7 protein-coding genes (2 of these 7 running past the window's edge) are annotated in these 57,671 nt (G+C 68.7%); all 7 read right to left on the reverse strand.

The window, feature by feature from the left end; genetic code table 11:
* Positions 1–12,333, reverse strand: partial view of an amino acid adenylation domain-containing protein gene (locus AC1PMG_RS10545; protein WP_481108845.1) — the 5' portion only. 3,957 nt of this gene lie to the left of the window's left edge; the window shows 12,333 of its 16,290 coding nt (coding positions 1–12,333); the start codon lies at positions 12,331–12,333; the stop codon falls past the left edge of the window.
* A complete protein-coding gene (locus AC1PMG_RS10550; protein WP_481108846.1) occupies positions 12,323–31,060 on the reverse strand; it encodes an amino acid adenylation domain-containing protein in 18,738 nt (6,245 codons plus the stop codon). Before AC1PMG_RS10550 ends, AC1PMG_RS10545 begins: the two co-directional genes overlap by 11 nt.
* Positions 31,057–54,354 (reverse strand): SDR family NAD(P)-dependent oxidoreductase, encoded by a 23,298-nt coding sequence (locus tag AC1PMG_RS10555; RefSeq protein ID WP_481108847.1) that lies wholly within the window; start codon positions 54,352–54,354, stop codon positions 31,057–31,059. Before AC1PMG_RS10555 ends, AC1PMG_RS10550 begins: the two co-directional genes overlap by 4 nt.
* Before the next feature lie 84 nt (positions 54,355–54,438).
* Complete coding sequence (locus tag AC1PMG_RS10560) at positions 54,439–55,635, reverse strand: ABC transporter permease (RefSeq protein WP_481108848.1); 1,197 nt, start codon at positions 55,633–55,635, stop codon at positions 54,439–54,441.
* 33 nt (positions 55,636–55,668) lie between these two features.
* A complete protein-coding gene (locus tag AC1PMG_RS10565; RefSeq protein ID WP_481108849.1) occupies positions 55,669–56,820 on the reverse strand; it encodes an ABC transporter permease in 1,152 nt (383 codons plus the stop codon).
* Complete coding sequence (locus AC1PMG_RS10570; protein WP_481108850.1) at positions 56,817–57,524, reverse strand: ABC transporter ATP-binding protein; 708 nt, start codon at positions 57,522–57,524, stop codon at positions 56,817–56,819. The genes AC1PMG_RS10565 and AC1PMG_RS10570 overlap by 4 nt, the downstream gene beginning before the upstream one ends.
* Before the next feature lie 42 nt (positions 57,525–57,566).
* A protein-coding gene (locus tag AC1PMG_RS10575) for a polyketide synthase (RefSeq protein ID WP_481108851.1) crosses the window boundary here: on the reverse strand, positions 57,567–57,671 show its final stretch. It continues 648 nt past the right edge of the window; 105 of the gene's 753 nt are visible here — the last part of the coding sequence; the start codon falls outside the window, past its right edge; it ends in the stop codon at positions 57,567–57,569.

Raw genomic sequence — 57,671 nt, forward strand, 5'->3', positions numbered from 1 at the left:
TTCGGCATGGCCGATGTTGGATTTCACCGAGCCGATGGCGCAGAAGCCCACGTCCTTGGTTTGCGTGCGGAATGCCTGGGTGAGTCCGGTGATTTCAATGGGATCCCCCAGGGAAGTACCGGTGCCATGCGCCTCGACGTAGCCGATCGAGCGCGCGGGCACGCCGCTGGATGCCAGCACGCCGGCGATCAGACGGGCCTGCTGGACCGAATTGGGTACCGCGTAACCGTTCGTCTTGCCGCCGTGGTTCACGGCGCTGCCGCGTATCACGCCGAGAATGCGGTCGCGGTCGGCGATCGCCCCCGACAGCCGCTTCAGCACGACGGCACCCACACCCTCGCTGGGCACGTAACCGTCGCCCCCTTCGCCGAAGCTGCGGCAGCGCCCGTCGCTGGAAAGAAAGCGCCCCTGAGCGAGCATCAGGTACTTGTTCGGATGCACCGTGACATTGACGCCGCCAGCCAGGGCCATGTCGCACTGTCCCTGGCGCAGGCTGTCGCAGGCGAGGTGGATGGCGGTGAGCGAAGAAGAGCACATCGTGTCCACTGCGAGGCTCGGTCCGTGCAGGTCGAGGAAGTACGACACGCGGTTGGCGATGGACGACGGGCTGCCGCTCAGGGACAGCCCGTGTCCAAGCGCCTGCGCCTGCGCGCCATAGAGCTGGTATTCCTCGTACATCACGCCGACGAACACGCCGACGGCGCTTTCGCCATCCCCGGCCGGGTCGCGCAGGGTCTGACGCGCATACCCGGCATCTTCCACCGCGTGGTAGGCGCACTGCAGGAACAGGCGCTCCTGCGGGTCCATGACCCTCGCCTCGACCGGCGAGATGCGGAAGAACAGCGGATCGAATTCGTCCACGCCATCGAGGAAGCCGCCCCAGCGACCGTACGTCTTGCCGATCGTGCCCCGCTCGTCGTCGAGATAGCGAAAGTGGTCCCAGCGTTCCGCCGGAACCTCGCCGATACCGTCGCGTCCTTCGCGCAGGTTGTGCCAGAAGGCATCGAGGTCGTCGGCGCCTGGATAGCGGCCGCTCATGCCGATGATCGCGATGTCGTCGCGGACGACAGGGGGCGGGCGCGTATCCCCGACCGCTGCCGGTGTCGCTGCTTCGATGCGCGGCGCCTCCGTCGCAACGACCGCGGAGTGCGGTGCTGCCACGGCGCGCGAGGCGGACGGCGATGGTCCCAGCAAGTCGATCAGTCGCGACCGGTGGGCGGTCGCCAGGTGGCGTGCCAATGAGGCCAGCGTCTGGTGTTCGAAGAACAGCGTCTTGGACAGCGAGCCAAAGCGGCGCTCGAGCGCCGCGGTCAGGTCGAGGGCGAGGATCGAGTCCAGGCCATAGCGTTCGAAAGGAGCGTCGGCCTCGATCCGCTCGGGCGGCAACCGCAGGGTGTCGGACAACACCTCCTTTACATAGGCGAGCACGTCGCGCTCGAATGCGCGCTCGTCGGTCACGCGGCCGGGAGACGGTTCGGTCGATGCCGCTACCGGTTCGGCAGGCTCCGACGATACGCGCGCCCTCTCGGCCGCGTCATTGTCCAGCCGCAATACGTGGACGCGCGCGTGATGCGTCGACAGCGCGGCGTAGAACGCCTCGATGCCGTCCTTCGCAGCCAGGGGCACGCGCCCCTCGGCGCGCTGCATGCGTTCCACCGCGTCGGGCACGCGCATGCCGCCATCGGCCCATAACGGCCAGCCGATGGAAAGTGTCCGACCATGACGTTCACCACGGTTCACGCGCTCGTGTCGCCACGTTGCGTAGGCGTCGAGGCCGGCGTTCGCCGCGGCGTAATCGGCCTGCCCCACGTTGCCGTAAAGCCCGCTGGTGGATGAGAAGAACACGAAGAAGTCCAGCGGCATGTCGCTCAGGGCCTCGTCGAGATGAACCGCCGCGGCCAGCTTCGCGCCCATGACGGCGGCGTGGTCGCCACGCGTTTTCTTTGCGAGGAATTCGTCGCGGATCACGCCCGCCGCATGGATAACGCCGTCGACGCGACCGTGCCGCTGAAGCACCTCGGCGACGAGGCCCGCCGTCGCGGCGCGATCGGTGAGATCCGTACGGAAATACTCAACCTTGCCCCCCCGCTCCCGCCAGATCGCCAGCGCTGCCTCGTCCACGATGGAGCGACCTACCAGCAGCACGCGCGCGGAGGGCTGGCGTAGCAGAATCTCGTTCGCGAATATCCTGCCGAGCCCGCCCATACCCCCTGCGATGACATAGACGCCGTCCGGCTTCCAGGGCGCGGTGCCCGATGGCGTGTCCAGCAAGGCGACATGTTCCACGCGACGAACGCCGCCCTCATGCCGCACGATGTCGTGACGATCCGCGGCATCCCGCTCGAGCAGGGCTACCACCGCCTCGGGAGACAGGTCCGGTTCCATCTGTACGACCTGCCCGCGCAGCAGCGGCTGTTCCAGGTGCGCCGTGCGAAGCAAGCCGGCAAGTCCGCTGGCCATCGCGTCGTCGACCGGCGCGACGACCTGCACCAACGTCGGAGCGTCGATACCCGCGCGAAAGATGCCTTGCAGGTAGTCGGTCACTCGCCAGGCGAGGTCCTCGTATCGTTCGGCGACATGCGTGCCGTCCGAATTCAGCCAGGCGCATGCGACGCCTTCACGCGTCAGCGCGCGTTCCGTGGCGTCCGCGCCGGATGGCCGCGCGGGCCACAGTACATGGCGGCGCTCGTCCGAAGGCGACGAGGCACAGGCATCGGCCTCCCGCCATGCGAACCCCAGGTAGCTGGTAGTGGCCGGTTGCGTCGCCGGTCGCGCGCTCAGCCGGTCAAGTACTACGCAGACGTTGCCGGCGTCGTCACAGATGCGTACCTGCAAGGTCGGAAGTTCAGGCGTACTTCCCGGCGCCTCGCGCAGCAAGGCGTAGGCGAACTCGCCGGGTTCGCAGTGGATCGATACGCTTTCCAGAGCGTAAGGCACCCATGCGTGGCCGGCCGTCCGGGCGTCGGACCACAGCGCGACGGAGGCATGCAAGGCGCCGTCCAGCAGCGAGGGATGCAAGCGCCACGACGAGACGCCTTCACGTGCTTCCTCGGGCAACGCGAGACGGGCGAGCACGCAACGCGCGCCGCTTTCGTCCACGCCGATCGCCGCCCACGCCAGGGCACGCAGCGCGGGACCGTAATTCAGGCCCGCCGACGCGAGCCGCCGATACGCCTCGGTGCCGTCGATCCGTGCGCCGGTGGAGGCTTCGATCGCCAGCAGATCCACGGCGGCGGGCGACGCCCCGTTCGTCCAGCGTCCGGTGCCGCGCGCGTGTATCCGTCGAACCCCATGTCCGGAGATTCCGTACAGGTCGAAGCCGACGTCTTCGTCGGTCACCCTGGTCAGATCGAGCCGCAAGGTGGCTGGCGTATCGAGCACGGCCAGCGGACGCACCCACGCCACGTGCTTCAGGCACCATGCCATGCCGCGCGACGGTGGCGCGCCGCCGCCGTCGCGCAACGCGGCGAGCGCCATCTCCAGATAAGCCACGCCGGGAACCACCGGCGTGCCGTGCACGCGATGATCGCGGAGAAAGAACTCTCTTCCACTGAACGTGGCGGCATAGCGCTGTCCGTCCACGTCGGACTCTTTGGCGTGCAGCAACGGGTGGGCCGGCGTCTCCCTTGCGCCGGTCACGCCCTCCGGTTGAGCGCCTTCGATCCAGTAATGCTCGCGGGCGAAGGGATAGGTCGGCAACGCCATGCGCCGGGGCGCGGAGGTACCGAACAACGTCGGCCAGGGCAATGCATAACCCTGGCAGAACAGGTCGGCCAGCGCGTGCAACGCCTCGTCCGCGTCTTCGCGCGGCGGCGGCGCCATGGCAGCCAATGTGCCAAGCAACTGGCGGCCCAGCGTCGACACCGCCTTCTGGCCCACGAATTCGTGGGGCACCACGCCACGGAAGACGCGCGGCGCGCGCTCCCCTTTGGCGGCGCGTTCGAGCAGACCGATCGCATCGTCCGCGTCCTGTGCGACCACCACGCAGCGGTGGGCGAACGGTTGCCGACCGCACAGCAGCGTGTAGCCCAACGAACGCAACGCCGCCGCGCTCCACGTGCGTTCCCGCAGAGCCCTCGCCAGGGCCGCCAGCCGCTCGCGCAGGGCCTCCTCGCTTTTCGCCGACACCGCCAGCAGCCAGTAGGCCGGACCGCCCTCGTCCGCCAACGCCGGCGTCTCGTATTCGCGTACCAGCATGTGCGCGTTCGTGCCGCTCATCCCGAACGCGCTTACCGCCGCCACGCGCGGCGTCGCCGATACCCACTCCCGCCGTTCGCGATTGACCTCGAACGCGCTACGCGACCAGTCGATGTAATCGCTGCGCTCCTCGCAATACAGGCTCGGCGGGATCGTCCGCTGCGTCAGCGCCTGCACCGCGCACACCAGGTTCACCAGACCCGCCGCCGCGAACGCGTGGCCCACCGCGCCCTTCACCGAGGTGAGTGCGCAGAAGCCCGCCGCCTGCGCCGTCGCGCCGAACACCTCGTCCAGTGCATTGATCTCCACCGGGTCGCCCAGCCGCGTGCCCGTGCCGTGCGTCACCACGTAACCGATCTGGTGCGGATCGACCTTCGCCCGTGCCTGCACCTCGCCGATCAGTTCGGCCTGCGCCGCCCCATTCGGCGCCGTGATGCCGTTGGTCCGGCCGTCGTAGTTGATCCCACTGCCCACGATCACCGCTTGGATCGGGTCGCCGTCGGCCTGGGCCCGCGACAACCGCTTGAGTACCACGGCCACCACCGCCTCGCCCGGCACCAGGCCGTTCGCCCGCCGGTCGAACGCGCGGCAGCGGCCATCCTCCGACAGCATCCCCGCCTGGCTCATGCCCCACCACGCGTGCGGGGTCAGCATCAGGTTCACCGCCGCGGCGATCGCCGTGTCGCAGTCGCCCGCGCGCAGGCTCTGGCACGCCTGGTGCGCCGCCACGAGGCCCGACGAGCACGACGTGTTGATCGCCATCGCCGGCCCGCGCAGATTGAGGAAATACGACAGGCGCGAAGCGAGGATCGCATCGTGATTGCTCGTCAGCGTGCCTTGGCTTCCCGCGATCTGCTGGTATTCGCCCTGCTCCACACCGACGAACACGCCTGTTCTCGAATGCTCCCGCTGGCGATCGCCATAAGCCGCGTTCTCCAGCGCGTTCCATGCTTCCTGCATGAGCAGGCGCTGCCGCGGGTCCATGCCCAGCGCTTCGCGCGGCGAGATGTCGAAGAACAGCGGATCGAACTCCGCCACGCCGGGTAACGCGCCGAGCCATTTACCGAGGATGGTCCGGTTCGCGTACGGCTCCCGCCAATCGAACCGCTCCAGGGGGATCTCCTCGATGGCGCTGCGCCCCTCGACGAGCAGGCTCCAGAAGGCTCCGATGTCGCGTGCCTGCGGAAAGCGGCCGCTCATGCCGATGATCGCGATGGGCTCGGCGATGTCTTCCGCCGGTTCGCGCGGAAGAACGGGCTTCGCGTCGACGTTAGCCGTCGAGGTGGCGATGGATACCGTGTCCGCGCGCGATGCACTGTCCCGGCGATAGAACGCGTCCATGCGTGGCGCATGCACGGCCAGGAGATGGGTGGCGATCTTATCGATCGTCGAATACGTGAAGAACAACGCGGGCGTGAAGGCGATGCCGAAATGGCGACCCAGGTGGCGCGACCACTGTGCCAGGGTGATGGAATCGAAACCGAAGTCGGTGAGGTTGTCGTGCAGCGTGACCTTGTCGTCGGCGAGCCTGAGCAGTTCCGCCACCTGCCGCCTGAGATCGTCGCGCAGCGATTCCTCCACGGTCAGGCCGCGCCACGACGGTTCTCCACTCGGCAGCGTGAGGACCGGGGCGCGCAGTTCCGCGGCAGGCATGTCGCGCAAGCCCAGGGTTCGCTCGATACGCGAGCGGTCACCCGCCATCACCACGTAATGCGCGGAAGGATCGGCCAGGCAACGCTCGAGGATGTCGAGCCCCTCGTTCGCCTCGAGCGCATGCAATCCGCTCGATCGCAGGTACGTGCGCCGGCCGTCCTCGTCACCGCCACGCATGCCTTCGGCCCAGGCGGGCCAGTCGATCGCCACGCGGCGTATGCCGTCGGCGGACGACATGCGGTCGGCCCACGCCATCTGGAAGCGGTTGCCGATGGCGTAGTCGCCGCCGCCGAAGTCGCCCAGCACGGCGGACGTCGAACTGAAGTAACAGATGAACGCCGGCGCGTGCTCGCGCAGCACCCCGTCGAGCACCTCGGTGCCACGCATCTTCGGCGCCAGTACCCGCGCGAACGCCTGCGCCGTTTTCTCCAGGATCGAACCCTCGCCGATCACGCCCGCCAGGTGGAATACGCCGTCGATCGGTCCGAAACGTTCGACTGCCGTCGCCGCGCAGGCGCGCATCGCCGCCTCGTCGGTGACGTCTGCCGCCACGTAGATCAAGCGGCCTTCGCTGCCTTCGAGCAGCCCCGCCCGCTGCGCGTCGTCCAGCGCGCGCCGACCGCTGAGCACCACCCGTGCCGCGTGGCGTTCGATGAGGTGCCGCGCCACCCGCGCGCCCAATCCACCCGCGCCGCCCGTGATCCAGTACACCCCACCCCGCCGGATGACCGACGGGCCGGTCGGCAGCGACCGTTCCTCGATCCGTAGCTCGTGCCGTCCGTCACGCGCGTGACGCACGCTGCGCAGCGTCGCCGTGCCCAGTTCCGCACGCACCCGCCCGACCCACGACCGGACCGACGCCTCGTCCCCGAGGTGTCCTTCATTCAACATCACACCCAGCGAACGCTCCGGTGCCAGCACCCGAAGCGAACGCTCCAGGCCGATCCACGACTCGGCGTGTGCCTGCGAGCGCGCATCGTCGTACGCCACGCACAGCAAAAGGTGATCGCAGGCAATGCCGGCGGCGGCGAATGCCTGCGCGAAGCGCAGCGCGTTCATCGTGGCGACCTCGTCCGCGGCCCGCGACATCCCCCCGGCATACACGATCGCATCGAACGCACCATGCCGCGTAGCAGCCTCGACGAGCGCGCGCTGCCAGCCGTCCGCGTCGGTATCGCCCGGGCCAATTGCGACCACGCCTTCGTCGGCGTCGCGTGTTCGCCAGGCCTGCGCGCAGAGGTCGGCCAGCGAAGCCTCGGGTGCCACCAGCAGTACGCGACGAACGACCGTCGACACCTGCTTCGCATCGACAGGAATCCAGGCTTCGCGCGCCGTCACGATGTCCACCGCCGCATCGGTCGTCACGGCGAGCGACGCGGGCGGCGTCGCGCCACCGATCCAGTAATCCTGTCGATCGAAAGGATACGTCGGCAACGACATGCGTCGAGGCGGCCGCTCGCGATGGAGTCGCTTCCAGTCGAATGCCACGCCGCTCACCCACGCTTCGGGCAAGAGCCTCGTCGCACCGCCACCCAGCCACGCATCCAGCGCCCGCCTGGCACGTTCTTCGCTCGCCGCCTTCGTTCCGTTCCCGTGCTCCGCATCGCCGAGGCACACGCCGTCGACCGCCGTTTCGCCGGCGATGTGGCGCCGCAACCTGTCGCGGGCCTCGTCGAGGGAGGTCGCGACCACGGCCAGGCGATACCTCATCTCTTCGCGACCGTTCTGCAGGGTGAACGCGATGCGGTCCAGTGTCGCCTGGCCGTTCGCGTCTTCGTCGATACCGTCCAGAAACGAAAGCATCGCCCGCGCATACGCATCCCGCTGCGGTTCGCCGCGCGCGGAAAGGGGCAGCAATCGTGGCGCCGCGTCGGCGGGTTGTGCCGCATCGGGCGGCTCGATCCATTCCTCGAAGATCGCGTGCGCATTGGTACCGCCGATGCCGAACGAACTCAAGGCCGCGCGACGCGGCGTGGTCCCCGCCGGCCAGTCGGCCAGTCGGTCGACCACGTGGAACGGCGAGCCCGCCAGATCGATACGCGCATTGGCCGCCTTGAAGTGGAGAGTCGGCGGGATGCGCGCGTGAACGAGGCTCAGTATGACCTTCAGGCAACCGGCGAGCCCGGCGGCCGTGTCCAGATGGCCCATGTTGCTCTTGATCGAACCGAGCCCGCAGAAGCCCACACGGTCAGTATGCCGCCGGTACGCCTCGCACAAAGCGCCGAACTCGACGGGATCGCCCAGCGGCGTGCCGGTGCCGTGGGCCTCGACATAGCCGATGCTTTCCACATCGATGCCCGTCGTGCGCAGCAGCGAGTCGATGACCGCCGCCTGTCCCGCCGCCCCTGGCGCATAGAAACCCGCCTTGTCAGCGCCGTCGTTGTTCAGCGCGATACCACGCAGCAACGCGTAGACGTGATCGCCGTCGGCGATCGCCTCGTCGGCGCGCTTGAGCAGGAGCACGGCGACCCCCTCCCCGGACACCATCCCGTCGGCGTCGCGGTCAAATGCCTTGAGATGGCCATCGCTGGAGAAATGCAGCCCCGGCTGATGCAGGTAACCCAGCGGCGCGTAAGGCAGGATCGTGGCGGCGCCGACCAGCGCGCGCGTCGATTCGCCGCTGACGATGCTGCGATAGGCGCATGCCAGCGCGGTGAGCGACGACGAGCAGTTCGAGTGCACGAAGAGGCTGGGTCCCGTAAGCCCCAGCTTGTGCGACACCAGGGTGGGCAACGTGCCCGGCTGGGCCCATATCCAGCTTACGTATTCGTCCGAGCGCTCCAGTACCGCCTTCGCCTGCGTGAACGCGGCCGCGTGGTAGAAGGTCGAACTGGCCGACATGAATACGGCGGTATCGGGGATGTCCGACGCACGATAACCGGCATCCTCGACCGCGCGCCACGCGTGCTCCAGAAGGTGTCGCGCCTGCGGATCCATGAGTTGCGCGTCGCGTGCCGTCACACGAAAGAATGCGGCATCGAACGATGCCTTTCCCTCAATGGTGGCACGGGCACCGACGTAGCCGGGATCGGCCAGCAGATCGTCGGGCACGCCGGCGTGCCGCGCCTGGGCCGGCGACAGGAATTCGATGGTCTCCCGTCCATTGTGCAGGTTGTCCCATAGCGCGGCGATGTCTTCGGCGCCAGGCACGTGCGCGGACGCGCCGATGATGGCGACGCAGTCGGCGTAGGACTGTACGGGCGGCGACCGTTCGGTCGCCGTATCCATCGGCACTGTGGCGGGTTCTTCGCTCGTTCCGACCACCTGGCGAAGCCGGACAGCCATGCTCCGTACTGTTGGATGACGGAAGAGGTCGGTGACGCGAAACGACGGGTCGAGCGACTCCGCCACCCGGCGCGCGACGGCGACCGCGAGTATGGAATCGCCACCTGCATCGAAGAAGCCGGTGCGTGGATCGATGTCGGCACGCCCAAGGACGTCTTCCCAGATGCGCGAAAGTTGGGTTTCCAGGTCGCCGGACGATGCACCGCCGGCATGCCCGGACGCCCGCGTGGTCGCGCCATCCATGAGCGCGCGTCGATCAAGCTTGCCGTTGGCGGTGAGTGGCAGGCGATCCCAGGCTTCGATCGTTGTCGGCACCATGTGGTCTGGCAAGGCCTCACGCAGGGCGGCGCGCATCCTTTGCGCATCGAGCATGACGCCATCGGGAGCACGTACGCAGGCGACGAGGTTCTTGAGTCCGTCACGTTCGCGAACCACCACCGCGCATTCGCGCGCCCACCGGGTGGCGAGCACGGCCGATTCGATCTCGCCCGGCTCGATGCGCACGCCGCGGATCTTCACCTGATGGTCGATCCGCCCAAGGTACTCGATCCGGCCGTCCTCATCGCGACGGGCGAGGTCGCCGGTGCGATAGATGCGTGCCCCGGGGGTCGCGCCGAAGGGATCGGGCACGAAAGCCGCTGCCGTCAGGGCGGCGCGGTGCCGGTACCCTCGTGCGAGACCGATGCCGCCCAGGTAGAGCTCACCCGTGGCGCCCGGCGCGACCGGGCGCAACCGCTCGTCGAGGATGTGCGTTTGCGTGTTCCAGATCGGCGCACCGATCGGCACGCAGGGCGACGCATGGTTGGCGCGGCACTCGAAAGACGTGACGTCGATCGCCGCTTCCGTGGGGCCGTACAGGTTGTGCAGACGGATGTCCGGGTAAGCGTCGAAGCATCGCGTCACCAGCGACGAGGTCAGTGCCTCGCCGCTGCAGATCACGTGACGCAGCGACGGGCATCCCCCGCCGTCCGGGGACTGGGCCAGGAACGCTGCGAACATCGACGGGACGAAATGCAGCACGGTGATCGCCCGCTCGCGGATCGTTTCGCGCAAGTAGTGCGCGTCGCGATGGCCGTCGGGGCGGGCCAGTACCAGGGTGGCGCCCCTCATCAGCGGCCAGAGGAATTCCCACACCGATACGTCGAACGTGTAAGGGGTCTTCTGAAGCACGCGATCGTCCGCGCCGATGCGGTAGGTCTCTTGCATCCAGAGCAGCCGGTTCAGCAGCGCCGCGTGCGAGGTTTCCACGCCCTTGGGTTTGCCGGTCGAGCCGGAGGTGTAAATGACGTACGCCAGGTCAGCCGCCGACGCACGCGGTAGCGGATCGGACGAGGGTCGCGTGCCAAAGGCGTCGGGCTCGACCAGGCACAACGGGGTCGAGCCCGCGGCACGGGCCAGCGCGAGCTCCATCGATGGCGCAGTCGCCACGACGGCGACGCGGGCGTCCGCGATCAGTTCGCGCAGGCGCGCTTCCGGTGCACTCACGTCGAGGGGAAGATAGGCCGCACCGGCCTTCAGCGTCCCCACCAGGGCGACGACAAGCTCCAGCGAACGTTCGAAGAAGAGACCCACGACCGCGCCGGGACCCACGCCACGGGCGATCAGTTCGTGCGCGAAACGGTTGGCGCGCTCGTTGAGCCCGGCATACGACATCGACATGTCGTCCAGCGATGCCGCGACCGCACCCGGCGTCTGGCGGACCTGTTCCTCGAAGAACTCGTGTACCAGGCGCCGCGTGTCGATCGGTACGTCGGGACCCCTCGCGACGTCCGTGATATCGTCGTCGGTGAGCGCGCGGTCCGGATCGTCGGTGATCTGCCCGGCGAGCGCGACGAGGTCGCGGCCCAGGCGTTCGATGGTGGCGGCGCGGAACACGTCCGCCGCATATTCCCAGCGGACGGCCAGCCCGCCTTCGTGCTCGAAGAATTCGAGCGACAGGTCGAATTTCGCACCGTGACGGCCGATCGCAACGGGGGACAACGTCACGTCGGGGAAAGCCGGCAGCGTCGCATCGGCCTGCTGCAGCACGACCATCGCCTGGAACAGCGACGACCGCGCGAGATCTCCCTGCACGTGGGTTTCCGCCACCACGCGCTCGAAGGGAACGTCCTGGTTCGCGTACGCATCGAGCGCCGTTTGCCGGACCGCCCGCAGGAGTTCCCGGAACGTCGGCACCCCATCCAGGCGCGTGCGCAGCAGCACGGTATTGGCGAAATAACCCACCAGGTCTTCCGTCTGCCGCGCGGTGCGGCTGGCGACCGGCGTGCCGACGGTCACCTCGCGCTGCCCGCTCCAGCGGGACAGCAACCGTTGCACCATCGCGACCAGCAACATGAACAGCGTGGCGCCTTCGGCGCGCGCGAGTTCGCGCAGGCCCTCTGCGACCTTGGGCGACAGCGCGGTGAACGACTGTTCGCCCGCGAAACCAGGCTGTTCAGGACGAGGGGTGTCCGCGGGCAGCGGCGTACGGGGTAACCCGGCGAGCCGGGCTTTCCAGAACGCCAGTTGGTCGGCCGTCGCCTCATCGCCCAACCGTGCACGCTGCCATAGCGCGAAGTCCGCGTACTGGATATCGAGGTCGGGCAACTCGGGCGGTTCGTTGGCGATGGCGGCACGGTAGAACGCAGCGAGGTCCCTCATCAGCACCGCGACGGAGTGGGTGTCGCAGATGATGTGATGAAGAGTGATCGACAACGACCATGCGAGAGCCGAGCGACGGAACAACGTGATCCGCCATGCGTGGTCGCGTGCGAGATCGAACGGCTTGGCAGCCTCGTCTTCCATGGCCTTCCGCAAGGCTTCTTCGCCTTCCGGGGCGTCGACCACACGAAGCGTCGGCGCGACAACGGCCGGGTCCACCATCTGCATCGGACGCCCGTTGTGCATGTCGAAGCGCGTGCGCAGGGTTTCGTGGCGCATGGCGAGTTCGGCCACTGCCATGGACAGCGCGCGAGGATCCAGCGGTCCATCGATTCGGAACGCCAGAGGCACGTGGTAGGCGGGGCTGTCCGGATCCAGTTCGGCGAGAAACCAAAGCGATTCCTGACCAAAGGAGAGCGGGCCGCTGGCATGGGTCGGATAACGGCGGGGAATGCGCTGCGGATCGCGGTCGCGTCCGAGCAGCAACGCCACCAGTTCGGCGCGCGTGGCGTCCAGCGATGCCAAGGGCGCCGACGCGCTCCCTTTCTTATGCTTCATGCGGTGATTGCCTCAGCCGGTTCAGTTCGCTGGCGACTTCCTCGTCGGACATGGCGAGTACCCGGGCAAGGACGGCGGCCGATGCCGGGTCGTGGACATCTTCCGTTTCCCGGGCCTCGTCGCGCAGGGCGCCGATCCGCTCGCACCAGTGGCCCAGCACGGGGGCGTCGAAAAGGCTCTGCAAAGGCACGTCGATGGCCAGCCGCTCGCGCACGCGCGCGAGCATCCGCATGGCGGACAACGAATGGCCGCCCAGGCTGAAAAAGTTGTCGCCCATGCCCACGCGATCGACGCGGAGGATCTCCGCCCATAACGCCGCCAGCCATCGCTCGTCGAGATTGCGCGGTGCTACGTACGCGTGCAGGCTCTGGTTGAAGTCGGGCGCGGGCAAAGCCTTGTAATCGACCTTGCCGTTGGGCGTCAGCGGCAGCGCATCGAGCCGGACGAGCGCCGAGGGAATCATGTATTCGGGCAACACGCCGGCCAGCGCGGCACGCAGGATTTCCGTATCCACGACATGGTCTTGCTCCTCCGGCGTGACGATGTACGCCGTAATGTAGCGCTCGCCGTCGTCCCTTGTGAAGGTCGAAGCGGCCGCCTGCGCGATGCCGTCGATGCCGCGCAGGGCCGCCTCGATCTCGCCGGGTTCGATGCGGAAGCCGCGCAGCTTCACCTGGGCGTCGATGCGGCCCAGGTACTGCACGCGGCCGTCGGCCAGGTACCGCACCAGGTCGCCGGTGCGATACATCCGCGTGCCCGCCGCGCCGAACGGATCGGGCACGAAGCGTTCCGCGCTCAGCCCCGGACGCCCCAGGTAGCCCTGCGCCAGGCCGTCGCCGGCGATGTACAGCTCGCCGCGCAGGCCACGGGCCACCGGAGCCAACGCCGCGTCCAGCACGTACAGCCGCGTGTTCGCGATCGGCCGGCCGATGCTCACCGCACGGTCCCCGTCCAGCGCCTCCACCGTCGACCACACCGTCGTCTCCGTCGGGCCGAACAGGTTCCACACCGGCCCACCCAGCGCGCACAGCGCGTCTTTCAGCCGCTCCCCCAGCGCCTCGCCCCCGCACAGCACCCGCATCCCTGTCCGGTTGCGCCACCCCGACTGCAGCAGCATCTGCCAGGTCGCCGGCGTCGCCTGCATCGCCGACGCCCCGCTCGACGCGATCAGCGCACCCAACCGCTGCGCGTCCCGCGCCTGCGCCGAGGTCGCGATCACGCTGCATCCGCCCACCACCAGCGGCAGGTACAGCTCCAGCCCGGCGATGTCGAAGCTGTACGTCGTCACCGCCAGCAGCCGTTCGCCCTCGGACAGCCCCGGCTGCCGCGCCATCGACTGCAGGAACTGGCCCAGCGCGCCGTGGCCGATCATCACGCCCTTGGGCTGTCCCGTGCTGCCGGAGGTATAGATCACGTACGCCAGGTCGTCCGCGCGCGTCTCCGGCGCCGCCGGCACCCCGCCTTCGCGCAACGGCCACGGCGCGTCCAGCGCCAGGGCCGGCACCTCGCCCAGCCATGCCTGCGCCGCCGCCTGCCCGCGCGACTGCGTCAGCACACAGGCCACCGCGCTGTCGCGCACCATGTACCCCAACCGCGCCGCCGGGTACTCCGGCGCCAACGGCACGTACGCCGCCCCCGCCTTCCATACCCCCAGCAGCGCCACCACCAGGTCCACCGAGCGCTCCATGCACACGCCCACCCGCGCACCCCGGCCGATGCCGCCGGCCCGCAGGTACGCCCCCAGCGCATCGCTGCGCGCCACCAGTTGCGCGTAGTCCAGCGTTTCGCCCTCGCACGCCACCGCCGTCGCCTCCGGCCGCCGCGCTGCCTGCGCGTCGATCAACGCATGCACCCCGCCGTTCGCGTACGCCACCGCCGTCGCGTTCCACGTGCCCAGCACCCGCTCCCGCTCGGCCGCGTCCATCAGCGGCACCGCCCCCAGCGGTCGATCCGGATCGGCCACCAGACCCGCCAGCACCTGCCGGTAATGGCCCAGCAGGTCCTCCATCCCCGCCGCGTCGTACAGCCGCTCGTCGTACTTCACCTTCAGCACGTACGCCCCGGCCACCTCCACCACCTCCAGCACGATCTCGTACTCGCCCTCCTGGTGCACCTGCCCCATGAACGAGCCGCCCAGCACCGCCGCCAGCCGGTCGGCCACGTCCGCGTGGCGCAGCACCGTGGCGTTCTGAAACTCGAACGCGGCCTGGAACACCGGCGTGCGACCCGGCGTCCGCGTCGCCCCCAACTCGCGCAGCAGCCGCGCGAACGGATACGCCGCGTGATCCAGCGCGTCCACCAGCCGCTCCTGCACTCCCGCCAGCCATGCCGCCACCGGCCGTGCCGCCACCGGCCGGCTGCGCAACGCCACCATGTTGACGAAATACCCCACCAGCCCGGCGAACCGCTCGTCCCACCGGCCTCGCGTGGATACCCCCACCACCACCTCGTCCTGCCCGGCCGTGCGCGTGAGCAGCCACTCATACGCCCCCAGGAACAGCGCCGCCGCATTCACCCCCTGCGCCGCGCAGAACGCGCGTAACCGCTCGCCCTGCGCCGCCGGCACCGTCGCCTGCACCGTGCGCCCGCGCACCGGCCCCGACGCCGGCCGCGGCCGGTCCGTCGGCAACTCCAGCACCGGCAGCGGACCGGCCAGCACCTCGCGCCAGTACGCCAGGTCCGCCGCCGCCGACCCGCCGGCCAGGTACACCCGCTCGGCCCGCACCACCTCCTCGTCCGTCGCCGGCAACGCCGGCGGCGTCCATCGCCGACCCGCCCGGTGCGCGTCGTAGGCCGCCAGCCAACGCTCCAGCAACAACGGCACCGACGCCCCGTCGAATACCAGGTGATGGATCACCAGCAGCAACAGCTCGCCCTCGGCCGACCCGGTCAGCCAGTACAGCGTCGCCAGCGGGCCCTGCGCCAGATCGATCGGCGCCTTCGCATAACCGCGCATCGCCTCATCCAGCGCCTCGGCCGACCAGTCCCGTGCGTCCACCACGACCGGCGCCGCCACCGCCTCGCCCGGCCGCCAGCGCGGCTCACCCTCCACCACGGCCACCACCGCGCCCAGCCGCGGCGTCGAGGCCACTACCGCCGCCCAGGACGCCGACAGCGCCTCCCCGTCCACCGCGCCCGCCAAACGGATCGCCAGCGGCACGTTGTACGCCGACGACGCCGGCTGCAGTTGCTGGTGTGTCCACAGACCGAGCTGGCCTTCCGTCAGCGCGAGGTCGTCCGGTACCGATGCGTCGTCGGCGGCTGCCGCCTGGTCGGGCTCCATGCTGGCGACAGGACGGGAAGCCATGCGGTCCCGCGCCAACGTCGCCAGTCGGCGAAGCGTGCGTGCGGTCAGCAGGTCGCGCCCCATGAGGCGGATGCCGAAGGCGTCATTCAACTCGCGCAGCAGGCGCATGCCCACGATCGAATCCACGCCGTACGTATGCCAAGGCCCGTCCCACGGCAGTTCGTCCGGGGTCAGGCCGAGCACGCGGTGCAAGAAGCGTTCGATCGTCCCGGCGATGTCGGTGGTTGCCGGCGTGCCGTCGGCGCGCCCGTCGGGCATTGCGTCGGTGATCCAGCAACGCCGGCGTTCGAACGGATACGTGGGCAGGGCCAGGCGCCGGAACGGGCCGGTGCCGCGCGAGGCCGACCAGTCCACCGGCCGGTGCCGCACCCAGGCCCAGGCCAGACGCTCGGCCGCGTCGCCTTCGCCCGGCGCCGCGTCCATCGACGATGCCGTTTGCGGATCGCCCTCGTGCCACGCCGCCGCGCCGTCGTCGGCCGACGCCAGGTAACGGCGCAACATCCCCACCAGTCCCGTCACGTCGCTCGCCACCATCGCCAGCCGCCAGTCCATCGCTTCGCGATGCTCTTGCAGCGTGTACGCCAGGTCGACCAGGTCGGTCCCCGCATCGGTCTGCAGCCAGTCGGCCAGCCCCGCCGCCACCGCACGCCGTCCCGACGCGGTGCGGCCGGACAGCACGATCACCTGCGGGCCCGGCACCCCCTCGCGACGCGGCGGCGCCACCGCCGCCGCCCGATATTCCTCCACCAGAAGGCTCGCGTTGGAGCCGCCGGCACCGAACGAATTGATCAGGGCAAGGCGCGGCATCTCGCGCCCTTGCCGGCGCGTGCGCGTCCACGCCTCGCGATGCCGCTGCAGATGCAGCCCCGTGCCGTCCAGTGACAGGTTCGGATTCGGCGGCTCGCTGCCGATCGTCGGCACCCGTTCGCCGTGCCTGAGCTGCAACAGCACCTTCGCCAGTTGCGAGAAACCCGAGGCCGCCTCCGCGTGACCCATGTTCGACTTCACCGAGCCGATCGCACAGGGCTGGCCTTCCATGGCCCGGGCGATGGATGCGACCTCAACGACGTCGCCCAGTGCCGAGCCGCTCGCCGCCGCCTCCACGTAACCGATGTCGCCGGGTGCCACCGCCGCGTGCCGCATCGCCTCGCGCATGACCTCCACCTGCGCATGCAGGTTGGGAACGCTGTAGGCCTGCGTGCCGCCGGCATGATTGACGGCCGAGCCGCGAACGACGCCCCAGATGGCGTCGCCGTCGCGTTCGGCCGTCCGCAAGGGCTTCAACAGCACCGCCCCCACGGTTTCCGCCGGCAGGTAACCGTCGCCATCGCCAAACGCACGCCGCTCCGCGCGGCTGCCCAGCAATTGCGACTGGCTCAACGCCACGAACTTGTGCCCATCGAGCGACAGGTTCACCGCGCCGGCGATGGCCATCGCCACGTCGCCGCGGCGCAGGTCAGCGCAGGCCTGGTGCAGCGCCACCGTGAACGACGAGCACATCGTGTCCACCGCCACGCTCGGCCCGTTCAAACCGAAGTAATGCGACACCCGGTTGGCCACGGCGCTTTGCAGCGACTGCGATACCGCGCCGGCTCCCTGGCGCAATCCGTCGTAGCGGTTGTACATCGAACCGACATAGATGCCCACCTTGCCGCCGAACCGCGCGGCCAGGCCGTCACGCGTATATCCACATCCCTCGAGCAGATTCCAGACGGTTTCCAGGAACAGGCGCTGCTGCGGATCGGTCAGCTCCGCCTCGCGCGGCGACATGCCGAAAAACAGCGGATCGAACGCCTCCACCCCCTCGATGAAGCCGCCCCACTTGCCGTAGGTCTTGCCAGGCTGACCCTTGCGCGGGTCGAAATACCGCGCGACGTCCCAGCGTTCGGCCGGCACCTCTTCCACGCAGTCGGCACCCGCGCGCAGTTTTTCCCAGAACTCTTCAAGGTTCGCCGCCTGCGGGAAGCGGCCTTCAAGGCCGACGATGGCGATGCGGCTGCCGAGATCGGATCCTTCCTCGACCGACGCACGCGCGGCCGCCGGCGCGAAGCCGCTCGCGCGAGGAACGGCGAGGGAAGGCTCCGGTGCATCTTCCGGGGCAACCCAGCGATGCAGCGCGTCGGAGTGGGCCTCGACGAAGTAGGCATGCAAAGCGTCCAGGGTCGGGTATTCGAAGAACAGCGTCTTCGGCAAGGGGCCGAAGATTTTTTCCAGTTCCGCGGTCAACTGCATGACGAGGATGGAGTCGACGCCATAGCGCGAGAACGGCGCTCTTGCGTCGATCTGCGCGGGCGCGATCTTGAGTTGGGTGGCCACCACCTCTCGCAGCCGATCCACGGCCCGGTGCCGCGACGCGTCGCGAGAGGTCATCGCGACAGGCGGCAGAAGCCCCGTGGTCGCGAGCGCGGCGGGGGACGTCGACGCATCGAGCCCCTGTCTGCGGCGCACGTGCACGTGCGGCGCATCGCAAGCGAGAGCCGCGCGGAATGCCGCCAGGCCATCCGGGGTTGTCAACGCGAGCCGTCCGCTCGCGCGCAGCATTTCGTCGACCAGCGCCGGCAGGCGCATGCCCCCCTCTTCCCACTGGGGCCAACCGATAGATACGGTGCGACCATGGCGCTCACCCCTGCTCACGCGCGTCTGCCGGTCCGCCGCATAGGCGTCGAGGAATCCGTTCGCCGCCGCGTAATCACCCTGACCGACGTTGCCGGACGTGCCGGTCACCGACGAAAACACCACGAAGAAGTCGAGCGCCCGTGCCCCGATTGCCCGATCCAGCTGGACGACGCCATGTACCTTCGCCCGAAGCACTGCAAGGTAATCGTCCCTGCGCTTCGCCAGCAGGAACCCATCCCGCAGCACGCCGGCAGCATGAATCAAGCCGTCCAGCGCGCCATGTGACCGTTCGATCTCGTTCACCAGTCGCGTGACGTCGTCCGGATCCGCACAATCGGCCCGACGGTGATCGACGACATGCCCCGCGTTCGTCCATGCGAGCAACTGGGCCGCGGTTTCGCCATCGGGTTCGCCGCGTCCGGCCAGTACCACGTGCGCGCGCGGAGCATGGTCGAGAATATCGCGGGCGAACAGCATCCCGAGGCGGCCGAGTCCGCCCGTGACGAGGTACACCCCCCCGGCCTTGTAGGGCGACGCACCTGTCAGCGCTGGCAATTCCGCCAGCGACGCGCTTTCTCGCGACGCGCCCCGATATCGGATCTCCTCATCGGAAGTCGCGGCCGTTTCCCGCAGGGCCTCCAGCCACCGCTCGACGCCGGCCGACGTGTCGAGCGAGATGAGTTGTCCGCGCAGCAGTGGGTTCTCCAGTCGCGCAGAACGAAGCAGCCCGACGATGCCCGACGACAAGGCGTCTTCCGGCGCGTCGCCAATGACGACCTGCACGAGCGCGCGTTCGCGCACGCGTCCTTCCAGCAGCCCTCGCACGTGTTCGATGACGTGCCAGCCGAGGTGTTCGTAACGGTTCGCTGCGTTGCAGCCCTCCGGTTCGGCCACCCTTGCGGATTCGCAGCGCGTACGTGGGTCATCCGGCAGACGCCGCGCGAGCTCACCCCATGCCGCCTTGTCGCCGGCGTGGCTGCACAGCAACACGAGACGGACCTCTCCGTCGTGGCTATGGGAAAGCACCGGTGCGTCGCGCCAGCGACGCGTTGAAAGGACCGTTGTCGGCACGCCGTTCCCCAGTCCCGCGCCTGGTGGCAACCGCCGGGCGCTCAGGCCCGAAAGCCGAACGCGCACTCGTCCCCGGGCATCGCACAGCCGCACGTCCAGCCGTCGAAGGTTCGCATCACTTTCCGTCGCCTGGGTGAGCACCGCGAAGGCGATGTCTCCCGCCGCCGTGTCGATGCTCACGCCTGCGAGGGCATGCGGCACCCAGGGCGTGCCGTCGCCCGTGGACGGATCAAGCACCGCCGCGGCATGCAGCGCGCTGTCGAGCAGCGACGGATGCAGCGCGTGGGACCCCGGTGTCGCCGCGATCGCAGGCAGGACGAGGTGAGCGACCACATAGCGGTCGCCGTTCGCGTCCACCCCGGAGAACGCGGCGCGAAGGCCACGGTAATAGGGGCCGTACTCGATGCCGTCGCGGGCCAGCCGCGCATGGCACGCTGCTACGTCGATGAGGCGATCCCGACCGACCTCCCATTCGACCATGTCCAGCTGTTCCGCCAGCGCGGTGCCGTCCCAGCCGCCGTAGCCCTGTGCGTGTACGCGGCGCAGGCCTGGCGACGGCTCGGTGTAGATCTCGAAGCCGATGTCGTCGCCTGCCGGCGGATGGACGTCCACGTGCAGGGTGACCGGGCCGTCGGCCACCAGCGGCGACACCCACGCCACGTGGCGCAGCGATACGCGCTCGGCGGCACTCCCGTCGCCCGCGCCCCATGCGATGGCCGCGCAGGCCACGTCGAGATACGCCATGGCGGGCATCACGGCACGTCCATGCACCCGGTGGTCGGCCAGTACGTGCTCACCGCCGCTGAAGCGCGTGGTGAAGCGAAGGCCCGCGTGGGTGGACGTGTTTTCGTGCAACCACGGATGCAGGTGCGAAGCGCCCATCGCCGGAGTCGCCGCGCCGGAGAGGAAACTGGAAGCGTCGATCCAGCAGCGCATCCTGGCGAACGGATAGGTTGGCAACGGGATGCGCGGAGGACGCGCACTGTCGTACAGGCCGCTCCAGTCCACCGCCACGCCCTTCACCCACAGCGCCAGCAGCTTGTCGTACTTGCCGCGCGCCATCCATCGGGCGATGGCGTCGCGCATGTCGTCGTCGAACGCAAGCAGTTCGTCGAGGCCCTGTGTTCCCGTGGACTCGCCGGCATGGATCTCTTCGTCGCGCGTGTCGCCATCGACGAACGCGGCCAGTTTGCGGGCCATCTCGTCGATCGTGGTCGCGGTGAAGGCGAGCCGGCACGCCATCGCCTCACGTCCCACCTGCAACGTGTAGGCGATCGATGCGAGTTGCGTGTCGCGGTACCGCTTCGCCACGATCGCTGCACGCAGCAGGCGCGCGCGGTCGCGCAAGGCGTCGGAGGTTTTCGCCGAGAGCACCACCAGCACGGGAAGGCTAGCCGCGATGGCGGTCGACGCCGTCGCTTCGTCAGCCATGTACTCCTGGACGACGAGATGCGCGTTCGCACCGCCAGCGCCGAACGACGAGATGCCGGCGATACGCGGATACCCGCGACGCTCGCCGTCGACGTCCACCTCTGGCCGCAGCCAGGGACCCAGGCGATGCTGCACGACGAACGGGCCGGTGGCGAAATCGATCTGCGGATTCGCCGGTTCGGCGTGAAGCGTCGGCGCGAGCTGTGCGTGGCGCATCTGCAGCAGTACCTTGGTGAGCGCCGCGATCCCCGCCGCACTCTCGGTGTGCCCGATGTTGCTCTTCACCGAGCCGATCGCGCAATACTGCCGGTCGTCGGTGCCCTCGCGGAACGCGGATGTCAGCGCTGCCACCTCGATCGGATCGCCCAGTCGCGTGCCGGTGCCGTGTGCCTCGATATAACTGACCGTGCGCGGATGCACCCCCGCGCGACGCAGCGCATTGGATACCACGGCGGCCTGAGCCACGGGGTTGGGCACGGTGTAGCCATGCGTGCGTCCACCCGCGTTGAGGCTGCTCGCCCGGATGATCCCGTGGATATGATCGCCGTCGCGAACCGCCTCTTCCAGAAGCTTGAGAACCACCGCACCCACGCCCTCCCCATCGACGAAACCGTCCGCGCCGTCGCCGAACGCACGCACGCGATCGCCACCGCTGAGCATGGTCATCGCCGAGAGGGCCTGCAGGTGCACGGGCTCGACGATCAGGTTCACTCCGCCGGCGATCGCCCGGTCGCACGAGCCGTTGCGCAGCGCTTCCACGGCGAGGTGGATCGCGGTCAGCGACGACGAGCACGCCGTGTCCACCGCCATGGAGGGACCATGGAAGTCGAACAGGTAAGACACGCGGTTCGCCACGGACCAGTTGTTGGCGACCCGAAGATACGTGCTGTTCATCACACCCACGTACACGCCGACCTTCTTCGTCGAGCTGAGGTTGCCGGGCGTATAACCGGCGTCCTCGATGCTCGCATAGGCCTGTTCGAGGAACAGGCGCTGTTGCGGATCCATGTGCTCGGCTTGGCGGGGCGACAGCTCGAAGAACAATGGATCGAACAGGTCGATTCCGTCGAGGAAGCCACCCCATTTCGTGTAGATGGAGCCCATCACGCCCTTGCGTTCGTCGTAATAGGCGTTCCAGTCCCAACGTTCGGCGGGAATCTCGCCGATGCCGCTCCGTCCCGTCGCCAGTTGCTCCCAGAACGCGTCGACGTCGGCTGCGCCGGGATAACGACCGCTCAGACCGATGATGGCCACGTCGGCGGACACCGCCACCGAGCCACGCGACGGGCGCCGGCCACGCATGCCGGCCCGGACCGGGGGCGCCGCGTGCGTGTGAACCGCGACCGGCCGCGATGTCGCGTCCATGGCGGCGGGCGACTCGTCATCGCCGACCCAGCGCAAGACCTGCTCGCGCCGCTCCCGCAACAGGTGATCGACCAGCGTGGCGACGGTGCGGTGCTCGAAGAACAGCGTCGTGCGCAGATCGACAAAGACCTCGTTCATCGCAGCGCAGATGCGTACGACGAGGATGGAATCGATGCCGTATTTCTCCATCGGTTCGCTGGCCGCGACGCGGGACAAGGGCAGCTCCAACGTCGTGGCGACGAGCTTGCGCAAAGCCAGGATGGCGCGATCGCGCAGGAGCGACGGACTGCCTGGCGCGGCTGGCGTCGAAGGGAACGCATCGCCCGGGTGGGCCGCCGCGGGGGGCGGCGGCAGCATGCGGCGGACGGCCTCGCGCACCAAACCGTCGCTGCGCGCCAGCACCACCTGCTGGCCCAGCGCGTGCCATGGCGAAGCGGGAAACCGGATCGCTTCGAAACCCTCGTTTTCCAGCACGCGGGTCCAGCCCGAAGGAGACAGGCCGGGCGAATCAGGGAGGCGTACGGCCGGATCCTCACAGCGCCACCAGCCTTCGAGCAGCCCGAAGCCTAGATGGCCGAACAGGCTCGAGGTGCTCACCTCGTTCAGCAGCAGTGCGCCGCCCTCTCGCAGCGTCGCCTTCGCATGGCGGATCGTGCGGCGTATGTCGCTGGTGGCATGCAACACGTTGGCCGCGATCACGATGTCGAAGCTACCCGTCGGCACGCCCTGCTCCGCCGGGGGGCGTTCGACGTCGAACAGCCGGCGCGTCAGGTACGGCGCCGCGTCTTCATATTGTCGGGCGTGCAGGAGGAAGGCATGGGACACGTCGGTATAGCAGTACTCGGCGACGTGCCGCGCATGGGGCGCCAGGGCGGCGAACACGCCTGCGCTGGTACCGCCGGTACCCGCGCCGATCTCCAGGATGCGCAGCCGGGCTTCCGGATCGGTCCGTCGACGCGCCTCGACCAGCGACAGCAGCGACGCGACGAGGACCGCGTTGAAATGATCCGCCACCGGATGATTTCGGTAGATCCCGGCGACGAGATCGAGGGAGGACTGCGGAAAGAGCACCTCGGTGGCGGATCGTTCGCCCGCGAACACCTCCGGTAACGCGACGAGGATCGCCTCGGCCAACCTCGCATGCGCCCGCGTGTGCGAATGTGCCAGCCACCCCGGCAGGCTCGACCGCCATGCCCGTTCGACATCGTCGGCGACGAGGCCGGCGACGGCACGCGGTTCGCCGGACGCGATGTCGAGCAGCCCGCGTTCGAGCAGCATGCGCGTCGTGGCGTTGAGCCACCGGCGCAGCGTCGGACCGTCGGCCTTGCCGCCTGCGGCGATCGACAGGCCCGGCGCCATGCCGACCTGGACCGCCAGCCGATCGGCGATGCGGTCTTCCATATCGCGCAGCGCGTCGGTGACCTCGTCCCAGCCTTCCGGCACCGCAGGGGACACGATCGCCGGTTCGCCGCCCGTGTCGAAGACGCTTCCTGGCGATGCCGCGACGAGCCGGTCCGCATCGCGCAAAGAAGCGTCGCGCAGGGACGCATGCGCCCTGACGTAAGCCACTCGCGGCACCGACGAACGCAGGATGGCGTCAAGCGCCGCCATGCCGTCTTCGGGTTCGATCGAGGCAATGCCCTGGTCCGCCAGGCGTTCACGGTAGGCGGCGGAGGCGACGACGCCGACGCTGCCCCAGTAGCCCCAGTCGACGATCCTGACGGGCGTGCCGGTGCGTGCGCCGAGGTTCGCGGCGAAGGCGTCGGCGAACGCGCAGGCTGCGGCGTAGTTACCCTGCCCCGGGCTGCGCGAGAACGCCTGCACCGAAGAGAAGAACGCGATGAAGCCAGGCCGCTGCCGTTCGCATGCCATGGCCAGCGCGAGGCAGCTGTCGGCCTTGGCGCGAAATACGTCGAGGAAGGTAGATTCGTCCATCTCGGCCAGGCTGCGGTCCGAGAGCACGACGGCGGCATGGATGACGCCGTCGATGCGGCCGTGCAGGCGGCCGATGTCCTGCCATGCCGCGGCCAGGGCATCGGCGTCGCCCGCGTCGGCCTGCACGTAGTCGGGTCTCGGCCCGAACCTCGCCAATGCGTCGCGACGGGCTTCGATGGCCGCGTCCGGTGCACGCCGACCGATCCACACCACGCGGGCGCGGTGCCCCGAAACCAGGTGCTTCGTGAGTACCTCGCCCAGGCCGCCCGCACCGCCGATGATCACGTAGATGCCGCCCTCGCGCCACGGTGCGGGGCCCTTCGCCGGGATCTCGGAATGCAGCAGCGAGAGACGATGCCATTCGCCGGTGCGATAAGCCCACGCGTCGCCGGAAGGCATCGGCGGCAAGCGCAGGATGTCGTCCAGCGGCGCGGCGCCATCCGGTGGCAGATCTACCAGCCGCACACGCCAGTGCGGATATTCCTTGGCCATCGAGCCGACCAGTCCATGCAGCGCGGCGTGGACGGGCACCGCGGCTTCGCCGGCCCGTACGGCCTGCGCACCGGCGGTGACGATCGTCCACGTCAGCGGTCGGCCGCCCAGGCCCTTCGCAAGTACCGCCTTGATGAGCCGAAGGGCTCCCAGCAACGCCGATGCCGGCGCCTCATCCTCGACGGGAGACGGCGCGACCCAGACGATGTGCTCCACCCCGGTGGCCGCGAGGGCGTCGCTCCAGCGCCCGTCCCATATCGCGTCGCCGGGGAGCGATACCGCGGAGGGAAAGCGGTTCTCGACGTCGCGTCCCCGCATCGATTCCGCACCCACCACCATCACGGCGTCGCCCGGAGCCGGTGACGGATCGGCGAGCCAATCGGGCACCGCGGCGTCCCAGCGCGGCACCAGCATGAGCCCTGCCTCGGTATCGTCCGCCGTCGTTTCCACGGCAACGGACGGCTCCGGCTGGCCCTCGAGCACACGACTGGCGAAGCCGCGCAGTCGCACGTGCACCCGTCCCGTGTCGTCACAGATGTCGAGGTCGTACTTGCGCAGTTCGCTGGCCGCCGTGCCGTGCTGCACGTGGACATGCGCCCAGGCTTCGGCTGGCAATGGCGCAAACATCTCCATGTCGTCGATGGCGAACGGCAGGTGCGGTCGTGTGTCGACAGGCTCGTCGGGCGACGCCATCGCGTCCAGGACCAGGCCCAGCGTCGATTGCAGCGCGCCGTCGAACAGGCTCGGGTGCAGGTCGTAAACCGGCGCGGTATCCGCGAACGCCTGCGGCAATCGAAGACGGGAGAGCACATAGCGATCGGCGTTTGGGCTGGTGCCCGCGTGCAGCTCGGCAACGACGCGATGCGAGGGACCGTAGTGGATGCCCATCGCGGCGAACTGGCCGTAGAGGTCGGCTGCGTCGACGCGCCGGTCGCAACGCCGATGAAGCTCCGTCAGATCGAGCACCGGGGCCGCACGACCGTCCGTTCCGGCCGTAGGCACGACGCGGCCGGTGCCGTGCAAGATCTTTCCGCCCGTCGCCTCCGACTGGAATACCTCGTAGTCGCACCCGCCGTCGTCGAGCGGATCGAGCGTGACGTGCACCGTTGCCGGCGCCGTCACGGCAAGGGGCCGCAGCCAGACCACGTTGCGCAAGGCCAGCGTGGTGGACACGTCGGCCTCCACGTCGCGCGATTCGCGTAGCGCCACGCGTACCATTTCCAGGTAAGCCACGCCAGGCAACACCGGTGTGCCGCCCACAACGTGGTCGCGAAGGAAGTGCTCGCCGCCGGTGAACCGCGACGTGAAACGCTGGCCGCCGAGGGTGGACGTGTTGCGCTGGACCAGCGGATGCAATGCCTGCGGCGCGTTCGCGACGTCGGGACCGGTCGTCGTCACCTGGGACGTCGCGGGCCAGAACCGGTCTTCCCGGAAGGGATAGGACGGCAAGGACACGCGCCGCGACCGGCCACCCGGCAGCGAAGCGCGCCAGTCCACCGCCTCGCCACGGACCCAGTGCGAGGCGAGCGCGGCGCGCTCCTCCCGGGTTTGCGCGACATGGGCTGCGACCGTGCCGGCGCGGGACGCCGGCGTGTCGTCGGCGACCTCGCCCTCCCAGGCATTGCCTGGGGGCAGTGTACCGCCGGCGTAGAGGGCGAGCGCGGCTTCCAGCGAGGCGAGGTCGTCGACCACCATCGCGAAGCGGCATGACATCGCCACGCGCCCCACCTGCAGCGTGAAGGCGATGTCCGCGAGGGACACGTGCACGTCGTCGCGCTTGCGCCGGCGCAACCACTCCAGCAGCCGCGTGGCCGCGCTGCGCACCTGCGCGCGCTCCCTGGCGGAAAGGATCACCACGTAGGGGCCGGCCTCCGCCGACGCGGCGGGCATGGCGTCGTATGCCTCGAAGACGGCATGCGCGTTCGTGCCGCCGATCCCGAGTGAATTCAGCGCGGCGCGGCGCAGCGTGCTCCCCGCCGGCCAGGCTCGATGGCCGTCGACCACGTGGAACGGCGAGTCATCGAGGTTGAGACGCGGATTGGGTTCGCGATAGTTGAGGCTGGCGGGCAGTTGCCCACGGCTGAGGCTGAGCGCCACCTTGATGCAGCCGGCCAGTCCCGCGGCGGCATCCAGGTGACCGACGTTGGTCTTCACCGAGCCGATGCCGCAGAACCCCACCTTGGAGGTGAAGCGGCGGTAGGCCGACGTCAGCGCGGCCACTTCGACCGGGTCGCCCAGTGTGGTCCCGGTGCCGTGAGCCTCGACGTAGCTGATGCTTTCCGGGTGTATGCCGGTCGACGTCAGCAATCCGTGGATCAGCTTTTCCTGGCCATCGACGCTCGGCGCATAGAACCCGACCTTCTGCGCCCCGTCATTGTTAATGGCGATGCCGCGCAGCAGCGTATAGATGTGATCGCCGTCCGCGATGGCCAAATCTGCGCGCTTGAGCAACAGCGCGGCTACGCCCTCGCCTCCCACCATGCCGTCCGCCGTGGCGTCGAACGTGCGCACGCGGCCGTCACGGGAGAAGTTCAAGCCCTCCTGGTGCATGTAACCGCGGATCGTCGTGCCACCCAACGTCGCGGCGCCGACCAGCGCGTGCCTTGCATCGCCGGCCAGGATGCTGCGGAACGCGGTGTGCATCGCCACCAGCGACGATGAGCAGTTCGAATGCACCGACAGGCTCGGACCGGTCAGGCCGAGCCGGTGGGAAATCATCGTCGGAATGGTGCCGCTTTGCGACATCAGCCAGGACACGTACTGCGCGGCATCGCTCACGATGCCGTCGGAAGCCGGCATCCCCGCGGCCAGAAGCCCCGCGTAGTCGCTATGGCTGCTGGCCGTGAAGACGCCGGTATCGGGAATATCGGCGGGTACATAACCCGCGTCTTCGACCGCGCTCCACGCGTGCTGGAGAAGCAGGCGCAACTGCGGATCCATGCGGTACGCATCGTGCGGGGCGACGCGGAAGAACTCGGCGTCGAAGCAATCCTTGCCTTCGATGTTACCCCATGCCGCAACGTATCCCCTCGCCGTACGCGCACCGGCGGCGTCCGGCGCCGGCCCCGCATCCAGGCTCTCCACGCCACCAAGCAGGTTTTCCCAGAACGCTTCGTGGTCCGTGGCGCCGGGAAAACGGCACGACATGCCAATGATCGCGACGCAGTCGGCGATGTCGGACTGCGGCGGCGGCAATGCGGCGGGAGCCGGCGTCCCGGCGACGGGCACGTCGTTGGGGCGCCGCACAGGAGGCACGGCGTCGGTCGGCTGCGGCGCACGCGTGGCCTTCGCCGATACGTCCCCGGCCAGGCGACGGATCGAGCCCAGGCGGAACACGTCGATCACCGGCACGTCGCAACCGAAGCGAACGGCGATCTGTTCCACGAGCATCATCGCCGAGACCGAGTCGCCGCCCACGTCGAAGAATCCGTCGTCGTCGCCGAACTGAGAGGTGCCCAGCACGTCGCGCCACGCCTCGCGGATCGACGCCATGGCATCCTCGATGCCGACATCGCCCGGAATGGGCGAGCCCGGCGAGCGATCGTCCGCCGCCGATCGTTCGGCCATCTGCGCCAGTCGTTTGCGGTCGACCTTGCGATTGGGCGTGAGCGGCAACGCGTCCACGTCGATGAACCGCGCCGGCACCATGTACGACGCGAGCATCTGCCGCAGGTGATCGCGTAACGACGTCGCATCGGCCGGGGGAGCACCCGCCACCGGCACGTGGAACGCGACGAGTTGCCGCATCCCGCGATGGGCCGCGACGAGTACCGCGCACTCCGCTACCCCGGGGTGGGCCGCGAGCACGGCTTCGATCTCTCCCAGTTCGATGCGATAGCCACGCACCTTGGTCTGCGTATCGCGACGGCCGAGGTACTCCAGCCACCCGTCCGCGCGCCAGCGCGCGAGGTCGCCGGTACGGTAGACGAAGCCACCCGGTGCCAGCGGATGGGCCACGAACTTGTCCGCCGACAGCGCCGCCTGATTCAGGTAACCCCGCGCCAGACCGTCGCCCCCGATGCACAGCTCGCCGGGAACCAGGACCGGAACCAGTTTCATCTCCTCGTCGAGCACGAAAAGCTGTGTGTTGGCGATGCCCGCGCCGATCGAGCCCTTGCGCCGGGCATCGACCTTTTCCACGGTGGACCACACGGTCGTCTCCGTGGGTCCGTACAGGTTCCACGCATCCCAGCCGTTGACGGTGAACGTCTCCCACAACGCATCCGGCAGGGCTTCGCCGCCGCACAGGATCTTCATTCCCGACGGATTGCGCCAGCCCGCCTGCAGGAGCATTTGCCACGTCACAGGCGTGGCCTGCATGACGGTCGGCGCCATTTCGTCGATCCGGCGCAAAAGCGCCGCGCCGTCCTGCACGTCGGTGGCCGGGCAAATCTCGCAGCGCGCACCGACGACGAGCGGCAGGAACAGTTCCAGCGCGGCGATATCGAAGCTGCACGTCGTCACCGCGAGCATCCGGTCGTCGGCGCGCATGCCCGGTTTCTCGCGCATCGACCAGAGGAAATTGACCAGCGAACGGTGGGAAACGGCCACACCCTTGGGCCGCCCCGTGCTGCCTGAGGTGTAGATCACGTAGGCCAGGTGGTCCGGCGAGAACTCCGGCGTGACGGCGGGCCCTCTCGCGGCTTCGGCCGCGCGCGACCCGATGTCGAGGCAGATGGCCGTCGCATCGGCGGGAATCAGGTCCGATGCCAGTGCCAGCAGGCGAGTCTGGGTCACCACCAGGCGCGTTCCGCAGTCCTCCACGATGTAGCGCAGGCGCTCGGGAGGATACGCGGGGTCCAGCGGCACGTAGGCCGCGCCGGTGCGAAGCACCGCGAGGAGCGCGACTGTGGTGTCGAGCGACCGCTCCACGCAGACACCGACGAGGCTTCCCACCTGCGCCCCATGCGCGGCGAGCTGGCGGGTGAGCGCATCGACGCGGTCTTCGAGTTGCGCGTAGCTCAGCGTTGCACCGTCATATCCCAGCGCGACGGTGTCCGGCGTCCGCCGGGCCTGCGCCGCGACCAGCGTGTCGACCCGCTCCGCGCGGGGATAATCGGCGGACGTGTCGTTCCAGTCATTCAGCAGGCGTCGTTGCTCGGTCGCGGGAAGCACCGAATAGCTACCTAGCACCGCGTCCGGATAGTCGACCACCTGCTCGAGCAGGTGCATGTAGGCGGCGACGAACCGTTCGGCGGTCGAGTCGTCGAAGAGGTTGCCGTCGTACTTGAGGTTGACGTGGAACTGGCCACTACTTTCCAGGATCTCGCAGACCAGTTCGTAGTACCCCTCCTGGTGCGGTCCCTGGACCGGTTCGATGTGGAGCGTGCGTTCGAAACGGCGGGTCAGGCGCTGCACATTCGCCATGCCGCCGCTCTCGTATTCGTAGGCGACCTGGAACACGGGCGTGCGCTCGAGGTCGCGCGAAAGGTCGAGGTCGCGCACCAGACGCGCGAAGGGATAGGCCGCGTGGCGGGAACCTTCGAGCAGCGATTCCTGGATCTGCCGCGCCCAGCGGGTGAAGCCCTGGGCCGGGTCGATCCGCGAGCGCAGCGCGATCGGATTGGTGAACAGTCCGACGACGGACTCGAAGCGCGGCTCCGGCCGTCCGAACGTCGGCACGCCTACGATCAGGTCCACTTCGCCCGTGTAGCGGTGCAGCAGGAGCTTGTAGACGGCCAGGAAGATCACGCTGGGGTTCACTTTCAGCGTGCCGCTCACCCTGTGGACGCGGCTGGCCAGGGCCTCGGACACCGCCTGTGCGTGCGTCCGTCCCGCCATGCTCGTGCGCGTGGCGCGGCTGCGGTCGGCAGGTATCTCTAGCCGAGGCAACGGTCCGTCCAGCCGGCGCAACCAGTACGCCTTGTCGGCGGCACCCCGGTCGCCGGAGAGGTAGGCCTGCTCCCAGGCCACGAAATCGGCGAATGAACCGTCCGGCGCCTGCGCCATGGGCACGCCGCGGCACAGCGCATCGTAAGTATCGAGCAGGTGTCCGACCAGCGGCTCGACCGATCCTCCATCGAAGACGATGTGGTGGGCGACCAGCAGTACGACGTGGTCGCGGCTGTCGCGCGACAGCAAGTGCAGCGATGCGAGTGGGCCGTCCTGGAGGGAGATGGTCCGTTTCGCCACCGCGAGCAGGTGCTGCTCAATGTGCGATTCGGTCCATGCGGATACATCGAGGCGTTCGAACGGCAGCTCCCTCGGCGGCGCGATGCGCTGGACCAGCGTGCCGTCGTGCGTGCGCATGGTGACGCGCAACAGGGGGTGATCCTGGAGCGTCAACGTCCACGCGACGCGGAACATCTCCACGTCGAGGGGATCGCGGATGCGGAAAGCCAGCGGCACGTTGTATCCGCCGTTGGCGCTTCGCTCGAGCATCCACAGACCACGCTGTCCCTCCGTCAGGGGCAGCGTGGTCACCGCGTTCAGCGCGGCGATCCGCTGGAGCAGCGTTTCCGTACCGAACGCGCCGCGTTTGTAGGCGAGCAACAGTTCCCGTCGGCTCATCGCGGCAGTCCTTCGTCGAGCAGTGCTTCAATGGCATCCATGTCCAGTTGACCACCCCGGAAGTGTTCAAGGGCTTCCTTGATCGGCACCGCCGCAAGGTCGTTTCGCGTGGCGACCACGTGGGACACGTGCGCGGCAAGCGCGCGGACGCTGTTATGTTCGAGCAACACACCCGCATCGAGCGACACCGGAAAGGCGCGTTCCATCTCCTGCACCAGGCGTCGCGAGACGATGGAATCGACGCCGTACTCGCCCAGCGGCGCATCCGGATCGATGTCCCCCGTGGCCACGCCGGTGAGGCGCGACAGCGCGGCCAGGGCGGCCTCCTCGAAGGCGTCGGCCGACGCAGGCAATGGGGCCGGAGGGATATCCGCTGCCGGCGAAGCCTGTCCGTCTTCCGGCGAATGGCGCAGCCAGCCGTCGCTCAAAGCGGAAATGACCTGCTGGCGGTGTCCCGGCAACGCATCCACGTGGACGTCGGTGAAACCTTCCGCCTGCAGCACGCCTGCCCAGCGATCGGCGGAGAGCGCTGGAGTACCGGACAGGCGCACCCCATCGTCGGCATGGCGCCACCACCCTTCGAGCAATCCGAAGGTCAGTTGTTCGAACAGCCCCGCGTCGCCGATCTCGTTCAGCAGCAGCAGGCCGTGGCGCCCGAGCAAGGCTTTCGCGTGGCGCACGGCGCGGCGCACGTCCGACGTGGCGTGCATCACGTTCGCGGCGATGACAACGTCGTAGGCGCCGACGGCCACGCCCTGGGTCACCGGCGGGCGCTCAACGTCGAAACGCAGGAAACGCATGTACGAACGGTTCGAGCCATGGTGATCGCGACCGTGCCGCAGGAACGCGCCCGAGAGGTCGGTGTAATCGTATGTTTCCACGGCCGGCGCATGCCGATCGATCAGCTCGAGCACGGCGCCGCTGGTGCCGCCGGTACCGGCACCGATCTCGAGCAAGCGCAGACGGGCATCCGGATCCGCCTCCCGCCTCGCCTCGATCCAGTCAGCCAGCCGCGCGACGAGCAACGCATTGAAATGGTCCGCGACCGCGTTCCGCGCGTAGACGGGCGCTACGCGCGACATGGAACCGTCGGGGAATAGGAGGTCGGTGGCGGCACGGCGTCCCGACAGCACATCGGGCAAGCCGCGCAGCGTGTATTCCGCGAGCTCGGCCTGCACGCTCGCGGAGGGCAGTTCACGCCATGCCTGCCGTTCCGCCTGCCAGCGCGCCCATACCACGGCAGCGTCCTCACGCGCCGTTTCCGACAGGGCGTACCCGTCCGCCTCCGCGCGGAGCACCCCGTGCCGCGCCAGCAGGTCGAGGCTACGCGCGAGCCAGCGCGCATGGTGCGGTGCCCAGACGTGCTCCGCCTGCCAACGCCGGATCGCGGCGCTTTCGAGGCGCTCGTCTTCCATTTTCCATAGGCCCGCCTCGCGCAATTGAACACCGAGCAGCACCGCCTGCGACCGCTCAAGCTCCACGGGATCGGCAGGCGGCGGCGTGGCGGCCTCGGCGCGCGCGGTCGCTGGCGGAAGCGACGGCAGGCCCGGCGGCAGGCGCTCGATCCGGTCGTCGCCAACGAGATCGCCCAGCGCACCCGGACGCGTCGTTCGTACGAAAGCGAGCTGCCCCGCATCATCGGCCATGGCCGCTTCGAGTGCGGCCATGCCCTCGATCGGTTCGATGGAGCCGATGCCCAGCGCGGCCATCGCGTCACGGTAAGCCGGTTCGGCGACGACACCGACGCTGCCCCAATACCCCCAGTTGATCAACTTCACCGCGGCGCCACGCATGGCCAGACGCTGGGCGAACGCGTCCTTGAATGCGCAACCGGCGGCGTAGTTGCCCTGCCCCGCGCTGCGCGAATGGCTCTGCAGCGACGAGAAGAACAGCATGAAGTCTTGGCAGCGCGGCAGGAACACCTCTGCCGTACGCACGCTCGCGTCCACCTTGGCGCGGAGCGCGGCGCGCAACGATGACTCTGTCATGCGCTCCACGCTCGCGTCATCGAGCACGATGGCCGAATGCACTACCCCGTGGATGGTCGGATGCAGGGCTTCGATCCGACGGCAGACCTCCTCCAGCGCGCTCCGGTCGGCCGCGTCCGCGCGGCAGTAGATCGGCGCGGGCCCCAGGCGGGACAATGCGTCGAGCTTGCTCCGGATGGTGTCGTCGTCTTCCGCGCGACGACCGATCCACCACACCCTGGCCTTGTAGTGCCGGACGAGGTGTTCGGTGAGCACGGTGCCGATACCGCCCGCGCCACCGACGACGACGTACACGCCGCCTTGCCGGAACGCTGGCGCCTCACGCCTGGCCGCGTACGGGAGCAATCGTTGCCGGTGCCAGACTCCGTGGCGCCAAGCCAGCGTTGCGCCGCGAGCCTCGTCCGGCATCGCGGCGAGGGCGCGCAGCGCGTCGTTACCGCCATGTGGCAGGTCGACGCCCCTCACGTGCCAGCGCGGGTACTCCCGCGCGAAGGATCCGACCAGCCCATGGACGCCAGCGTGCGCGGGGTCCACGTCGGCGGCGGCGGAGACCGCCTGCGTCCGCCAGGTGACGACGGTCCAGTGCAGGTCGGTGTCGCCGTAACCCTCGGCGAGCAACGCCTTGGCCAGGCGGAAGCACGCGATCACGCCGGCCTCCTGCGCATCGACCAGGCCATCGGCGTCGTCGATGCAGGCTGCGTCCCGTGCAGGAGCGAACCAGACCACCCGTGCCACTCGAGACGCGCCGCGAAGGACGATGGCGATGTCCTCCACCGATGCCGTGGGCGGCAGGGACAGCCGTTCGGCGCCGCCTTGCACGCCGTCGAGCGAGGCGGCGTGTTCCGCGGACGCGCCGATGACAATCGTGCGGCCGGAGAGGACCGGCGAGGTGGCCCTGGCGAAACCAGGCACCGGCTCCCACGCCGGCACGAGCATGAGCGCACCCTCGTCGTCGACTGACGAGGGGGCCGCTGCCGTGACCGGCGTCGCCACCGACGCCGGCGCGGAAACGACCGGTTCGTCGGGCCAGTAACGTTGACGCGCGAACGGATAGGTCGGCAGGGATATCCGGCGCGGCTTCGAGGTGCCGTAGAGACGCGTCCAGTCGACGGCGAGTCCGACCACCCACAGGTCGAGCAGCTTGGCGTATCGGCCCTTTGCAAGCCATGCCTCCGTCGCCCGCTGCATGTCCTCGTCGGGCGACAGGAGCGACTGGGCGAGGCGATCGTGGCGGACCGCGCCCACGTGCATGCCGTCGGCCTCGCGATCGCCGTCGAGGTAGCGGCGCAGCGCCTCCTTCAGCCTCCCGTGCGAATCGGCGACCACGGCAAGGCGATGGTCCATTGCCTCGCGCCCCACCTGCAGCGTATAGGCGACGTCGTGCAGGTCGATCGCCTCGTCGGGCGTGCGCTCGAGCATCGCCAGCAGCTGTTGCACGCGAACGCGAAGCCGGTCTTCGTTGCGCGCGGAGAGCAGCACGACAGGCGTCGGCCACGACGAAGGGTCGACGCGCGCGACGTCATCGGCGCGATGCTCCTGCACGATCATGTGGGCGTTCGAACCGCCCGCGCCGAACGACGAGATGCCGGCGACGCGCGGGTACTCCCGGACGCCCCCCGCCTCGACCACCATCGGCCGCGGCCAGGGCGCGCGCTCGCGTTGCACGGTAAACGGCGAACCGTCGAAGTCGATGTGCGGGTTCAGCGTGCGCACATGCAGGCTCGGCACCAGCTCCCCATGCCGCAGCTGCAGGAGCACCTTGGTGAGGCCCGCGATGCCCGCCGCGCTCTCGGCGTGGCCAATGTTGGACTTGACCGAACCGATCGCGCAGAACCCCCGTGCATCGACATCGCGCGAGAAGGCCTGCTGGAGGCCTGCGACCTCGATGGGATCGCCCAGCGCTGTGCCGGTGCCATGTGCCTCCAGGTAGCTGATGGCCCGCGGCGGTACGCCCGAGCGTTCTATGACCCGTCCGATCAGCTCGGCCTGGGCCTTCGGGCTGGGCACCGTGTAGGCATTCGTGCGGCCGCCGTGATTTACCTCGATGGCCTTGATCACGCCGTAGACCTGGTCTCGGTCGGCCAGTGCGGCTGCCAGCGGCCGTAACAACACCGCTCCCACCGCCTCCGCGGGCACGTACCCGTCGCCGCCGGCGGCGAAAGCCGTGCACCGGCCGGTGCTCGACGCGAACTGCGCATGGGAGAGCATCAGGTACTTGTTGGGATGCACCGACACGTTCACGCCACCGGCGATGGCCACATCGCAGTCGCCGGTGCGTAGGCTCTGGCAGGCGAGATGGAGCGCGGTGAGCGACGACGAGCACATGGTGTCCACCGAAAGGCTCGGCCCGTGGAAATCGCAGAAATAGGAGATGCGGTTGGCGATCGATCCCAGGCTCGCGCCCACCACTAGCGCCTCGCCACGCGCCTGCGCCTGCGCCGCGTACAACTGGTACTCCTGATACATCGCACCGACGAATACTCCGACGCGGCCTGCGCGTCGCAGGCTTTCGCGTGTTTGGCCGGCATCTTCCAGGGCCTGGTAGACGCATTGGAGGAAAAGGCGCTCCTGAGGATCGGTCTGGCGCGCTTCCAGCGGCGACATGTTGAAAAACAGCGGATCGAACTCGTCCACGCCGGAGATGAATCCGCCCCACTTGCTGTAACTCTTGCCGGGCTTGCCCACCTCGGCGTCGAAATAGCGGTGGTGGTCCCAACGCGTGGCCGGGATTTCGGTGACGGCGTCGCGGCCGTCGCGCAGGTTGTTCCAGAACTCTTCCAGCGTATCGGCCTGGGGATAGCGGCCGCCCAGGCCTACGATGGCAATTTCTAGCGGTCCGTCGCCCGTCGGCGGCGCCTGCCGAGGCTGGGCCTCGCGCATGGGCATAGTCGCGCGCGCAGCCACCGCCACCTCCGGTACGGGCGGCGGCGGTGGGGTCGGCGCGACCGATACCTTCGTCTCGGCGACGCCCAGGAGGGTGCGCAGCCGCGCCAGGTGCGATTGGAGGAAGTAATCGCACAGTTCGCCGAGGTTCTGGTGCTCGAAGAACAGCGTCTTGGAAAGCGGGCCGAAGCTCTCTTCCAGGCGCGCGGTCATTTGCATGACCAGCGTGGAATCGATGCCATAGGACTCGAATGGCTCCGTCGCATCGATGCGGTCGCGTGGGAAGCGCACTTCCTCAGACAGCATGCGCGCGAGGAAATCGAGGGTCTTCGCCGAGAGGTCGGGGGCGTCGCCCAGGGAGATGGCCGAAGCATTGCTCGCGGTGGCCGGAGCATCGGCGACGGACGCCGCAGGCATTGGCGCCGGCGCAGGGTCGGCGAGCCGCCAGTCCGCGCCCGCGCGCACCACCGCCACGCAGGCATGCGGCGTGGCCCATGCGCGTTCCAGCGCGGCGATGCCTTCAGTGGTGGCCAGCGCTCGGAAACCCTGTCGCTCCATGCGGTCGCGTGCGGGAGCCGACATGCGCAGGCCGCCTTCTTCCCACAGCGGCCAGGCGATCGCCAGGCTGCGACCCTGCCGCTCGCCGCGCACGACGCGTGCCTGGCGCGCCTGCGCGAAGCCATCCATATAGGCGTTGGCCGCGGCGTAGTCCGCCTGGCCGAGATTGCCCCACGCGCCCGCCGCGGCGGAGAACACGATGAAGAAATCGAGCGCCCGCTCGCCGATGGCGTCGTCGAGCCGCGTGGCGACGTGCACCTTCGATCGCCAGACCGCGGCGAATTCCTCGGCGGTCTTGCGCGCGAGCAGGCTGTCGCGGACGACCGCTGCGGCGTGGAGCACGCCATGCAACGCGCCATAGCGACGGAGCACGTAGTCGACGAGATCCCGCGCGGCGTTCTCCCCGGCCAAGTCCGCCTGCCGGTATTCGATGGCGTAACCCTGGGCGAGCCAAGCCTGCAGGCGCCGGCGACGTTCGTTGTCCAGCTCCGAGCGGCCGACGAGCACCACGTGGGCGTTCTTCACGTTGCGTCCAAGGTACTCGGCGAACGACATACCCAGGCCGCCCATGCCTCCGGTTACGACATAGACGCCGCCTTCGCGCCATGGAAGCGATCCGGTCGAAGCGGGAGCGATTTCCGTCCACGTGGCGACTTCGCGAATGCCTGCTCTATAGCGAATCTCGCCGACGCCACGGCCGGCATCGGCGCGCAGGCGCTCGACCCAGGCATCCGTGGCGTCCGCCAGATCGGCCTCGATGGTCTGCCAGCGCAGCCCCGGATGTTCGATACGCGCCGTTTTCAGCAGGCCGGACAGACCGCGCAGCAGCACCTCGTCACCGCCGACCACCTGGATGAGCACGTCTTGCCGCGACGATTCCGACGAAAGCGCGCGTACCGCTTCGAGCAGCCGCCAGCCGTAGCGTTCGCATCGTTCGGCTGTCCCCGCGTACGGCAGGTCCCAATGTTCGGCGCGCCATCCGGCAAGCGCATCGAGCGATGCGGCGACACGCGAGTGGTTTCGGCCGTCGTCGTCGATCCCCGTGCAGACAACGGCATGGCGAAGACCGTCCCCGGCCGCCATGGGGGAGGCGTCGCTCCGCCAGTCGCGCGCCAGCAGAACCGTCCGTTCGCCTGTCCGGCGCATCGTGCAGCCATCGATGCGCACGCGCTCGAGCCCATCCGCGTCGTGCAGGCGGATGTCGAACTTCGGCAGGTGTGCCTGCGTCGATGCCGAACGCGTCAGCACGGCATAGGCCCGGGCGCTCAATGGTCCGAGGACTTCCACGCGATCCAGCGCGTAGGGGACCCAGGCCCCGCCCGCGTCCAGCAAGGCGTCCGTCGCTTTATCGTCGAGGGACCAGCCGATGGTGGCCTGCAATGCACCATCCATCAGTCCCGGATCCAGGAAGAAGGTCGCCTCGCCGTCGCGTGGCGCGTCGGGCGCTTCCAGCGTCGCCAGCACGTACGGACGGCCGGCGGCATCACGGCCCATGGCCACCCGCCGCAACGTGCGATGTGTGGGGCCGTAGTCGATGCCACGCGCAGCGAACGCGTGGTAGCACGCCGTTGTGTCGAGGCTTCGTTCGCAACGGCGGTCGAGTTCGGCCGGGTCCACGCATGTGGCGGGTTCACCGACCACCCACTCGGCGGTGCCACGCGAGTGCAGCCGCGACTCGTCAACCTGCCCGCCCGACTGGCTGCGCACTTCGTAGGAAAAGCCGCCCGTGTCACGCGGATCCAGCGAAATCCGCACCTCCACCGGCGTTTCGCCGACCACCAGCGGCTGCGACCAGCCCACGTGGCTCAGGCGCAACACACGGGCTGTCTGATCGGCGTACGCATGCGCTCGCGACAGGCCGTCACGCATCAATTCCACGTAGCCCACCGCCGGCATGACGCGTGCGCCGTTCACTACGTGGTCGCGCAGGAACACTTCGTTTCCGTCCAGGCGACCGCCGAACGTCGACTCGTTCGCACCGGGCGTGGCGGTGCTCAGCATCGAGCGATGTGCCGGTGCTTCCGGCGTCACGGTTGCCATGGGAACGGCCGGGTCGGCATGCCCCACCCAGTAGTGCTCGCGCGCGAAAGGATAGGTCGGCAACGGTATCCGGCGCCCGCCGCCGGTGCCGAACAACACCGTGGCATCGGGTACGTAGCCGCGCAGGTAACTTTCCGCCAGCGCCGCCAGCCCGGGCCGCCACGCGTCCGTTCCGGCGCTGGCGCGGCAGTGCGCCAGAACTGCCGCGCCGTCGGCGAGCACATCGTCGCGGACGCGCTTGCCGGCAAGGTGCGCGCTGCGCACGTCGCCTTCCGGCATCTCCCGAAGCCAGCGTTCGAGCCGCTCGACGAGGTCGCCGGTGTCGGCGACGACGCATGCCAGGCGATGTTCGAAATGCTTGCGGCCAGCCAGCAGCGTGAAGGCGACGTCCGCGATGTGCATGGCGTCGCGCGCCAAGTGCGCAGCCAGGCGCCTCGCCTGTTCGACGAGTTGGGCCCGCGTCTTCGCCGACAGCACCACGAGCCACGCGGGCGCGTCCTCGCGTTCCACGACGGCCGGCTCGGGGGCCTCGGCGAGCACCATGTGGGCGTTGGTGCCGCTGAGTCCGAACGAACTGACAGCCGCCAGCCGTCGCTGGCCGTCCGCGACGTGCCAGTCGCGCAGGGTCGTGTTGACGTAGAACGGCCCGTCGGACAGATCGATGTGCGACGAGGCCCGCTCGAAGTTGACGGCGGGCGGAATCCGCCGGTGCCGGAGCGACAGCAGCGCGCGCATCACGCCCGCCGCGCCGGCCGCGGCGATGGCATGGCCGACGTTCGCCTTGATCGAGCCCAGTGCGCAGTGGCCGCGCGGCACGGCGGCTGCGGTGTAGGTGCGTTTCAGCGCCAGGTATTCGATCGGATCGCCCAGCTTCGTCCCCGTGCCGTGCGCCTCCACCATCTGGATTTGGCGGGGATGGATGCCGAACGCCTCGTAGGTGGTGGCGAGAAGCCGCTGCTGGGAGGCGCCACTGGGGGCGGTGATGCCGTTGGACGCGCCGTCCTGGTTGATCGCACTCGCTACGACCAGCGCATGGATGTGGTCGCCGGCGCTCACCGCGTCGGCAAGCCGCTTCAGCACGAATGCGGCGACGCCCTCGCTGGGGACAAAGCCGTCCGCGCGATCGTCGAACGTGTGGCAGCGGCCAGTCGGCGACAGCAAGTTCGCGCGCGCGGAAGCCAGGTAGAAATAGGGCGTGCAGCGCACGTAGACGCCACCGGCCAGCGCCATGTCGATTTCACCGCCCCACAAGCCCTGACAGGCCATGTGCATCGCCACCATCGAACTGGAGCATGCGGTATCGACCGCGATCGCCGGCCCCTGCAGATCGAGGTAATAGGAAATCCTGGCGGGCAGCAGCGACACCGCCTGGCCCCACAAGGCCTGCGCCGGCTCCACGTGATCGAGCAGGCGCGAATAGTCCTCGGCGTTGCAGCCGACGTACACGCCGCAACGGCTGCCCTGGACCGAGGCACCGGCATAGCCCGCGTTTTCCAGCGCCTTCCAGGATTCCTCGAGGAACAATCGCTGCTGCGGATCCATATAGGTGGCTTCGATGCCGGAGATGTTGAAGAAGAACGGATCGAATTCGTCGATGCCTTCCAGCAGACCGCCGCGCCACTCGCGCAACGGCTGCATTCCGCCCTTGGCGACGTCCTTGGCGACGTCCGCCGGCGGCATCGGCCAGCGATCGACCCGCGTCACGAGCTCGCGGCCGTTCGCGAGGTTATCCCACAGGGCGTCGGCATCGGGCGAGCCAGGAAAACGTGTGCTGAGGCCCACGATCGCGATCGCGTCGCGCCCCTCGGTCGCCATCTCGGGCTGGGTCGCGACCGGCGCCGCCCGCTGCTTCCGCGCTGCCGTGCGCCGCAACGCATCGCCATGGGCCTGGCCGATGTAGTCCGTGAGGCGATCCACGCTTCCGTGGTCGAACAGATCGGTGGTGACCAGCGGGAGGCCGAGCGCCGCGTTGATCCGCTGGATCAGATGCCCGGCACTGATCGAATCCATGCCGTAGTGCACGAGCGCAACGTCGGGATCGAGGTCGGCAGCCGGTAGGCGCAGCACGCCGCATACGCATGCGGCGACGGTGTCGCGCACATGCACGAGCGGATCGTCCACGGATGGCATGCCGGTCGTCGCGACCGGATCGGCGAGCGACCCGAGGGCCGGTGCGGAAAGGTCACCGGGCTGCTCCGTCGACGCGCGCGGCCGTCGCACCAGTCCGTCGCCATGCGTCGCGATAACCTGCTGTGCGTAGGGATGGCCGGTAGTTGCGACGAGCGACGGCGCGTCGAAGCCCGCCTCGGCCAGCACACGCTTCCATCCGTCGAACGACAGCGCTGGACAACCCGGTAGGCGCAAGGTGGGGTCCTTGACGAGCCACCAGCCGTCGAGGAGGCCGAAGGTGAGGTGGGAGGTCGGCGAGTTGGCCGACATTTCCTGCATCAGCAGCAGGCCATGGCGTCGCAGCAGGGCTTTGACGTGACGCACCGTGCGACGGATATCGGCCGTCGCGTGGAGCACGTTCGCCGCCACCACCACGTCGTACCCACCATGGACGAAACCCTGGGCGCCCGGCTCCGCGGCGATGTCGAGCGGCTTGGTAGAAAGAAAAGGATAGCGGTCGGCGAAACGATCGCGTGCCCTGAGCAGAAAAGCCGCCGACAGGTCGGTGAAAGCGTACTCGCTGATGTTCTCCGCATGGCGCTCCAGCGAGGCCAGCATCGCGCCGGTGCTTCCGCCGGTGCCTGCACCGATTTCCAGGACGCGGATGCGGGCGGCCGGATCTTCCAGCACCCGCCGTTTGACGTATGCATCCAGTGCCGCCGCCATCGCGCCGTTGGCATGGTCGGCCAAGGCGTGGTCGCGGTAGATCGTCTCCACCACGGCATCCATGCCATCGGCGAACATGACGTCGGTGGCCGCGCATTCGCCGCGCAGTATCCCGGGCAAGGCGCGAAGCATGGTCTCGAGCAATACCACCTGACCGCGCAGCACGGGCAATGCTCTCCACCAGGCGGCGTGCGCGTGCCATGCCGGCCACGGGTCACCAGCCGGTGCGTCGTCGCCCGCGCACACGCGACCGTCCCGCCACGCGAGCAGGCCGTGCCTGCACAGCAACGCCACGGTTTCATCGAACCACGCGTGATGGCGTGCGACGATGCCCGCGTGGCGCCGGCATGCGTCGACCGTCGTCCCTTCCGCGCCGAACAGGCCCATGTCGCGCAGTTGCCCGAACAGCACGGCGAGCAGGTGTCGGTCGAGCCCATCAACCAGATCGCCCGACGCGTCATGGAACGGCGACGCGTCATGGTCACGGTCGATGGTGCCGGCGCCGCGCGTACCGGCCGGCGGTGCCGTCTCTATCACGTCTTGCGCATCGATGTAGCCGGACTGTCCGTGCTCCAGTCCCAGCGATCCGGTGATCGCTACCTGGAAGGGCGCGCCCGCCATCATGCGGTCCAGCGCGCGCATGGCCTCGGCCGGATCGAGCGACACGGTGCCCTGGCGCGCGAAACGCTCGGCGTACTCGGCCAGCGCCACGCATCCGACAGTTCCCCAGTAACCCCAGTTCACCACCTTCACCCGCTGGGCCCGGTGGTGCCCCAACCAATCGGCGAACGCATCCTCGAAGGCCGAGCCAGCCGCATAGTTGCCCTGCCCCGGAAGCCGCGCAAAGCTCTGCAACGACGAAAAGAACAGGACGAAATCGAGCGCATCCGCGGAGAACACCTGGGCCAGCCGGACGCAGACATCGGTCTTGGCCGAAAGCGCCGCGCGGAATCGCGCTCCGTCCATGCCGCCGATGCCCTGGTCGAGCAGAACGATGGCCGAATGCACCACGCCGTGGATGGCGCCGTACCGATCCAGTATCTCGCTGCGTGCGGCTTCCATCGCGGCGCGGTCGCGCGCGTCGGCGCGGATGTACAACGGCGCCGGCCCCAGCGCGCTCAATCGCCGGATACGCGAGGCGATGTCGTCATCCTCGGCGCGGCGGCCTATCCAGACGACGTATGCGCGATGGTGGCGGATGAGGTGTTCGCTGAGCACTTCGCCCAGCCCGCCTGCGCCTCCGACGATGACGTAGACGCCCCCCTCGCGATACGCCGTTCGCTCCTCTTCGCCTTCCTCGAACGCGACGAGGCGGCGGTGGAACCATTCTCCTTGCCTGCGCGCGTGGACGTCGGCTCCGCCGGGTAGCTGAGCGAGCTCGGCCAGCGGAAGGTCCCCTTCGTGGGCGAGATCGGCGCAGCGGACGTTCCACAGAAGGTATTCCTTGGCGACTGAACCCATCAGGCCATGCAGTCCGGCATGGCCCGGATAGATGGGTTCGTCCGCGATCACCCGTTGCGTCCGCCAGGTCACCACCGTCAAGTCGAGGCGGCGCGAGCCATAACCGAGGTCGGCGAGTGCGCGCAGCATGCGGAAGCATGGCAGCAGCCCGCTCTCCTGGGCGGCGAGCATCGCCTCCTCGTCGTATTCGTCGTGATCGCCCATGCACTCGCGGGCGATCCACACCACGTGTTCAACGCTCTCCTCGTGCAACGTGTCGACGAGTGTCGCCACGTCGGCGCAGGTCGCGGCGCCGACGAATCGCGCGTTGGCGTAGCGTTCGCGGATTGCGCGTTCGTCGGTCTCGTCCGCGCCGAAGACCAGCGTGCGCGCCGCCGTGGAGATCGCCTGTTCCGCGGACGACCGCGATACCGCGCTCCAGCGCGGCACGAACGTCAGCGGCGACGCCGCGCGATCGTCTCGTCGCGCGGTCGGCGGCGGATCGGGAGCGGTAGGCGGCGGTGCGTCGCCGCCGACCCAGAAGCGCTGCTTGCGGAACGGGTACGGCGGCAACGATAGCTTTCGCGGCTGCACACCCTTACGCAGCGATTTCCAGTCGACGTCCAGCCCCTTCACCCAAAGGTCGAGCAGCTTGTCGTACTTGCCCTTGGCGATCCACGCATCGACCGCGCCGTGCAGGTCATCGTCGGCGGTGAAGGCTGCCAATGCCTCGCGATGGCGCCGGATCTCGCCCTGATGCAGGCCGTCGACATGGCGCTCGCCCGCGACGAATGCGCGCAACGTGGCACGCAACGCGTTCACGCTTTCGAATGCGCACGCGATCCGATGTTCCATCGCCTCGCGGCCCACCTGCAGCGTGTACGTGAACGCCTCCACGTCCAGCGTCTCGTGGGCGTCCATCCAGGCGAGCACGCGACCGGCCTGCGCGCGCAGGCGTTCCCCGGTGCGCGCGGACAGCACGAACAGCGAGGATGCCCCGCGCGGCACCTGACCGTGCATCGCCGGGCGACGCGCATCGACGTATTCCTCGATCACCAGATGCGCGTTGGTGCCGCTGTAGCCGAACGAACTGACCGCCGCGCGCCGCGGCGCGCCGTCGACGCGCGCCCACGGTTCCCGCGCGGTACCCACCCGAAACGGCGACGTGGCGAAATCGAAATGCTCGTTAGGCGTCGCAAAGTGCAGGCTCGGCACCCGTTCCCCGTGACGCAGGCACAGCAATACCTTGTGTACCCCCGCCACCCCGGCCGCCGCCGAGGTGTGGCCGATGTTGCTCTTGACCGAGCCCAGCACGCACCGCTGCCGACCCACGCCGGCCGCTTCGTACACGCTGCGCAACGCTTCCAGTTCGATCGGGTCGCCCAGCTTGGTTCCCGTGCCGTGCATCTCCACGTAGCCGATCGTCGCCGGATCGATCCCGTGGCGCGCATACACCTCCCGCTGCAGTTCCGCCTGCCGCACCGCGCTCGGCGCGGTGATGCCGTTGGTCTTGCCGTCCTGGTTGATTCCCGACCCCAGGATCACCCCGTGGATCGGATCTCCCGCCGCTTCCGCGTCCGACAGCCGCTTGAGCACCAGCGCGCCTACGCCTTCGCCAGGCACGAAGCCGTTCGCCCCGTCGTCCATCGTCTTGCAGCGACCGTCGCTGGACAGCATGCCCGCCGCGCTCATGGTCACGTAGAGCTCGGGCGCGAGATAAAGCGTTACGCCGCCAGCCAGCGCCATGTCCACCTCGCCGTGGCGCAATGCCTGGCAGGCCAGGTGCGTCGCCACCAGCGACGACGAGCACGCCGTGTCGATGGCGATCGCAGGGCCCTTGAGGTCGAGCAGGTACGCGATGCGCGCGGCGGCGATCGCGCCGCTGTTGCCGGTGCTGTCGGCCGTGACGCCATGGCGCAGGATGATCTGCCCGTACTCGTTGCCCATGATGCCGAGATACACGCCACAGCGGGCGCCCCCGAGGTCGGCCGGCCGGCATCCCGCGTCGTCGAACGCGCGTGCCGCCTCCTGGAGGAAGAGGCGGTGCTGCGGATCCATCAGCTCCGCCTCGGCCGGCGAGATGCCGAAGTACAAAGGATCGAATGCGTCGATGTCGTCCACGACGCCAAGCCATCGGCAGGCCACGTCGTAGCGATCGGTGGCCCAACGGTCCGGCGGGACCTCGGTCACGCAGTCGACGCCGTCGGCGAGACGATTCCAGAACGCGTCGAGGTCTTCGGCTCCGGGATAGCGCCCCGACATGCCGACGATCGCGATCGCCTCCGACGCGAAGGTCTTCGGAACGACAGCGTCATCGTGCAGTGACGACGTACGCGTCGGTGCCGTCGGCATACCGACGCAGGATGCAACGTCCTCGCGCAGCACCTCGTCCGCCAGAGGCACGGGGGTGTCCACGGCCGTGGTGTCGGCCTGCCGCTCGAGCACCTGGACCACGTGCGAGGCCATCTGCGCCAACGTGGGGCAGTCGTAGATCTTGGCGGTGGGCAGGCGTAGGTGGAAATGCGCATTGACCGCGCGCAACCACTCGACGCCGATGATGGAGTCCAGCCCCAGTTCCGCGAATGGTTTGCGCGGATCGATGTCTTCCGCTTCCATGTACAGCGCGCGACCCAGCATCTGACCGAGTTCCGCCTCGATCGCGCGCGGATCGCGACGACGTAAGAGGGGCGTGGCGGGCGCCACGGCCACGGCCAGCGCGGGTGGCGCGACCGCGGCACTTTCGGCGGCCGCGGAGCGGACGGTGGGCGCCGTGGGACGTTCCGTCCTGATCGCCGTAGGCGCCGCAAGCGAGCGCAGCGCGATCGCGTTGGGCTTTCCCGTCGCCGCGTCGCGGGCCGTTGACGCAAGGGGCGCATCGACGTTCGGCATGGCTTCCATGGCACGCTGCGCGATCCAGTAACGCGTCCGCTCGAACGGGTAGGTCGGCAGCGAGCGGCGACGGGCGATGGCGCTCTCCGGCACCACGTGCCAATCGATGGCCAAGCCGCTCACCCATAGCTCGCAGACCTTGCGATAGTCGCCGTTCTCTAGCCATGCCGAGGCGAGGCGCGCCACATCCGCGGCGTCGACCAGCGCGGCGAGTCCCTCGGGGACCGCCGTCCCGTCGCCCAGGTACACGCCCTCCACCGACTCGCCGTCGGCAATGGCATGCAAGCGCTGGCGCAGCGCGTCCATCGAATCGACGACGAACGCCAGCCGGTGCGACATCGCCTCGCGGCCCACCTGCAAGGTATGGGCGACGTCATGCAGGTCGCCGTCGCCGAGCCGGTCGGCCCCGATGGCGTGCAGCAGGCGAGCGGCCACCGCCCGCCGCGCGGCGACGCTTTTCGCGGAAAGCACGATGATCGCCGGTCGCGGGGCGGACGATGCGGCCGGTTCGCCGGCCGGCGCCACGTACTCCTCCACGATGACGTGCGCATTGGCACCGCCGGCGCCGAACGACGACACACCCGCGCGACGCGGCCGTTCGCGTTCGACGCCGTCGATCTCCACACGCTGCCGGGGCCATGGCGCCAGGCGCGACTGGACGAAGAACGGCGTCGCCGTGAAGTCGATGTGCGGGTTGGTCTCTTCCGCGTGCAGGCTGGGTGCGAGCGCACCGTGCTTCATCTGCAGGAGTATCCGGGTAAGACCGGCGATGCCCGCGGCGCTTTCCGCGTGCCCGATCATCGTCTTCACCGAACCGATGGCGCAGAACTGGCGGTCCGAGGTGCTGCGTTCGAACGCCTGCGTGAGACCGGCGATCTCGATCGGATCGCCCAGTTCAGTGCCGGTGCCGTGGGCCTCGACGTAAGCGATGGAACGGGCGTCCACTCCCGCACGGGTCAGCGCGGCGGACACCAGGTCGCGCTGCGCGAGGGGGTTCGGCACGGTGTAGCCGTGCGTCCTGCCACCGTGGTTGATGCTCGTGCCGAGGATCACGCCATGGATGGGATCGCGATCAGCGAGCGCCCTCGACAGGCGCTTGAGCAGCACCGCCCCGCTGCCCTCGCCCGGCACCATGCCGTCGGCGCCTGCACCGAAGGTACGGCAGCGGCCGCTGGGCGACAGCATGCGCGTCGCGCACATGTAGACGTAGCTCGAAGGGTGCAGGTAAAGGTTCACGCCGCCGGCGAGCGCGAGCTCGCATTCGTCGCGCAACAGGTGCTCGCAGGCTTCGTGGATGGCGGTGAGCGACGCGGAGCACATCGTGTCCACGGGCATGCTCGGGCCTTGCAGGTTCATCACGAACGACACGCGGTTGGCGATCGAGGCGAACGACGTATGCAGGGTCAGCGCCTCACCCCGGCGCCAGAGCGCGGGGCCGTACAGGTCGAAGCCCGTCTTGGTCACGCCCGCGAACACGCCCACCGACCGGTCATGCCGCGCGTCGAGGGATTCACGCGTATAGCCGGCGTCTTCCACCGCCTCCCAACACGTCTGCAGGAAGAGGCGCTCCTGTGGGTCCATCATGTCGGCATCGCGAGGAGCGATACCGAAGAACAGCGCATCGAACTCGTCGAATCCGTCGATGAAGCCGCCCCATTTGCCGTAGCTGCGCCCGCGCGAGCTGGCCTGGAGTTCGTCGGGGTCGTAGAAGTCCTCCAGCGACCAGCGCTCGGGCGGAATCTCGCCGATGCAGTCGCGCCCCTCGCTCAGGTTTTCCCAGAACGTACGCAGGTCGCGTGCCCCTGGGTATTGCCCGGCCATGCCGATGACCGCGATAGGTTCCCGCGCCGCGTCCCGTGGAGCGGGCATCGCGTTGCCGGGCGTGGCCGGAGCGGCGACGGGTGTCGCATGCCCGACGTCACACCAGTGCGAGCATGCCTCGGGATACTGCGAAAGCAGGTGGTCGCGCAGGGAGCGCAATGTGGCGTGTTCGTACAACACCGTCTTCGACAGCCGCTCGAACACGGCGCCGAGGCGCTTGTTCAACTGCAGCACCATCATCGAATCGATGCCGTAGCGTTCCAGCGGCGCCATGGGATCGATCCGCTCGGGCGGCTGCCCGCTGACCTCGGCAAGGAGATGCTTCAGGCGTTGCGCCAGGGCCTCCGCGAGGGCCAGCGCATCCATCGTCCGCGCCGAAGGCTGCGGAAACGCCACGACCGGCGCAAGCGGCGCGACCGTCGCGGTGGACGGCGCGGTGGACGGCGCGGCGATCGCGACCGCCGCCGCACGGCTGCCGAGCGCCAGGTAGAACGCGGCGATGCCGTCGTCCGTGCCGAGCGGCGCCACCCCTTGCGAGCGCAGTTCCTCGGCCGTGGCATCCGGTATGCGCATGCCGCCGCCGGACCACCACGGCCACGCGATGGAAAGCGTCTGGCCGTGGCGTTCGCCGTCGGCCACGCGGCGGGCGCGCTGCCGGGCGAAGGCGTCCAGCGCAGCGTTGGCCGCGGCATAGTCGCCCTGCCCCGCGTTGCCATCGGTGCCGGCCACCGAGGAAAACAGCACGAAGAAGTCGAGCGGACGCGTGCCGATCGCCACGTCGAGGTTGAATGCACCGTGGAGCTTCGGCGCCATCACCTGTGCGTATTCCTCCGGCGTCTTCCGCAACAGGTAACTGTCACGGATCACGCCCGCGGCGTGCAGCACGCCGTGGAGCGCGCCGCGCGCATCCTCGATGTCGCGAAGCAGGGCGATCACCTCGTCCCTCCGCGCCACGTCCACCTGGCGATAGTCGACCGAGCGGCCCGACGCCCGCCACGCGGCAACGCGCGAGGCGGCCTCGCCGCGCAACGGCGAGCGGCCAACCAAGAACACGTGGGCCGCCGGCGTGCGCGCGAACAGTTCCTCGACGAAGGCCAGGCCGAGACCACCCGCTCCACCGGTGACCAGATACGTGCCGTCGGGGCGCCACGGCATCCGCGTGACGCTCCCTTCGAGCACGGTCATCTGCCGCGTCTCAAGTACGCCACCGGCATGCCGCAGTTCGACCACCGCCATGCGCGAGCCCGCGTCGATGGCATCGACCCAAGCCCGCGCATCGTCGTTCGCGTCGCCTTCGATCAGCTGCACGCCGAAGCGCGGGTTCTCCCGCTGCGCGGTCTTCAACAATCCGCCCAGGCCGCGCAGCAGCGTCCCCGGCGAGTTCGCATAGGCCACCTGGATGAGGATGTCGCCTCGTGGCGAAGTCGCGACAACGCGCTTGAGGTATTCCAGCAGGCGCCAGCCTGACCGTTCGTACGACTCGGCCGGATCGTGCGCGACGATGACCCATCGATCGCAGATGACCCCGTCACGGCTCTGGAAGGCCGCGGCGACCTGGTCGAATGGCGTGACGTCATCGGCTCCCTGGAGCAGCAGCACATGGCGTTCGCCCACGTCGCTGCGCGTGTCCGCCGGTGCACGCGTCAAATGGGCGCACGTGAGGATGGGGGCCGGATGCGAAGCAGCGGCACCGTGGTCTATCCAGTAGCGCGTGCGCGCGAACGGATAGCTGGACAACTCGATACGCCGACCGGGGAACGCGTCGGGGTGCGTGCTCCAGTCCACCTCTCCGCCTGCTAGCCAGTGGTCCAGCAGCGCGTCGGTGTCGGTGCTTTCCATCGAGGCGGCCATCGCATCGTCGTCGGCGAGAACGGCATCGAGCCGTTGCCGCGCGTCGGCAAGCGATGTCACCGTCACCGCCAGGCGTTTCTCCATCGGATCACGACCGTGCTGGAGCGTCCAGGCGACGTCGCCCAGTCGCGCTTCGTCGTCGATCCGATCGAGGTCGGCGCGCAGCGCGGCGACCCTGCCACGCAACTGCGCTTCGTTGCGCGCCGACAGCACCAGATGGTGCACCCCGGCGGTGCAGACCGGTTCCCGACGCGCCGGCAGGGGCGCCTCGGCGAGGATGGCATGCGCATTGACGCCGCCGAAACCGAAGGAACTCACTCCGGCCACGCGCGGCGCTCCGCGACCGTCGGCGAACATGCGACGCGGCCACGGCGACGTAGCTTCGACGACGCGCAGCGGACCGTCGCCGAGGCCCAGTCCCGGATTGGCGGTCCCGAAGCCGAGGCTGGCGGGCAAGGTACCGCGATCCATCGACAAAAGGACCTTGACCACACCGGCAAGGCCGGCGGCGCCTTCCAGGTGTCCGATGTTTGTCTTCACCGAGCCGATGGCGCAGCTCGGCGCCACCTCGCCCGGTACCCGCATCAGGGCCTCACGCAATCCGGCGATCTCGACGACGTCGCCGAGCGGCGTGCCGGTGCCGTGCGCTTCGATGTACTGCAGGTCGTCGGCGCGCACGCCCGCGTCGTGCATCGCCCGCTCGATCACGGATGCCTGCGACGCCGGCTTGGGCGCCGTCAGCGACGCAGCGCGGCCGCCATGGCCGACCGCCGTTCCCAGGATGGTGCCGTGGATGATGTCACCATCCGCCACGGCCTGCACCAACGGTTTCAGCACCAGCATCACGGCGCCTTCGCCGCGCACGAAACCATCGGCCGCCGTGTCGAAGGCGCGCACGCGGCCCGTCTTCGAGAGCATGCCCGATTCGTAATAGGCCACGCTGTTGACGGGGCTGCACAGCAGATTCACCGCACCCAGCAACGCGGTATCGCATTCCCCGCCGCGCAAGGACTGCACAGCGCGGTCCATGGCCACCAAGGCGCTGGAGCATGCGGTATCGATGCATACGCTGGGACCATTGAAGTCGTAGACGTACGACAGGCGGTTGGCCAGCATCGACAGTGCGCTTCCGGTGCCGACGTAGGCATCGCCGGCGCCTGGCGCGCGCGCGAGTACGTCGCGGTAGTCGTTGTGACAGGCACCGACGAAAACGCCGGTACGATGGACAGCGAGCTGCGACGGCCGATAGCCGCTGCGCTCCATCGCCTCCCAGCTCAGCTCCAGGAGCAGGCGCTGCTGCGGATCGAGCCGTTCGGCTTCGTGCGGCGAGATGTGGAAGAAGTCGGCGTCGAAGGCATCGATCCGGTCAAGCAGCCCCGCGCGGTCGATGCCCGCATGTTCGCCCATGAGGTCCACACCTTCGGGCCAACGCCACCGCCGCTCAAGCGAGGCGATGGCGTGACGGCCGTCGCGCAGTAGCTGCCAGAACGCCTCGGCGCTGTTCGCTCCAGGCAGGCGGCAGGCGATGCCGATGACGGCGATGGCCCGCCTTTCGGCGGGCAGCGGCGCCTGCTCGGGCTCGGCCGGCGCTCGCGACATGGCCGGCCGCTGCGTCGTCACCATGTCGGCGAGGGCGGCGGCCACCTTGGCGGCGGTTTCGTTTTCGAACAGGAACGCGGGCGCCAGCTTCACGCCGACCGCACGCCCGATCGTGCCTTTGAGTTCCACCAGCTCGACCGAATCGAGCCCCAGTTGCATCAACGGCCGGTGCGCGTCGAAGGCCGCTGCGCGGCGTTCGCCGAGGATCTCCATCACATGGTCGCGAACCAGGGACTCGAAGGCCGGATCGACGGCGGAAGGATCGGTATCGGGTGATGCCATGAACTGCGTATCCTCGTAAACCGGAGCGCCACGCGCGGGGGCCGCCGGTGCGCGCGGGGCGATGTTCCGCGCAGCTCCGTCCGGCACGCGGCAGGCGAAGACGGTATGCCCGGAGACGTCGACGGAGGCCGCCGAAGGCAACCCGAACGCCGACACGTCGACGAAACCGGCCGCAGCCAGTTCGCTCCGCCACCGCGGCACGCCGAGCAGGCAGAAATCGTCCAGTCGTTTCTCGCCGTCTTCGAACTGCCACGTGCCATGCAACAGGCCGCCACTGAACAGCAGCCACGTCTTGGCTTCGGTGTATTCCGCCAGGAGCAAGATGCCGCCCGGCGCGAGCAGCGCGCTTACCTGGCCGAGCGTGAAGGCGATGTCGCGCGTGTTGTGCAGCACGTTGGCCGCGATCACGACATCGTAGGTGCCAGCGGCGAAGCCCTGCGCCGCGAGATCGCCTTCGATGTCGAGCACCTGGAAGCCGACGTACGGATAGCGATCTACCAGGAAAGTCTGCGCGCGTCGCAGGAAGGCCGGCGAGAGATCGGAAAACACATAGGACACCCCGGCCGATTCGCCGAGCGTGCGCAGCACCGGCATCGTCGTTCCCCCGGTTCCGGCACCGATTTCAAGGATGCGCATTGGCGCGGTGGCGCAGGCGTCGCGTCGCGCGCCCACGGCTGCGGCGATCAGGGCGTTGATGTAATCCGACAGCGGCTCGCCATGGAAGATGCCACCGAACGCCTGCATGTCGCCGTCGGGGAACATGGCCGACGCGGCGCCGACCCGACCGTCCAGCACGTCGGCGAATTGCCGGAGCGGACCCCGGATGAACCGCAGATGGGCCGACGCATGCGGGTAGCGCGCCACGAAGTCGCGCTCGAACGCATCGACATCGACATCGGCGGCGGCGTCTTGCGACGGGGCGGTGAGGGCAATGGCGTCGCCATCGATGCGCAGCAGGCCGTGCGCGTGCAGCCGCGACAGCAGTGCGTCCACGTAGCGATGGTACTTGGGCAGCACGCCCAGGTTCGCCACCACGTCGGCCTTGAGACGCGCACCGCCCCTTGCCAGGCCGACGTCACCATGCAGCCACGCCATGACGCATCGCAGCGCGACGTCCGCCAGCTCGGCTTCCCAGTCGCGGGGAGCCAGCCCTGGTGCGAGGGCCCGTCGAGCCGCGGCGGTTCCCATGGCCGCGATGGTCTCGACCCATGCGTCACGCGATGCGTCACGCCACTCAGCGAGAGCGGCACGGCAGGCGTCGACGTCTTCCAGTGCCTCGAAGGTCTTGTCGACCAGGAGATAATGCGCGGCGAACGCCAGCAACGGGGCGAGATCGTCGCCGCGGCCTCCTCCGGCAGGCAGGACCCACGCGCCTTGCAGGCTGACACGACGGCGCAGCCCGTCCTCGCGCCATGCGACCGCGGCGCGGACACGCCCGTCCCTCACCAGGACGAGCGTGGTGTCCGCGAGCGCCGCCCAATCGGGCATGTCGCCCGGCGCCCGCCAGACCGAAGTCGCTGCCAGCCAGTCGAGGTCTTCATCGAGGTGCAGGTGGCGCACCGCGTAGGGATGGCGACGAAAATGATTGACCGTGATACGCGTGAAGCCCATCCGCTGCGGATAGCTCTGCCAGTCGCCGTCGTCACAGAACAGGCCTGCCTCCGCGGCGGCGAGCACGAAGCTGCGCGCGTCGAGCAGGAACTGCCTCGACATGCTGTGGTAAGCGTCGAAATGCAGGCTCTCGGCTTCGTCGATGAACGCCGCGCTGATCGCCGTGGGCAGCGAATGCACTTCCAGCAGCAGTAGCCCATCGTCACCAACGACGTCGCCCCAGCGACGAAGGTGCTCGACCGTGCTCTGCATCACGTCGCGCGCAGGTATGCGTCTGCCCGCATGATCGATGAAGACGCCGTCCACGCCGACGACGCGGCGGGTGGCCGCCTCCGTTGCATCGACAGGTGGATGATAGGGGCGATCGTGGTCGAGAAACGAACGCACGTGCAGCACATCGTCGGGCGTGCCGATGCCCAGGCGGCCAAGGTCGGCGACGATGGTCGCCGGATCGCCGATGTCTCCCTTGAGTGTTGTGTGCGGCGTCCCCGCGAGCGTCAGCGCCGACTGCCGCAACGCTTTGGTGTTCCAGTCGATCGCCGCCAGCCTCAACGGATGCCGGTCGATCGCCGTGCCCCGCTTCGTTTCGGCGAGCACCTTGTCGTAGAGCGTCCGCAGCAGCGTACCGTCGCCGCATCCGGTATCGGCCAGGCATGCCGGCTGCGTGGCGATGTCGTCGGTATCGAAACAGCGCAGCACGAATCCGGCGAGCGCGGCGAAATATCGCTGGTGCTGGAAACCGCTGCCTACCACGTTCAATGTCCGGTCCAAGTGCTTCTCGTGGCCCTTCCCGTCGAGCGCGAACACGTCGTCCGGCACGCCGCTCAGCAGTGTCGCGGTTTGCGCGAACATCGGCCGGTAGGATGCCAGCGCCGCCGTGGTGCGGATCCGATCCAGCATCGACTGACCCGAGGGAAGCAGGCACAATCTCTCGGAGTCGCACCGTATCCAGCGCTTGGCTAGCAGCCACGCCTCGATCTCGCGTCGCGGTCCGTCGGCCAGCTCGAGGTCGAGCGCGATGCGTCCCTCCGCATCCGTCGTCCCCCGGCGCACCCGTCCGTGGTGTTCGAGCGCGAGCAGGAGGGGAATCGCGAACACGCCGTCGAGGTAATCACGCAGGCGTTCGTCGGCTGCATCCCAGCCGTCGGCGGAGCGTTCGAGCCAGCGACGCAGGGAGCGTTTCGCGCTCCCCCTGGCGTAGCCGTCGAACGGAAACCGGTACAGCTCCATGATGCGGTCGGGAATCGCCGCATGGGCGGCGAACGCCTCGGTAACCTGCCAATGGTCGTCACCCGCCGCCTCGATCCAGCCTACCGTGTGGAACATGCGAAGCGCGACCGCCACGTATCCTTCGTTGCACGTGAAACGTCCGCACAGGGACGCGGCGGAAAATCGGCCGGCCGACGCCATGTACGCGAGGCACTCCTGCCTGCGCATGGCATCCACGAACGGCACCAGCACCATGCCGTGCGAGTATCGGTTCAGGACCTCGAGCATCCGGATCGGCCCCCTTCGTTGAAGCTTCCAACCCCGTCGCCAGCGCCCCTCGACGGCCGACCGGGTCACCCTGAATTGCTTTGCTCAGATCTCCCGCAACGCGACGGTGACCGGTACGCGCGCCGCGCTCAACGCCGGGAACAGGCTACCGGCCACGCCGATGACCAACGCCACCGCCACGCCGACGACCGCCGTGCCCAACGTCATCCTCACGTCGAAAACCAGTTGCGTGTTGAGTCCTCCGAATCCCGTGCCCAGTTCCCTGCCGTTGAGCAGCAGCCAGGAAAGGCCCAGGCCCAGCAAGCTACCCACGAAGGTCAGCGCCAGGGCTTCGAGCAGCACGGACAATATGATCACCCCTTCCCCGTAGCCAAGCGCGCGGAGGATCGCGATCTCCGACGCGCGGACGCTCACTGACGCATACATCGTATTAAGTGCAGCGAACATGGCGCCGATCGCCATAATCGCGCCCAGCACGTACGCGGCGACGAAGATCAGCTTGCCGATGTCTTTCGACTGCTGGCTGAAGAACTCCGATTCGCGCATCACGTCGACGTTGAGCCCCGGATTGGCGCGTAACGACGCCCTCAGGGCATCGAATGCCGTCGGCGACTCCAGTCGCACCAGCACCGAGTTGTAATGGCTCCAGCGCAGCGCATTCGCGAGCGTGTCGCGGTCGGTCATGAGTTCGGATTCGTGCGCATCCCCCGCGCTGCTGAACACGCCCACCACGTCCCACCGCGCACCTCGCAGCGTGAGGGTGTCGCCTACCTTGAGTCCCTGAAACCGTCGCGCGGCCGTCTGGCCGACGATCAGCTCGTACTTGCCGGACCGGAACATGCGCCCCTGCACCAGCTTCATTTCCGGACGAACGGCCATGACCTGCGGCCCCACGCCGCGCAAGGCGATGGTCACGTTCTGGGCATCTCGCCCCGTGCCTCGGATGACGGACGCGGGCGCGAGCAGTTCTGCCGAGGCGACGGCTTGCCCAGAGCCGTCGTGGACGATTCCCGCGCCGGCGAGGATGGTCAGCACGTCGTTGCGCAGGAGCACGCTGGTGGCGTCGGTCGAAGCACCTCCCCTCAGGACGATGGCGCGATCGGGCCGGCCTGTCTGTGCCACGGATCGGGTCAATCCGGTGGCCATGGCGAGGATGGCGGCCAGCACCGCGACCACGGCGGTCACCCCCACGACTATCACCAGTGAGGAGCCCGCGCGACGTGGCAGCGTGAAGAAGCTGGCGGTCATGACGGCGGCTATCTGGCGAAAGGGCTTAGACATGCGGGCGGTATCTCGTGAAAGGAAGCCGGAGCCTCAGCGGCGTAGCGCGAGGGATTCGATGATGCTCAGGCGTCCCGCCTTCCAGGCCGGCATGCCGCCACTGACCAGTGCCATCGCCACGGCGATGCCGAACGAAGCCAGCCAGAGTGCCCAGGGGATGCCCGCCCTGGCGAACAGGTCACCGGCCAAGGCGAAGACGACGCGAGCGACCAGCAACCCGAGCGCGGCCGCGAAAATGCACAGGAGGAAGGCCTCGGCGATGACCAGCGCGACCACGCCCGCCCGGGTGAATCCGACCGTCTTGAGCACGGCGAATTCGGGCCGGCGCTCGCGAACGGATTGCGTCATCGTGCTGGCGGTGACGAACAGCAGCGAGAAGAACGCCGCACCCACGATCGCGTTCACCAACACGTTGAGGTCGGCGATCGTGGTCATCTGGCTCTGCAGCAGCGCCTGTTCGGTCATCGTCCGCGTCTCGGCGGGCGAATTGGCGAAACGCGCGTCGATCGTGTCGATGATGCCCTGCGCTGCCTTCGGATCGGCGATCTCGGCGATGAAGAACTGGACGGTGTCGGGCAGAAAGGCGCGCGACTCGTTCAGGTAGTCGTAGTTCATGAAGAACGCGCCGGCTAGGCCCTGCGTGGCGCCGTCGGTGCTTTCGAACATGCCGACGATCTCGAAGGGGTAACTCGCCGTGCCGTCCTTCTTCGTCCAGATGGAGCTGCCCAGCGTCACGCTGTCGCCGATCTTCCAGCCGAAGCGGTTAGCCAGCGACTTGGCGACGATGGCGCCGGAACGATGCGTGCGCATGGCGTCAAGCTGATCGGCCGGCACCTTGAACAGCGAGTGATAGACGTCGAACATGCTCTTGACGTCGGTGGCGTACACCGGCACCGCGTTGCGCCGGTCTTGGAAATAGCCGCCGAAGAAGGTCATGTGCGACACCTCCACGACCCCGGGAGTTTCGGCGATGCGGCCCTCATAGCCGAGTGGCAATTGCTCCTGGGCGTACTTGCTCGAAACGAACAGGCGATCGTTGAGGTTGGAGAGCGCCGAGTTGAGCACCACGTTGAATCCGATCAGCACGGCGAACAGCAGGAACGCGACGGCGACGGAGATGATGGCGAACCAGGTGCGTTTCGGCCGGCGCCATAACTGCGCCCATACGAGTTGGATGTACTTCAAGCGACGCTCCTGCGGTCTTCGGACGCCTCGCGCGTCCTCGCCTTGCCCACGGGAATGACGCGCGTGGTGTGCCGAGCGGCCTCGGGATCGTGCGTGGCCATGACGATCGTCTTGCCCTGTTCGCGGTTAAGCCAGGCCAATATTTCGAGCACCACGTCGGCATTTTCGCGATCCAGGTCGCCGGTGGGCTCGTCGCAGACGATCAGCGCCGGATCGGTGACCAATGCCCTGGCGATGGCGATGCGCTGTTGCTGGCCGCCGGAGAGTTCCTCGGGCCGTCGATGCAGATAATCGGCCATGCCCAGCACTTCGAGCACGTCGCGGACACGCTTGCGGCACTGCGACGAAGGCATGCCTGTCAGCAGCAACGGCAGCATCACGTTGCGCTCCACCGACATCACCTGGAGCAAGTGGTAGAACTGGAATACCAGCCCGACGTGACGGGCACGCCACTGCGAAAGCTGCCGGTTGGAAAAAGTGTGGAGTGCGCCGCCAGCCACCGAAACCGAACCGCGTTCGACCGTGTCGAGGCCCCCGATGATGTTGAGCAACGTCGTCTTGCCGGAACCGGATGGCCCCATCAGCGCAACGAATTCGCCTTGTTCGATGGTGAGGTCTTCTTCGTAGAGCACCTCGATCATGGTGCCGCCGAGCTTGTAGCGTTTGGTCACCTTACGCAACGCGATGAAACTGGTGCTGGTCATCCTATCCCCCTGCCCGCCCCGGCCTGCGCCGGACGCGAATGGTCAGTTTCCGAAAAGCCGCTCGATCCGCTCCCTCACCTCGGGTTGCGAGAATGTCACGTCGTGCATCGCCAGCTCCTGCTCGATCACAGCCGGCAATTCGCGGCG

This window comes from Xanthomonas sp. NCPPB 2250 (assembly GCF_056725265.1).

Excerpts from the sequence above, each read along its gene's own strand:
- AC1PMG_RS10550 (WP_481108846.1), bottom strand. The coding sequence starts at position 31,060 with ATGAGCCGACGGGAACTGTTGCTCGCCTACAAACGCGGCGCGTTCGGT.
- AC1PMG_RS10555 (WP_481108847.1), bottom strand. The coding sequence starts at position 54,354 with ATGCTCGAGGTCCTGAACCGATACTCGCACGGCATGGTGCTGGTGCCG.
- AC1PMG_RS10570 (WP_481108850.1), bottom strand. The coding sequence starts at position 57,524 with ATGACCAGCACCAGTTTCATCGCGTTGCGTAAGGTGACCAAACGCTAC.
- AC1PMG_RS10560 (WP_481108848.1), bottom strand. The coding sequence starts at position 55,635 with ATGTCTAAGCCCTTTCGCCAGATAGCCGCCGTCATGACCGCCAGCTTC.